Source organism: Streptomyces sp. SS1-1, from assembly GCF_008973465.1.
Lineage (GTDB): Bacteria > Actinomycetota > Actinomycetes > Streptomycetales > Streptomycetaceae > Streptomyces.
In genome coordinates this window covers 4,862,010-4,918,092 of record NZ_WBXN01000004.1, presented here as the reverse complement: position 1 = coordinate 4,918,092, position 56,083 = coordinate 4,862,010, and the positions used below count along the sequence as shown (strand labels likewise).

The following is a 56,083-nucleotide window of genomic DNA, read 5'->3' as shown; positions in this document are numbered from 1 at the left end:
CTCGCCGTCGGCACGCTGGCGCTGGCCGCGGACACCGTGACGCAGGGCAGCATCGCGACGATCGTGATGTACACCGACCTGATGTACGCCGCCGTGGTCTACGGCACCCCCGCGACCGCCCGCCGGCTGCCGTGGATCACCGGGGTGCTGACACTGGCCGGGATGCTGGTGCCGTACGCCGTGCTGCGGGTGCCCGAGGCGCTGCTGATCGGTCTGGTGGTCGGCGCGGTGACCTTCGCGCCCGCGTCGACCGGTCTGATCGTGCGCAACCACCGCGACGCCGCCGACGCGGCCCGGCTGCGGGCCGAGCAGACGGCACTGCTCGCCGAGATGGACCGCGTCCAGGCCGTGTCCTCGGAGCGCGCCCGCATGGCCCGTGAGCTGCACGACCTGGTGGCCAACCACCTCTCCGCCATCGCCATCCACTCCACCGCCGCGCTCTCCCTCGATGACCCGGCGACCTCCCGGGACGCCCTGTCCGTGATCCGGGAGAACAGCGTGGCGGGGCTCGCCGAGATGCGCCGGCTCATCGGCATCCTGCGCGACGCGGCCCACGACACGGCACCGGCGCCCGCGCCGACGCTGGACAGCCTCGACGCGCTGGCGGACAGCGCCCGCGCCAACGGCCTGGACGTCCGTCTCGACGCCGACCCGGGCGCGGTCCCGGCCCCGGTCGAGCTGGCCGCCTACCGGATCGTCCAGGAGTCGCTCACCAACGCCCTCAAGCACGCGGCGCCGGGCCGGGTCCTGGTCTCCGTCGTCCGCCGGGACCTGTGTCTGGCCGTCACCGTGACCAGCCCGTACGGGGACCGGGAGGGGCCGCGCGCGCCCGGCTCGGGCGCCGGTCTGGTCGGGATGCGGGAGCGGGTCGCGCTGCTCGGCGGCACGTTCGAGGCGGGCCCCACCCGTGACCCGGACTCCGCGGACGGCAGGATCTGGGCCGTACGCGCCCTGCTTCCGCTGACCGAAGGAGACTCCGCATGATCCGTGTCCTGGTCGCCGAGGACCAGTCCGCGGTCCGCGCCGGCCTCGTCCTCATCCTGCGCAGCGCGCCCGACGTCGAGGTCGTCGGCGAGGCGGCGGACGGCGAGCAGGCGGTGGCGCTCGCCCGGGAGCTGCGCCCCGACCTGGTGCTGATGGACCTTCAGATGCCGCGCCTCGACGGGGTGTCCGCCACCCGGCAGGTGGTGGCCGAGCGGCTCGCGGACGTGCTCGTGCTGACCACCTTCGACCTGGACGAGTACGTCTTCGGGGCGCTGCGCGCGGGGGCGTCCGGTTTCCTGCTGAAGAACACCGAGGCGAAGGACCTGATCGAGGCGGTCCGCACGGTGGCGCGGGGCGAGGGTCTGATCGCACCGGCCGTCACCCGGCGTCTGATCGCCGCGTTCGGGGCGAAGCCGGCGCGGGAGAAGGCGCCCGATCCGTCCGTGCTGGACGCGCTCACCCGGCGCGAACGCGAAGTGCTGTCCTGTCTCGGCCAGGGACTGTCCAACGCGGAGATCGCGGCCCGGCTGGATATGGCCGAGGCGACGGCGAAGACGCACGTCAGCCGTCTGCTGGGAAAGCTGGAACTGCGCAGCCGGGTCCAAGCGGCCGTACTGGCGCAGGAGTTGGGTATCTAGATCACGGGCGGGGGAAGCCCATCGCGCGTGAAACGTCAAGTGGTCCAGACCTATTGACCTGTGGTCCAGACCTTTCTATTCTCACCGCACCATGAGTGGGCGTGAGGCTCAGTCACGCCCCAGGACTCCCCCAAGGAGGCGCGACATGCGCTTCAGACACAGAGCCGCGGCAGGATTCGCGACGCTGTTGCTCCCACTGGCCGGTCTGGTCGGCCTCGCGAGCCCGGCCGAGGCGGCGACCTCCGCCACCGCCACCTACTCCAAGCCCCAGGACTGGGGCACCGGCTTCGAGGGCAAGTGGACGGTGAAGAACACCGGCACCACCACGCTCTCCTCATGGACCGTCGAGTGGGACTTCCCCTCCGGCACCTCGGTCACCTCCGCGTGGGACGCCGACGTCACCTCCTCCGGCACCCACTGGACCGCCAAGAACAAGTCCTGGAACGGCAGCCTCGCCCCCGGCGCCTCCGTCAGCTTCGGCTTCAACGGCACCGGCTCCGGCTCCCCCTCCAACTGCAAGCTCAACGGCGGCGGCTGCGACGGCGGCACCACCAACCCCGGTGACAACCCGCCCAGCGCCCCCGGCACCCCGACCGCGTCGGACATCACCAACACCTCGGTGAAGCTGTCCTGGAGCGCGGCCACCGACGACAAGGGCGTCAAGAACTACGACGTCCTGCGCGACGGCACCAAGGTCGCCACCGTGACGGCCACCTCGTACACGGACACCGGCCTGAGCGCCGGCACCGACTACTCGTACACCGTCAAGGCCCGGGACACCGCCGACCAGGTCGGGCCGGCCAGCGGCGCCCGCGCGGTGCGCACCACCGGCGGCGGCACCACCGACCCGCCCCCCGGCGACAAGGTCAAGCTCGGCTACTTCACCGAGTGGGGCGTCTACGGCCGCAACTACCACGTCAAGAACCTGGTGACGTCGGGCACGGCCTCGAAGATCACCCACATCAACTACGCGTTCGGCAACGTCAAGAACGGTCAGTGCACCGTCGACGACACCTACGCCGCCTACGACAAGGCGTACACCGCCGACCAGTCCGTCAGCGGCCAGGCCGACACCTGGGACCAGCCGCTGCGCGGCAACTTCAACCAGCTGCGCCAGCTGAAGGCGAAGTACCCGCACATCAAGGTGCTGTACTCGTTCGGCGGCTGGACCTACTCGGGCGGCTTCGGCCAGGCGGCGCAGAACGCGGCCGCGTTCGCCAAGTCCTGCAAGGCCGTCGTGGAGGACCCGCGCTGGGCCGACGTCTTCGACGGCATCGACATCGACTGGGAGTACCCGAACGCCTGCGGTCTCACCTGTGACTCGTCCGGCCCCGCGGCCATCAAGACGCTGGTGCAGGCGCTGCGCGCCGAGTTCGGCTCCAACTACCTGGTCACCGCGGCCATCACCGCCGACGGCTCCAACGGCGGCAAGATCGACGCGGCCGACTACGGCGGCGCCTCGCAGTACCTCGACTGGTACAACGTGATGACGTACGACTACTTCGGCGCCTTCAACGCGCAGGGCCCGACGGCCCCGCACTCGCCGCTGACGTCGTACTCCGGCATCCCGCAGGCGGGCTTCAACTCGGCCGACGCGATCGCCAAGTTGAAGTCGAAGGGCGTGCCGTCCAAGAAGCTGCTGCTCGGCATCGGCTTCTACGGACGCGGCTGGACCGGCGTCACCCAGGCCGCCCCCGGCGGCTCGGCGACCGGCGCGGCCCCCGGCACCTACGAGGCGGGCATCGAGGACTACAAGGCCCTGAAGAACTCCTGCCCGGCCACCGGCACCATCGCCGGCACCGCCTACGCCTACTGCGGCAACAACTGGTGGTCGTACGACACCCCGTCGACCATCGCCGGGAAGATGAGCTGGGCCAAGAACCAGGGCCTCGGCGGCGCCTTCTTCTGGGAGTTCAGCGGCGACACCGGCAACGGCGAGCTGGTGAGCGCCATCAACAGCGGTCTGCAGTAACCCGTACGACAGCGGTAACCCGTACGACAGCACCACCCCGCCACGGACAGGCCACGAGCCTGTCCGTGGCTCTTTTTTCGTCCCGCGCTCGTCGTCGGGCAGCAGAACGCGCCGATACCCCAGCAGCGGCCGGTGTGTCCGACGGTGTGAGGAGCGGCGCGTGGTCCGGGGGTCCCGGTGGCCTCAGGCGACGTTGACGCGCTGGCCGGGCGGGGCCGCCTCCAGCCAGGCCAGGAAGCCGGTCAGGGCGTCCTCGGTCATGGCCAGTTCGAGGCGGGTGCCCCGGTGCAGACAGGTGAGGATGACGGCGTCGGACAGGAGCGCCAGTTCCTCCTCGCCGTCGGGGACGCGGCGGCCGGCCACCTCGATGGCGGAGCGCTCCAGGACGCGGCGCGGACGGTAGGCGTAGGAGAAGACGCGGTACCACGCGATGCGGTCGCCGTTGTAGCGGGCGACGCCGTAACTCCAGCCCTTGCCGTTGGTGTCCGGTTTCTCCGGCACGTCCCAGCGCAGCGAACAGTCGAAGGTGCCGCCCGAGCGCTGGATGAGTCTGCGGCGCAGGCCGAAGACGAACAACCCCAGCACCACAAGGGCGACGACGGCTCCGCACACAGTCAGAGCGAGGACCATCGACACCGACCTCCTCGTCTCCTAGGTAACGGAACGGAAAAAACATCCGTATCTGCCTCAGCCGCGACCGGCACCGGATCGCTCCGGTCCCAGCCGCGGCTGAGTGACGTCAATCGCGAGCGCTCCCCCTGAGCCTAAAGGGCCCGGGAGGCGACCCGGGGGGTCAGCGCGCCGTCGCCGCCCGCAGGCGGACCTCCGCGCGCCGGCTGGCGGACGCGTCGTCCGCCGACTTCGCGCGCTCGAGCGCCCGCTCCGCGCGCTGGACGTCGATCTCCTCGGACAGTTCGGCGATCTCCGCCAGCAGCGACAGCTTGTCGTCCGCGAACGAGATGAAACCGCCGTGCACCGCGGCGATGACGGTCCCACCATCACTCGTACGGATGGTCACCGGGCCCGACTCCAGCACACCGAGCAGCGGCTGGTGACCGGGCATGACGCCGATGTCGCCGGACGTGGTGCGCGCGACGACCAGGGTGGCCTGGCCCGACCAGACCTCACGGTCGGCGGCGACCAGCGCGACGTGCAGCTCAGCAGCCAAGATGGCTCCTCGGGTCACCACCCGGCGGTTCTGCCGGGTGTTGGTTACAAGTCTAATAGGCATGAATGAGGGGGCGGGACGTGCCCCGCCCCCTCATCACGAGCTCAATGGCTCACGAAGACCGATGCGTCAGGAGACGCCCAGCTCCTTCGCGTTCTTCTTCAGGTCCTCGAGACCACCGCACATGAAGAACGCCTGCTCCGGGAAGTGGTCGAACTCACCGTCGCAGATGGCGTTGAACGCGGTGATCGACTCGTCCAGCGGCACGTCCGAGCCGTCCACACCGGTGAACTGCTTGGCGACGTGCGTGTTCTGGGACAGGAAGCGCTCGACGCGGCGGGCACGCTGGACGACCAGCTTGTCCTCCTCGCTGAGCTCGTCGATACCGAGGATCGCGATGATGTCCTGGAGGTCCTTGTACTTCTGCAGGATCCCCTTGACGCGCATCGCGGTGTTGTAGTGGTCCTGCGCGATGTAGCGCGGGTCCAGGATGCGGGACGTGGAGTCCAGCGGGTCCACGGCCGGGTAGATGCCCTTCTCGGAGATCGGACGGGACAGAACCGTCGTCGCGTCGAGGTGGGCGAACGTGGTGGCCGGGGCCGGGTCGGTCAGGTCGTCCGCGGGGACGTAGATCGCCTGCATCGAGGTGATCGAGTGACCACGGGTCGAGGTGATGCGCTCCTGGAGGAGACCCATCTCGTCGGCCAGGTTCGGCTGGTAGCCCACCGCGGAGGGCATACGGCCGAGCAGGGTCGACACCTCGGAACCGGCCTGCGTGAAGCGGAAGATGTTGTCGATGAAGAACAGCACGTCCTGCTTCTGCACATCGCGGAAGTACTCCGCCATGGTCAGACCGGCCAGGGCCACGCGCAGACGGGTGCCCGGGGGCTCGTCCATCTGGCCGAAGACCAGCGCGGTCTTGTCGATGACGCCCGACTCGCTCATCTCGTCGATGAGGTCGTTGCCCTCACGGGTGCGCTCACCGACACCGGCGAACACCGACACACCGTCGTGGTTGTTGGCGACGCGGTAGATCATCTCCTGGATGAGCACCGTCTTGCCGACGCCGGCACCACCGAACAGACCGATCTTTCCACCCTTGACGTACGGGGTGAGAAGGTCGATGACCTTGACGCCGGTCTCGAACATCTCGGTCTTCGACTCGAGCTCGTCGAAGTTCGGCGCCTTGCGGTGGATGGACCAGCGCTCGCCGGTGTACTGCTCGTCGACGTTCAGCACCTCACCGAGGGTGTTGAACACCTTGCCCTTGGTGAAGTCGCCGACGGGGACGGTGATGCCCGTGCCCGTGTCGGTGACGGCGGCCTGGCGGACGAGGCCGTCGGTGGGCTGCATGGAGATGGTGCGGACCAGGCCGTCACCCAGGTGCTGGGCGACCTCCAGGGTCAGCGTCTTCTTCTCGCCGGCGTTGGCCGGGTCGGCCACCTCGACGTGAAGGGCGTTGTAGATCTCCGGCATCGCGTCGACGGGGAACTCCACGTCGACGACCGGGCCGATGACCCGGGCGACGCGGCCCGTAGCCGTCGCGGTCTCAACAGTGGTGGTCATTTATCGGTCACTCCCCGCGGTCGCGTCGGCCAGGGCGCTGGCGCCACCGACGATCTCGCTGATTTCCTGGGTGATTTCGGCCTGGCGGGCCGCGTTGGCAAGACGGGAGAGCGTGTTGATCAGCTCGCCCGCGTTGTCGGTGGCCGACTTCATCGCGCGCCGCGTGGCGGCGTGCTTCGAAGCGGCCGACTGGAGCAGCGCGTTGTAGATCCGGCTCTCGACGTACCGCGGCAGCAGGGCGTCGAGGACGTCCTCCGCCGAGGGCTCGAAGTCGAACAGCGGGAGGATCTCGTCCTTGGACGGAGCCTCCTGCGCGACCTCGTCGAGGCGCAGCGGCAGGAGCTGGGCGCCCAGCGCCTGCTGCGTCATCATCGAGACGAACTCGGTGTAGACGATGTGGATCTCGTCCACGCCGCCCTCCGCCGTGTCCTTCTCGATGGCCTCGATCAGCGGGGCCGCGACCTTCTTGGCGTCCGCGTACGTGGGCTCGTCGGTGAAGCCGCTCCACGACTCCGCGATCTTGCGCTCGCGGAAGTTGTAGTGCGCCACACCGCGCCGGCCCACGATGTACGTGTCGACCTGCCTGCCCTCGCGCTCGAGGCGCTCGGTCAGCTGCTCCGCGGCCTTGATGGCGTTGGAGTTGAAGGCGCCGGCGAGACCACGGTCGCTCGTGAGGAGCAGCACCGCGGACCGCGTGACCGTCTCGGCCTGCGTGGTCAGCGGGTGCTTGGTGTTCGAACCGGTGCCGACCGCCGTGACCGCGCGGGTGAGCTCGGTCGCGTACGGCGTGGAGGCCGCCACCTTGCGCTGCGCCTTGACGACGCGCGAGGCGGCGATCATCTCCATCGCCTTCGTGATCTTCTTGGTCGCGGTGACGGATCGGATGCGACGCTTGTAGACCCGGAGCTGAGCTCCCATGAGTCAGGTCCCTTCCTTACGTCACTTGGCGGCAGCGGCCGGAGCGTCCTCGCCGAGCAGCTTGCCGTCCGAGGTCTCGAACTGCTTCTTGAACTCCGCGATGGCGTCGGCGACGGCCGTGAGGGTGTCGTCCGACATCTTGCCGCCCTCCTTGATGGAGGTCATGAGGCCCTGCTCCTTGCGGTGCAGGTACTCCAGGAGCTCCTTCTCGAAGCGGCGGATGTCGGCGACCGGGACGTCGTCCATCTTGCCGGTGGTGCCGGCCCACACGGAGACGACCTGGTCCTCGGTGGACATGGGCTCGTACTGGGCCTGCTTCAACAGCTCGACCATGCGCTGGCCACGCTCCAGCTGCGCCTTCGACGCGGCGTCCAGGTCGGAACCGAAGGCGGCGAACGCCTCGAGCTCACGGAACTGGGCGAGGTCCACGCGCAGACGGCCGGAGACCTGCTTCATCGCCTTGTGCTGCGCGGAACCACCGACTCGGGAGACGGAGATACCGACGTTCAGCGCGGGGCGCTGACCGGCGTTGAACAGGTCCGACTCCAGGAAGCACTGGCCGTCGGTGATGGAGATGACGTTGGTCGGGATGAACGCCGAGACGTCGTTGGCCTTCGTCTCGACGATCGGCAGACCGGTCATCGAGCCGGCACCCATCTCGTCGGAGAGCTTCGCGCAGCGCTCCAGCAGACGGGAGTGCAGGTAGAAGACGTCACCCGGGTAGGCCTCGCGGCCCGGCGGGCGGCGCAGCAGCAGGGACACGGCGCGGTAGGCGTCGGCCTGCTTCGAGAGGTCGTCGAAGATGATGAGGACGTGCTTGCCCTCGTACATCCACTGCTGGCCGATGGCCGAACCGGTGTACGGCGCCAGGTACTTGAAGCCGGCCGGGTCGGACGCCGGGGCGGCGACGATGGTCGTGTACTCCAGCGCGCCGTTCTCCTCCAGCGCGCGGCGGACCGACGCGATGGTCGAGCCCTTCTGGCCGATGGCGACGTAGATGCAGCGGACCTGCTTGTTCACGTCGCCCGAGCGCCAGTTGTCGCGCTGGTTGATGATCGTGTCGACGGCCAGGGCGGTCTTGCCGGTCTGGCGGTCACCAATGATCAGCTGGCGCTGGCCGCGGCCGATCGGGGTCATCGCGTCGACGGCCTTGTAGCCGGTCTCCATCGGCTCGTGCACCGACTTGCGCTGCATGACCGTGGGGGCCTGCAGCTCGAGGGCACGACGACCGCTGGTCTCGATCTCGCCGAGGCCGTCGATCGGGTTGCCGAGCGGGTCGACGACGCGGCCGAGGTAGCCCTCGCCGACGGCCACGGAGAGCACCTCACCGGTGCGCTGCACCGGCTGACCCTCCTCGATGCCGCTGAACTCACCGAGGACGATGGCGCCGATCTCGCGCTCTTCCAGGTTGAGCGCGAGGCCGAGGGTGCCGTCCTCGAACTTCAGCAGTTCGTTGGCCATGGCCGAGGGGAGGCCCTCGACCTTCGCGATGCCGTCGCCGGCAAGGGTGACCGTACCGACCTCCTCGCGCGAGGCCGCGTCCGGCTTGTACGACTGGACAAAGTTCTCCAGCGCGTCCCGGATCTCCTCCGGCCGGATCGTGAGCTCCGCCATCTGGGTTCCCTGCTCTCCTTGTTGGGCCCGAAGTTTCACTTTGGGGGGATGGGGACTCCCCCCTGAACGAGGTGAATCCTCTGTACGACCCAACTGGGCCGTCGTAAGTACGTACTGCGTATTGAGTTGCTGCTAGCCCGCCAGGCGGCGGCCGGCGTCCTCGATGCGGTCCGCGATCGCGCCGTTGATGACCTCGTCGCCGACCTTGACCCGGATGCCTCCGACGACCTCGGGGTCCACGTCGAGATTGAGGTGCATCTGACGGCCGTAGACCTTGGCGAGGGCGGCGCCCAGGCGCTGCTTCTGCCGGTCGCTCAGCGGCACCGCCGAGGTGACGACGGCGACCATGCGCTCCCGGCGGTCGGCGGCGAGCTTGGACAGGGACTCCAGTCCCGACTCCAGGCTACGTCCACGCGGCGCGGTGACGAGGCGCGTCACCAGACGCTCGGTGGTCGCCTTGGCCCGGCCGCCGAGGAGGCTGCGGAGCAGCTCGCTCTTGGCCGAGGCGGTGGCGGCGCGGTCGGTGAGCGCGGCACGCAGCTCCGTGTTGGAGGAGACGATCCGGCCGAACCGGAACAGCTCGTCCTCGACGTCGTCGAGCGTGCCCGCCTTCTGGGCGGCCGTGAGGTCGGCGATGTTCGCCAGCTCCTCCAGCGCGTCCACCAGGTCGCGGGACTGCGACCAGCGCGAGCGCACCATGCCGCCCAGCAGGTCGGCGGTCTCGCCGCCGACCTGGTTGCCGAGCAGACGCCGGGCCAGGTCGGCCTTGGCCTCGCCGGCCTGCGCCGGGTCGGTGAGGACCCGACGCAGCGACACCTCGCGGTCGAGCAGCGCGGTGACGGCGGCCAGCTCGTCGGCGAGCCGTCCGGCGTCGACGGAGGTGTTGTCCGTCAGCGCGTCGAGTCGCTCACGTGCGGCTGCCAGGGCCTCGCGGCTCGCTCCGTTCATCGTCCGGCCTCGGCCTTCTCCTCGAGCTCGTCGAGGAAGCGGTCGATGACGCGGCTCTGCCGGGCGTGGTCCTCGAGGGACTCGCCGACGAGCTTGCCGGCCAGTTCGGTGGCGAGCTTGCCGACGTCCTGGCGCAGCGCGGACGCGGCGGCCTTGCGGTCGGCCTCGATCTGGGCGTGACCGGCGGCGACGATCTCCTCACGCTGCCGCTGGCCTTCCGCGCGCATCTCGGCGATGAGCGTGGCGCCCTGCTCCTGCGCCTCCTGGCGCAGACGCGCGGCCTCGTGCCGGGCCTCGGCGAGCTGAGCCTTGTACTGCTCAAGAACGCTCTGGGCCTCGGTCTGCGCGGCCTCGGCCTTCTCGATACCGCCCTCGATGGCCTCGCGACGCTGCTCCAGAACCTTGTTGATGTTCGGGAGGAGCTTCCAGGCGAGGAAGCCGAAGACGATGACGAAGGCGATGAGGCCGATGACGAGCTCGGGGACCGGCGGGACGAGGGGGTTTTCCATCTCCTCGGCCGCCACAATGAGCAGCTGGCTCATGTCAGTGCCTTTCGTCTAGTCGGCTGGTCGTGGATCGTCAGATCACTTGCCGTAGACGAACGGCATGACCAGACCGATGAGGGCGAGCGCCTCACAGAAGGCGAAGCCGAGGATCTGGTTGGCGCGGATCAGGCCGGCGGCCTCGGGCTGACGGGCGAGGGCCTGGGTGCCGTTACCGAAGATGATGCCGACGCCGACGCCGGGGCCGATGGCAGCGAGGCCGTAACCGATGGAGCCGAGCGAGCCGGAAACAGCGGCAAGGGTCTGGGACATGCCAGTTCTTCCTTTTCTTTACGGACCGGTGGGGGTTGGCCACCGGACGACTTGGGATCGAGGGGGGAAGGGCTCAGTGGTGCTCGGCGAGCGCGCCCTGGATGTAGGTGCACGTCAGGAGCACGAAGACGTACGCCTGAAGGGCCTGGATGAAGAGCTCGAAGGCCGTCATCACCACGGTCATGATGAACGAGACACCGGCGTAGGCGATCCCGATGCCGTTCAGCAGATACCAGCTGGCGATCGTGAAGAGAAGCAGCAGGGTGTGGCCGGCGAACATGTTCGCGAAGAGTCGGACGGCGTGGGTGAAGGGCCGCACCAGCAGGTTCGAGAAGAACTCGATGAGCATGGCGAGCGGAAGCACCGCGCCGAGCGACTTGTCGTAGCCCGTGACGTTCTTGAAGAAGCCGACGAATCCGTGGCGCTTGAACGTCAGCGAGACCCACAGGACGTAGACGATCAGTGCCAGCACCGCGGGGTAGGCGATGATCGCCGTCACCGGGAACTGAGCGACCGGGATGACCGACCAGAGGTTCATCATCCAGATGAAGAAGAACAGCGAGACGATGAGAGGAACGTACTTCTCGCCCTCCTTCTTGCCGATCGTCTCGTAGACGACACCGCGCCGGATGAAGTCGTACCCGGCCTCGGCGACCATCTGCAGCTTGCCCGGAACGACCTGCGGCTTGCGGAACGCGGCCCAGAAGAAGCCGATGATGACGATCGAGCCGAGCAGCGCGAGCAGCATCGTCTTGTTGAAGTAGACGTTGCTGTCCGCGTCGCCCCACAGAGGCTCGAACAGGAACGAGTGCAGGCCGGGAGCCGGGAAGCCACAGCCGTCGAAGATGTGGCAGTCGGTCTCGAAGGCGAGCACCTGCGTCGGGTCAGCACTCACCGCGGGCTCCTTCAGCGTGGCGCATAGGTACGGCAACCTCGTTGTGTCGGCGCGGCGCGAGGCCGCGGGTCGGCACGGGACTGGTGTTACGGATATGGGGGCGGCTGGGGGGCATCTCGCCTCGCGATTGAGCAGGCGTCAGCTCAGATGCCCGCGCCCGCGATGCCGCAGTTGGCACCGGACGATAGCAGGACTTCTCGAGCGCCTTTATCCCGCCCCTACCCCTCACGACGAATGCCCCGTCTTTTCGGACTTGCCGTCCTTGGAGGAGGCGTCCGAATCGGGTTCCACGTAGAGGATCTTGGCCTTCATGTGGGCCCGGGTCTGCGCGGCGATCCACACGAGCGTGGTCGCGAGCAGGGTGATGGCGAAGGCCCGCGGGTTGAACAGCGTGGTGTTCTTGAACGCGGCCATGAAGATGAAGAGCAGCAGGATCTGCGCGGCGTACAGCATCAGACCCATGGCCTGGAACAGATGCGGAAGCGATTTGGCAGTGCGCTGCAGGATGTAGAGGCCCAGCCCCATGAAGAGGAGCACGACCAGCGTCGCGACGACGGCCCCGATCGCGCCCTTGCCACCGGCGACCACACCGCTGACGACAGCGGCTACGGCGCCGGCGCCGGCTGTGGGCACACCGGCCTGGAGCAGGGTGCGGGCGTCATTGGACGGCATGGCGGCAACTCCGCTTTCACGGTGGGGGCAGGGTGTCGTCATGGACGAGCGTAGTCCCGGGTGGAGAGAGAACCTCACGCCGGTGGACCGTCGCACTGCGGCCCTACGGCTCTGTCCGGGGGGTTCTCGTGAACCGTATCACAAACTATTTGATGAGGTCTTTACCTGGGAGTGTGCCTACTGTCACACATGAGGGTGATGGCGCGCGTCTGTGCAGTTCACGGGGTGCCTTGTCTGGTATTGGGACACTTCGTTCCCCCATGACTTGGCAATGCTCTCGTCAGATTCTTACCTTGAGGCGCTTCTCACCTGGTGCGCGAACGCGACCCGAGCGCCGTCGCGCCGTTGGCGGCGGTGGCTCCCGCAGCGACCGGAGTGCGGAGTTCCGGGTCCTCGGTCAGGGCCGGCGGCGGGGTGGTCGCGTCCGCGGAACGGCTCACGGACCGGCGCCTGCGGTAGCGCGGCGGCACGAAGTGTTCCGCCCAGCGCGGGGTGCGCGGGGTGAAGCGTGGGAGGAGCAGGAGGACCAGGCCGATGGCGCTGAGGAAGACCACGCCGAGGACGATCCACATGGACGCCGAGTTGACCGAGTAGGCGAGCGCGCCGAAGGCGATCAGGGCCGACCAGAAGTACATGATCAGCACCGCGCGGCTGTGGGAGTGGCCGATCTCCAGCAGCCGGTGGTGCAGATGCCCCCGGTCCGCGGCGAACGGCGACTGGCCGCGCCAGGTGCGGCGCACGATCGCCAGGATCAGGTCGGCGGCCGGGATCGCGATGATCGTGAGCGGCATCAGCAGCGGGATGTACAGGGGCACCATCTGGTGCACCGCGCTGCGCTCGGACCCGCCGAAGAGGTTGTCCGGGTCGACCTGGCCGGTGACGGAGATGGCGCCAGCCGCCAGGACGAGCCCGATCAGCATCGAGCCCGAGTCGCCCATGAAGATCCGCGCCGGGTGCATGTTGTGCGGCAGGAAGCCCAGGCACATGCCCATGAGGATGGCCGAGAAGAGCGTCGCGGGCGCCGCCGCCTCGATGCCGTACGAGTACCAGATGCGGTAGGCGTACATGAAGAACGCCGCCGCCGCGATGCACACCATGCCGGCCGCGAGTCCGTCGAGGCCGTCCACGAAGTTGACCGCGTTGATGGTGATTACGACCAGCGCGACCGTCAGCAGCGTGCCCTGCCACTGGGTCAGCGCGACCGTGCCGACCTTGGGGATGGGCAGCCACAGGATGGTCAGACCCTGCATGACCATCACACCCGCGGCGATCACCTGGCCGCCCAGCTTGATCAGGGCGTCGATCTCGAACTTGTCGTCCAGGACGCCGATCAGCCAGATCAGCGCCGCCCCGGAGAGCAGCGCCCGGGGCTCGTTGGACTTCTCGAAGACCGCGCTGAGGTTCGTGAGATGGTCCGCGACCAGCAGTCCGGCGCACAGGCCGAAGAACATCGCGATCCCGCCGAGCCGCGGAGTGGGTTCCCGGTGCACGTCGCGCGCCCGGATCTCCGGCATCGCCCCCGCCACGATCGCGAACTTCCGCACCGGCCCTGTCAGCAGATACGTCACCGCGGCCGTGACACAGAGCGTCAGCAGGTATTCACGCACGGGCTTCCCCACAAATCTCGCCGGCCATCTCAGCCCCACACCCTAGCGACGGAGGCGTACGCGACGCATATGTGAGGGGACTCCCGGGTAACGACGATGGTTGCACGTCTCGCTGTGTGCCCGGCGCGGGTACCCCGTCTCACCGGGGATAGGGCGGGAATCCGGCGGTCAGCTCCCGGACCTCCTCACGCGCCGTGTGACGTTCGTCGTCCCCGCGCAGCACGCCCGCGATCAGCGCCGCCACCCGCGTCATCTCCCGCTCGCCCATGCCCTGCGTCGTGACGGCCGCCGTGCCGAGGCGCAGGCCCCGGACGTCGCCGTGCGGCAGCGCGCAGCAGTCCAGGACCACGCCGGCCGCCGCGAGCCGGGAGCGGGCCTCGCGGCCGTCGACGCCGAGGGGGGTCGGGTCGGCGGTGATGAGGTGCGTGTCCGTACCGCCCGTGGTGACCACCAGCCCCTGCGCGGCCAGGCCGGCGGCGAGCGTGCGCGCGTTGGCGACGACCTGGTGCGCGTACGCGGCGAACGCCGGGGTGGCGGCCTCCCCGAACGCCACGGCCTTCGCGGCGACGGTGTGCATCTGGGCGCCGCCCTGCGTGAACGGGAACACCGCCCGGTCGACGCGCTCGGCGAGGTCCGCCCCGCACAGGAGCATGCCGCCGCGCGGGCCCCGCAGCACCTTGTGGGTCGTCGCGCACACGATGTCGGCGTACGGCACCGGGCTGGGCGCCGCTCCCCCGGCCACCAGCCCGATGGGGTGGGCGGCGTCGGCGATGAGGTACGCCCCGACCTCGTCGGCGACCTCGCGGAAGAAGGCGTGGTCGATGTGGCGGGGGTAGGCGATGGAGCCGCACACGATCGCCTTGGGCCGGTGGGTGCGGGCGAGCGTGCGCACCTGGTCGTGGTCGATGAGCCCGGTCTCCGCGTCGACGCCGTACGGGACGAAGTCGAACCAGCGGCCGGAGAAGTTGGCGGGCGAGCCGTGCGTGAGGTGCCCGCCGTACGGCAGGCCGAGCGCGAGGACGGTGTCGCCGGGCCGCAGCAGGACCGCGTAGGCGGCGAGCACGGCGGAGGACCCGGAGTGCGGCTGCACGTTGGCGTGCTCGGCGCCGAAGAGGTCCTTGGCGCGCTCCACGGCGAGCCGCTCGGCCACGTCGGCCATCTCGCACCCGCCGTGGTACCGGCTGCCCGGATACCCCTCCGCGTACTTGTTGGCCAGAGGTGAGCCGAGGGCCGCCAGCACGGCCGGGGACGTGAAGTTCTCGGCGGCGATCAGCTGGAGCGTCGTGGACTGCCGGTCGAGCTCGCCGTGCAGGATGTCGGCGAGCTGGGGGTCCTGCCGCCGCAGGACATCGGCCTCGAGGGTGTGGGTGACCGACATGGTGGGCTCCGGACGTGCGTCGACGATGACGTGAGTCCAATGTAGGCCCGGCACGCCACGTCCGCCCTGCGCTGTTAGGCCCTCGCGGGCACCCCCGTCAGCGCGGTCACCACCGGATCCAGCGCCTCGTGTATCTCCTCGCCCACCGAGCGGAAGAACGTCAGCGGTGCCCCGTACGGGTCGTACACCTCGTCCGCCTCCGCCGTCGGTGCCAGCAGCCACCCGCGTAGAGCCGCCGCGGCGCGCACCAGGGCACGCGCGCGCTGGACCACGCCGTCCTCCAGCGGGGGCAGCGTGGCCGGGTCTATGGCGCGGACCAGGCGGGTGAACTCCTTCAGCGTGAAGGTGCGCAGGCCCGCCGAGTGGCCCATGGAGATGACCTGGGCGCGGTGGTCGCGGGTCGCCGTCAGGACCAGGTCGGCCCTGATGACGTGCTCGTCGAGGAGCTCCCGGCCGGTGAAGCCGTGGGCGTCCGCGCCGAAGTCGGCCAGGACCGTCTCGGCGTTGGCCTCCATGGGCGCGCCCTCGTGGCCCCAGGTGCCGGCGCTCTCCACGACGAGGGAGCGGCCCAGCACGCCGAGCCGCTGCTGCACGAAATGACGGGTCAGCCGCTCGGTGATCGGTGAGCGGCACACGTTGCCGGTGCTGACGTGGAGGATGCGGAAGCTGTCACGCGGCAGACCCACGAAGGTCGTCGTGATCTCCGCCGCGCTCTCCCCGTTGCCTATGCCACGCATGGGGGTCCCCCCTGCTCGAGCGCAGCCGGGAGCTCGGGGGACTCGGGGGCTGTCAATTGGCCACCTCGAGGTCGGGTACGACCTTCCGCAGCTCCTCCGCCGAGATGGCGCCCGCGCGGAGCAGCAGCGGCACCTCACGGGTGACGTCGACGATGGAGGACGGCACGTTGCCCGGGGTGGGGCCGCCGTCGAGGTAGACGGAGACCGAGTCGCCGAGCATGTCCTGCGCGGCGTCGCAGTTCTCCGGCGCCGGGTGCCCGGTGAGGTTCGCGGAGGACACGGCCATGGGGCCGACCTCGGTCAGCAGCTCGATGGCGACGGGGTGCAGCGGCATGCGCACGGCGACCGTGCCCCGGGTGTCACCGAGGTCCCACTGCAGGGACGGCTGGTGCCGGGCGACGAGCGTCAGCGCGCCCGGCCAGAACGCGTCGACCAGCTCCCAGGCCAGCTCGGAGAAGTCGGTGACGAGGCCGTGGAGCGTGTTCGGGGAGCCGATCAGGACGGGGGTCGGCATGTTCCGGCCGCGCCCCTTGGCCTCCAGCAGGTCGCCGACGGCCTCCTTGGTGAACGCGTCGGCGCCGATGCCGTACACCGTGTCGGTCGGGAGGACCACGAGCTCGCCTCGGCGGACAGCGGACGCGGCCTCACGCAGACCCGTCGTACGGTCGGTCGCGTCGTTGGTGTCGTATCGCCGTGCCATGTCTAGCGGGCCTCCTCGTACACGTACTTCCGGACAAGAGCTCGGGGGGTGGTCACGGCAGCGCCTTGCGGGCCGTCGCGAACCGGGGGCGGTTGTTCAGGTCGGGGTGGTCGGCCGCGTCGGCCCAGCCCCGCTCCTCGGTGAAGATCCACGGCACCTGGCCGCCCTGGGTGTCGGCGTGCTCGATGACGACGACGCCGCCGGGCCGCAGCAGGCGGTGCGCGGTGCGCTCGATGCCCCGGATGAGGTCCAGGCCGTCCTCACCGGAGAACAGGGCGAGCTCGGGGTCGTAGTCCCGGGCCTCGGGGGCGACGTACTCCCACTCGGTGAGCGGGATGTACGGCGGGTTGGAGATGACGAGGTCCACCTGGCCGTCGAGGTCGCGGAAGGCGTCCAGGGCGTCGCCCTGCCGCAGCTCGACCCTGGACCCCTCGACGTTCTTCCGGGTCCAGCGCAGGGCGTCCTCGGACAGTTCCACGGCGTGCACGCGGGAGCGCGGGACCTCCTGGGCGAGGGCGAGCGCGATGGCGCCGGAGCCGGTGCACAGGTCGACGATGCAGGGCTCGACGACGTCCATCGCGCGGACCGCGTCTATGGCCCAGCCGACGACGGACTCGGTCTCGGGCCGGGGCACGAACACCCCGGGCCCGACGTGGAGTTCGAGGTAGCGGAAGTAGGCCCGTCCGGTGATGTGCTGGAGCGGCTCACGCTGCTCGCGCCGGGCGATGACCTCCCAGTAGCGGGCGTCGAAGTCGGCGTCCTTCACGGAGTGCAGCTCGCCGCGCTTCACGCCGTGCACGAACGCGGCGAGCTCCTCGGCGTCGTTGCGCGGCGAGGGCACGCCGGCGTCGGCCAGCCGCTGGGTGGCCTGGGCCACCTCCGCGAGCAGCACGCTGCGGGGGCTCGAGGGTCGCCCCCCAAAAGATTGCTGCACGCAAGTCCTCCGTGTCGTACTCGTCCGTGCCTGGGTCCCTGGCGTCCTTACGCGGCTGCCAGCTTGGCCGCCGAGTCCGCGTCGACGCAGGCCTGGATCACGGCGTCGAGGTCGCCGTCCAGGACCTGGTCCAGGTTGTAGGCCTTGAAGCCCACCCGGTGGTCCGAGATGCGGTTCTCCGGGAAGTTGTAGGTGCGGATCTTCTCGGAGCGGTCGACGGTGCGCACCTGGCTGCGGCGCGCGTCGGCGGCCTCCTTCTCGGCCTCCTCCTGCGCCGCGGCGAGCAGCCTGGAGCGCAGGATACGCATCGCCTGCTCCTTGTTCTGCAGCTGGCTCTTCTCGTTCTGGCAGGAGGCCACGACTCCGGTCGGCAGGTGCGTGATGCGCACCGCGGAGTCGGTGGTGTTGACCGACTGGCCGCCGGGGCCGGACGACCGGTAGACGTCGATGCGCAGATCGTTGGGGTTGATCTCGACGTCGATCTCCTCGGCCTCGGGCGTGACCAGCACACCGGCCGCGGAGGTGTGGATACGGCCCTGGGACTCGGTCGCCGGCACACGCTGCACGCGGTGCACGCCGCCCTCGTACTTCAGCCGGGCCCAGACACCCTGGCCGGGCTCGGTGGCGCCCTGGCCGCCCTTGGTCTTCACCGCGACCTGGACGTCCTTGTAGCCGCCGAGCTCGGACTCGGTGGCGTCGATGATCTCGGTCTTCCAGCCGACGCGCTCGGCGTAGCGCAGGTACATGCGCAGCAGGTCGCCCGCGAAGAGCGCGGACTCGTCGCCGCCGGCGCCCGCCTTGATCTCCAGGATGACGTCCTTGTCGTCGCTCGGGTCGCGGGGGACGAGCAGCAGGCGGAGCTTCTCGGTGAGCTCCTCGCGCCGCTGTTCCAGTTCCTTGACCTCGGCGGCGAACTCGGGGTCCTCCGCGGCGAGTTCGCGGGCCGTCCCGATGTCGTCGCCCGTCTGCCGCCAGGACCGGTACGTGGCGACGATCGGGGTGAGCTCGGCGTAGCGCTTGTTCAGCTTGCGCGCGTTCGCCTGGTCGGAGTGGACCGAGGGGTCGGCGAGCCTCGTCTCCAGGTCGGCGTGCTCAGCGACCAGTTCCTCGACGGCCTCGAACATCTTGGGGCTCCTGAAATGCGTACGGAAGGGAAGGGCGGGCGACCAAAAACGCCGGTCCCGGCGCGCCTGGTGGGGGCGCGGCCGTGGACCGGCGAATCGGTGCTCGCTACTTCTTGGAGCCGGCGGCAGCCTTGCCGAAGCGGGCCTCGAAGCGGGCCACACGGCCACCGGTGTCGAGGATCTTCTGCTTGCCCGTGTAGAACGGGTGGCACTCGGAGCAGACCTCGGCGCGGATGGTGCCGCTGGAGATCGTGCTGCGGGTGGTGAACGAGGCGCCACAGGTGCAGCTGACCTGCGTCTCGACGTACTCGGGGTGGATCTCGCGCTTCAAGGTGTCTCCTAGAGTTCCGGGAGGGCGCCGGGTCGCCGCCGCGGGATGCGGGAGCGTGAACCGGGGCCGACGTACCAGTCTGCCAGGACTGGGGCCATCCCCCAAAACCGGGGGGCTCGGTGATCTATTCCGCGCCGGTCACGACGCCGTTCGCGTCGCCGGTGGCGGTGCCCTCGGTGGCCGCCTTCGGGATCGGCTTGTCGTGCTTGAGGGCCGTGAACACCTGCTTCGCCTTGGCCTCGGCGACGACCACCCGGTTCGGGTCGGCCGGGTCGTAGCGGACGGGCAGGGTCACCATGGTCATGTTCTTCGAGCTGATGCCCTTCAGGCCGTTCGCGAAGGACATGAGCCGGTTGACCGAGCCGAGGTGGGAGTCGGTCGTCACGGTCTTGGTGGCGGTGTCGGCGAGGTCGAGCAGCCGCTTGGGGTTGCCGAACAGGTCGATGCTCTTGGCCTGCTCGATCAGCGCCTTCATGAACGCCTGCTGGAGCTGGATGCGGCCGAGGTCGGAGCCGTCGCCGACGCCGTGCCGGGTGCGGACCAGGCCGAGGGCCTGCTCGCCGTCGAGCCGGTGCGTGCCGGCGGTGAGCTTGAGATGGCTGTCGGGGTCGTCGATGGCCTTGGTGGTGGTGACCTCGACGCCGCCGAGCCGGTCGATCAGCTTCTGGAAGCCGGAGAAGTCGACCTCCAGGTAGTGGTCCATGCGGACGCCGGTCAGGGACTCGACGGTCTTCACCGCGCAGGGCGCGCCGCCGGTGCTGTACGCGGAGTTGAACATGACGCCGGGGGCCGCCGGGTGGGCCGTGCCGTCGGTGTCGGTGCAGCGGGGCCGGTCGATGATCGTGTCGCGGGGCACGGAGACCACACTGGCCTTCTTGTGGCCCTTGTAGACGTGCAGGATCATCGCGGTGTCCGAGCGGGCGCTGCCGTCGTCGGCGCCGCCGCCGAGCTTCTTGTTGCCGCCCGAGCGGGAGTCGGAGCCGAGGACGAGGATGTTCTCGGAGCCGTTGCCGGTCTTCTCCGGCCGGTCGGTGCCGAGGGCCTGGTCGATGTCGACGCTCTGCAGGTTGCCGTTGAGCTTGAAGTACAGGTATCCGGCGCCGGTGCCGCCCAGGACCACGATGCCCGCGGCCGTCCAGGCCGCGATCAGCAGCCCCTTGCGTCTCTGACGGGGCTTGCGGCGGCGTCCCTTGCCGCGCGGGCGGGGCGTCTGGGAGCCGGGTCCGCCCGGTATGCCGGGCTCCGGCGTGCTCTCGGCTGACACTGCGCTCCTCGGTTGCTCGTCCGGTCGTCTCCCCCTTGCGGTCAGGGATGGGGCTGGTACATATGCACCCTTACCGCACTATCGTCACCCCGTCCGGTCAGGCGGGGAAACCCGGACGAGGGTTGCACAGACGACGGTGCCCACCGCCGGAGCGACGGTGGGCACGGGGCACTGCGGGTGAGGCGGGCGGAACCCGCTCCCACCTGGGACGTCAGCCGAAGATGTCGTACTGCTTGAAGTCGGTCGCGACGGAGATCCTTGTGGCGAAGATCTCGCTCGTGGCCTTGCCGGTGCCCTTGTACAGGTAGAGCGTGCCGGCGGAGGTGCGGGCCAGGAAGTCGGCCTTGCCGTCGCCGGTGACGTCACCGACGGCGTCGAAGGCGTTGTACGTCCAGTGGCTGCGGACCTTGATCCGGGACGAGAACGCCTCGGAGCCGGTCTTGCCGGTGCCCTTGTACAGGTAGATGTCGCCCGTACTGGCCTGCCGGACGATCAGGTCGGCCTTGCCGTCGCCGGTGAAGTCGCCGTGGCCGCGCACGGAGTTGTACTGGTTCCAGCCGGTGCGGACGGAGAAGCGGGAGCCGAAGGTGCCGTTCCCCTTGCCCGGGTAGACGTACAGCGTGCCGCCCGAGTCGACCGAGATCAGGTCGGGCAGGTAGTCCCCGGTGACGTCACCGGGGGTGACGATCCGGGTACGGCTCTTCCAGTTGTCCGCGATCTTCTTGGTGGACCAGCTCTGGCTGGACTCCACGTAGTGCGTCCAGAAGACGTCGCCGTCGCTGCTGCGGCGGTACACCAGGTCCTGGTAGCCGTCGCGGTCGAGGTCGGTCTGCAGGACGACGTTCACGCCGTTCCAGTTGCCCCAGGACTCGCGGGCCGCGAACGAGCTCCCCTTGGAATCCTTGGAGTAGCCGGTCTTCGTGGAGGACTTGCGCACCCACAGGTCGGCCTTGTGGTCACCGCTGATGTTGGTGTCCTCGACCCGCGGGTAGGCGGCGCCGACGTAGGTGCTGACCTTCGAGAAGACGCTGTAGGCGCCCTTGGCGACGCAGTTCTCCACGCCCCAGGAGACGACGCCGACGATACGGCCCTTCACCACGAGCGGCCCGCCGGAGTCGCCGTTGCAGGCGGAGACGGTGCCGGTGTCGCTGCCGGTGGCCGGGTTGCCCGCGCACACCATGTGGCCCTTGACGAAGTCCGCGCCGAAGTAGCGGGCGCAGGTGCTGTCGGACTGCACGGGCAGCGTGGCCGACTGCAGCGACTGCGAGATGTCCTCGCTGGTGGAGCTGGTGCGGCCCCAGCCGTAGACCTTGGCGCTGGTGCCGGAGGCGTACGAGGCGGTGTCGCCGGACGTCGTCATGCGGATCGGCGTCGCCTTGACCTTGCTGCCCAGCGTGATGACGGCGATGTCGTTGTCGATCTTCGTCGCGCTGTACGACGGGTGGTACCACTGCCGGTACGGCAGCGAGACGGTGCCGCCGTGCAGGTCGCTGCCGCCGGAGCCGTCGGAGGTGGGCAGCTGGTTGGTGCCGGTGACGATGGCGCCGTAGTTGTACCAGTCGTAGCCCTTGACGCAGTGCGCGGCGGTGAGGATCTTCGTCGGCGCGACGACGGCACCGCCGCAGAAGAAGCCCAGGTCGTCGGAGTCGGTGGCGGTGCCCCGGTCGTCGTAGTACCAGAGCTGCGCCATCCAGGGCGCCGTGGTGATGCTGGTCGTGGTGCCGCCGATCACCATGGGGTTCACGGTGGAGTCGTCGGTGCGCGCGGCGTACGACGACTTCTTCGCCGGCTCGCCCGCTTTGTCGTCGCCGGCGAGCGCGCCGGTCACACGGCGCTCCAGCTCGGCCGACGGCACCGAGGCCGTGGCGGGCTTCACGGTGGGCTGCGGCGCGGCCGTGGCGGCTCCCGCGGTGGACGTGAGCAGCGCGGCGGCGACGGCCGCGGCGACACCGGCGGCGGCGACGGGCAGCCCGAAGCGGATCCGGCGTCTGTGACGACCGCTGCCGGATTGGGTGGTGGTCAAGAAGGTCCCCCCAGGACACAAGAGTAGGAAGGGGCGCCTGTGGCACCCGTCCCTTTCAGCGCCACAAGGCCGCCCCACGTCACTCGCGTGACGTGGGGCGGCCTTGTGAGACGCGTACGGCTCAGTCGCCGTTGCCGGGGGTCGGCGTCGTCTTCTGGATCTGCATCAGGAACTCGACGTTCGACTTGGTCTGCTTCATCTTGTCGAGGAGCAGCTCGATGGCCTGCTGCTGGTCCAGTGCGTGCAGGACGCGGCGCAGCTTCCAGACGACCGCCAGCTCCTCGTTGCCGAGCAGGATCTCTTCCTTACGGGTGCCGGACGCGTCGACGTCCACCGCGGGGAAGATGCGCTTGTCGGCGAGCTTCCGGTCGAGCTTGAGCTCCATGTTGCCGGTGCCCTTGAACTCCTCGAAGATCACCTCGTCCATGCGGGACCCGGTGTCCACCAGCGCGGTGGCGAGGATGGTCAGCGAACCGCCGTCCTCGATGTTGCGGGCCGCGCCGAAGAAGCGCTTCGGCGGGTACAGGGCGGTCGAGTCGACACCACCGGACAGGATGCGGCCGGAGGCCGGGGCGGCGAGGTTGTACGCACGGCCCAGACGCGTGATCGAGTCGAGCAGCACGACGACGTCGTGACCCAGCTCCACCAGGCGCTTGGCGCGCTCGATGGCGAGCTCGGCGACCGTGGTGTGGTCCTCGGCGGGGCGGTCGAAGGTCGAGGAGATGACCTCGCCCTTCACCGACCGCTGCATGTCGGTGACCTCTTCCGGACGCTCGTCGACGAGGACGACCATCAGGTGGCACTCGGGGTTGTTGTGGGTGATCGCGTTGGCGATCGCCTGCATGATCATGGTCTTGCCGGTCTTCGGCGGGGCCACGATCAGACCGCGCTGGCCCTTGCCGATCGGCGACACGAGGTCGATGATCCGCGTGGTCAGCACGCCCGGGTCGGTCTCCAGACGGAGCCGGTCCTGCGGGTACAGCGGGGTCAGCTTGTTGAACTCCGGGCGGCCGCGGCCGTGTTCGGGCGCCATGCCGTTGACGGAGTCGAGGCGGACCAGCGCGTTGAACTTCTCGCGGCGCTCGCCCTCCTTGGGCTGACGGACGGCACCGGTGATGTGGTCGCCCTTGCGCAGGCCGTTCTTGCGGACCTGGGCGAGAGAGACGTACACGTCGTTCGGGCCCGGCAGGTAGCCGGAGGTGCGGATGAACGCGTAGTTGTCGAGGATGTCGAGGATGCCCGCGACGGGGATCAGGACGTCGTCCTCGGCGATCTGCGGCTCCTGCACGTCGTCGCGGCCACGACGCCCACGGCGGTCGCGGTAGCGGCCGCGACGGCCACGCCGGCCGCCCTCGAAGTCGTCGTCGTCCTGCGGGCCGTTGTCACGCTGGCGGTCCTGACGGCCGCCGCCCTGCTGCTGGCCCTGCTGACGGTCCTGACGGCCGCCGCCCTGCTGGTCGTCGCCCTTGCGGCGGTCCCCGCGGTCACGGTCACGGCCACGGTCGCGGTCACGGCGGTCACGGCGGCGGCCCTCGCCGCCCTCACCGGCGTCGCCCTTGGCGTCGTTGCCCTGCTGGCCCTGCGACTGCGCGGGCGTCTCGGCCTTCGGCTCGTTCTTCGCCTCGGCGGCGACCGTCTCGGGCGCTCCGGCCTCGGCGGTCGCGCGACGGCGGCGGCGCTCGCCCGGCGCGTCGTCTCCCCCGCGCTCACCGTCGGCGCCGCGCTCCGCGTTGCCGCGGGAGGGGCCGCCGGCCGGCTGGCCGGGGATCTCGATCTGCTGCTGGGCCGCCGCCTGTTCGGCGGGGGCCTCCGCCTTCGCCTTCTTGTCGGCGTCCTCGCCGGTGCGCGCCTTGGACGTGGCACGGCGCTTGGGCTTGGTCTCGGTGGCGGCGTCGGCCTTCGGAGCCGCGGCACCTCCTCCCCCAGAGGGGGTACCCCCAGCCTGCGCCTCCTTGATGACCTCGATCAGCTGGCTCTTGCGCATCCGCGCGGTGCCCCTGATGCCGAGGCCGGAGGCGACCTGCTGCAGCTCGGCCAGCACCATGCCCTCGAGGCCGGTACCGCGGCGCCGCCGGGAGCCGGCACCGCTGGCAGGCGCGGAGGCGTCCGTGGCGGGCGCGGCAGCGGTCTCCTCGACACGTGCGCCCATCAGATCGGTGGTGTCGCTCACGAAGGGTCCTTCCCTGGAGCGGACGTCGGCCTGTCTGGCTCGGCGACCGGTTGTGCTGTCCGGCCTAGGTCCTTGGTGTGTGGACCGGGCCGGGGCGGTGGTCCGCCAAAGGCGGCGGAGGAATATCTGGAGATGGCGGTTCCCTGAGCCGTGGCACTGGATGTCGGTGTCACGCGGCTCGGTCGCGCCGGTTCCGGAGCGTGCCCGGCGAGTCGCTCAGCGCTCGTGTACGAGGTACTGCCCGCATACGTCGTACGGAACACAGTGCGACTTGGGAGGCTCCCGGAAGAATGTCTGTCCCGGACGGGGACACGAAGCACCTCGCCATGGTGGGGTCGGGTGCAGACTTGAGGTTAACACTACCGGATCCAACAAACATTCCCCCTCTCGAAATCCGGCAACCGCACGGTTCAGATGTCACCGGACGGCGCGAGCGGCAGTACGCACGCGCCTTGAGCGTCGAGGTCGAGCCGGTTCGCGGCCCACCCCTCGCCTGCCAGATGGGCGACCTTGTCGGCACTGGCCTCGTCGGCCAGCGCGAGCACGGTCGGGCCGGCGCCCGAGATCACCGCGGGCACCCCGTCGGCCCGCAGCCGCTCCACCAGCGCGGCGCTCTCCGGCATGGCGGGCGCGCGGTACTCCTGGTGGAGGCGGTCCTCGGTGGCGGGCAGCAGCAGCTCGGGGCGCCGGGTCAGGGCCTCGACGAGCAGGGCGGCACGGCCCGCGTTTGCGGCGGCGTCGACGTGCGGGACGGTGCGCGGGAGCAGTCCGCGCGCGGTCTCGGTGAGGACCGGCTTCCCGGGGACGAAAACCACCGGAACGATGGAATCGGCGGGATCCATCCTGATGGCGCGGGCGGCGCCGGCCTCCATCCAGGAGAGGGTGAACCCGCCGAGCAGACAGGCGGCGACGTTGTCGGGGTGGCCCTCGATCTCGGTGGCGAGCTCCAGCAGGGCGTCGTCGTCGAGCCTGGTCTCGCCGCCTATGGTCACCGCCCGGGCGGCGACGATGCCGGCGCAGATGGCGGCGGAGGAGGAGCCGAGGCCGCGGCCGTGCGGGATGCGGTTGGCGCAGACGATCTCGAGGCCGCGCGGCTGGCCGCCCAGCAGGTCGAAGGCGGTGCGCAGGGACCGTACGAGCAGGTGCTTCTCGTCGCGGGGCAGTGTCTCGCTGCCCTCGCCCGCGATGTCGATGTGCAGCCCGGAGTCGGCCACCCGGACGACGACGTCGTCGTAGAGCCCCAGCGACAGGCCGAGGGCGTCGAAGCCCGGGCCGAGATTGGCGCTGGTGGCGGGGACGCGCACCCGGACGGCGGCGGCGCGGAACGCTGGACCGGCCATCGCTCGATGACTCTCCTTGAGCTGCGTGATTGTCGAAGACACTTCGATGCCGTACGAGAACCCAGGGGCCGCGTCCGGGCCGCGGAGACGGCGCGGCACCGCGCCCCTGCGGAGGCATATGCGGCGGGCGGGTTCAGTACAGCCTATCGAAGACAGGTTCTGTGGCGACATAGGGCGCACGGGAGGCGCACGATGCGTGTCGTATGCCCCCTGTGCACCCCCTACCCAGGAACTTCCCCAGGTGGGCGCTTCCTGAAGCGCCACGCGAAACCCTGCGACGGAGTGGGGCGCCGCTGCTCCGGCGGTGACGCCCCACACCCGTCCGGCGGCGCCTACGCCAGGCCGAGCCGCTCGGCCGCCGTGGCCGCGTCGACCGGGACGGTGACCGGCTGCGGGGCGCCGGCGACGGCCCAGTCGGGGTCCTTCAGGCCGTTGCCGGTGACTGTGCAGACGATCCGCTGGCCCGGGTCGACCTTGCCCTGCTCGGCCGCCTTCAGCAGACCGGCGACCGACGCGGCGGACGCGGGCTCCACGAAGACACCCTCCTGCGCGGCCAACAGCCGGTAGGCGCGCAGGATCTCACGGTCCGTCACCTCGTCGATGAAGCCGCCCGACTCGTCGCGCGCGTCGAGGGCGTACTGCCAGGAGGCCGGGTTGCCGATGCGGATGGCGGTGGCGATGGTCGAGGGGTCCTTGACGACCTCGCCGCGCACGATGGGCGCGGAGCCGGACGCCTGGAAGCCCCACATGCGGGGGGTGCGGGTGGACGGGCCGTCGGCGGCGTACTCCTTGTACCCCTTCCAGTAGGCCGTGATGTTGCCCGCGTTGCCCACCGGCAGGACGTGGATGTCGGGAGCGTCACCCAGCATGTCCACGATCTCGAAGGCGGCCGTCTTCTGCCCCTCGATCCGCACCGGGTTCACCGAATTCACCAGCGAGACCGGGTAGTTGTCGCTGAGGTCGCGCGCGAGCGTGAGGCAGTCGTCGAAGTTGCCGTCGACCTGGAGGATCTTCGCTCCGTGCACGAGGGCCTGGCCCATCTTGCCGAGCGCGATCTTGCCCTGCGGCACGAGCACGGCGGACACCATGCCGGCGCGCACCGCGTAGGCGGCGGCCGAGGCGGAGGTGTTGCCGGTGGAGGCGCAGATGACCGCCTTGGCGCCCTCCTCCTTGGCCCGCGTGATGGCCATGGTCATGCCGCGGTCCTTGAAGGACCCGGTCGGGTTCGCGCCCTCCACCTTGAGGTGGACCTCGCAGCCCGTGCGCTCGGAGAGCACCTGCGCGGGCACGAGCGGCGTGCCGCCCTCACGGAGCGTCACGACCGGCGTGGTGTCGGAGACGGGCAGCCGGTCCCGGTACTCCTCGATGATTCCGCGCCACTGGTGGGTCATTGCTGGTTACTCTCCTTCAACCCGCATGATGCTGGCGACACCCCGCACGGTGTCGAGCTTGCGCAACGCCTCGACGGTCCCGACGAGGGCCGCGTCGGACGCACGGTGGGTGACGACGACGAGGGAGGCCTCGCCGTCCTTGCCCTGCTGGCGGACGGTGTCGATGGACACGCCGTGCTCCGCGAACACGGTCGCGACCTGGGCGAGAACGCCCGGCTTGTCCGCCACGTCAAGGCTGATGTGGTACCGCGTGACGACCTCGCCCATCCCGGAGACGGGAAGGGCCGCGTACGCGGATTCGCCGGGACCGGTCGCGCCGTTGAGCCGGTTGCGGCAGACGGCGACGAGGTCGCCGAGCACGGCGGACGCGGTCGGGGAGCCGCCCGCGCCGGGGCCGTAGAACATCAGCTGGCCGCTGGCGTCGGACTCCACGAACACCGCGTTGTACGCGCCGCGCACGGAGGCCAGCGGATGGGTCAGCGGGATCATCGCGGGGTGCACGCGCGCGGTGACGGACCCGCCGTCCGCGGCCCGCTCGCAGATGGCGAGCAGCTTGATGGTGCAGCCCATCTCCTTGGCGGAGGCGAAGTCGGCCGCGGTCACCTCGGTCATGCCCTCGCGGTAGACGTCGTCGAGACGCACGCGCGTGTGGAAGGCGATGCCGGCGAGGATGGCCGCCTTGGCGGCCGCGTCGAACCCCTCGACGTCGGCGGTCGGGTCGGCCTCCGCGTACCCCAGGGCGGTGGCCTCGTCGAGGGCCTCCTGGTACCCGGCCCCCGTCGAGTCCATCTTGTCGAGGATGAAGTTCGTCGTCCCGTTGACGATCCCGAGCACCCGGTTGACCTTGTCGCCGGCGAGGGACTCGCGCAGCGGGCGGATCAGCGGGATGGCGCCGGCGACGGCGGCCTCGTAGTAGAGGTCCTTGCCGTGCTTCTCGGCGGCGGCGTGCAGGGCGGCGCCGTCCTGGGCGAGGAGCGCCTTGTTGGCGGAGACGACGGAGGCGCCGTGCTCGAAGGCGGTGGTGATGAGCGTCCGGGCGGGCTCGATGCCCCCGATGACCTCGACGACGACGTCGATGTCGCCGCGTTTGACGAGGGCGGTGGCATCGGTGGTGACCAGCGCGGGGTCGATGCCCTCACGGACCTTGGCGGGACGCCGTACGGCCACGCCCGCGAGCTCCACCGGGGCGCCGATGCGGGCGGCGAGGTCGTCGGCGTGCGTCGTCATGATGCGCGCCACCTCTGAGCCGACCACTCCACAGCCCAGCAGCGCCACCTTCAGCGGACGCGTACGCATCATCCGACCTCGTTTCCTCATACCGTCTACGGTTGCACCAGTCTCACTCACCGGACGGAAGTTTCTGCCCTTCGTCCGGATCGTGAGACATCTATTTCATTTGTACCGGGGTGGGTGACGGGAGATCTTCCACCCCGGTGTCCATGGCCGTCGCTGGGCTCCGGCCGTGGATCAGCCGACGTCGAGCCGCAGGAGGTCCTCCTCCGTCTCCCGCCGCACGATCTCCCGGGAGGCGCCGTCGCGCACGGCGACGACCGGCGGCCGCAGCACGTGGTTGTAGTTGCTGGCCATGGAACGGCAGTACGCGCCGGTGGCCGGTACGGCGATGAGGTCGCCCGGAGCCAGGTCGGCCGGCAGGAACGCGTCCTTCACGACGATGTCCCCGCTCTCACAGTGCTTGCCGACGACCCGGGCGAGCATGGGCTCGGCGTCGGAGGTCCGGGACACCAGGGCGACGCTGTACTCGGCGTCGTACAGCGCGGTGCGGATGTTGTCGGACATGCCGCCGTCGACGGAGACGTACGTGCGCAGCCCGTCGAGGGGCTTGACGGTCCCGACCTCGTAGAGCGTGAAGGCGGTCGGCCCGACGATGGCCCGCCCGGGCTCGACGGAGATGCGCGGCGTGCGCAGCCGGGCGCTCTCACACTCACGGGTGACGATCTCCGTCAGCGCCTTGGCGATCTCATGCGGCTCGCGCGGGTCGTCGTCACTGGTGTAGGCGATCCCGAGCCCGCCCCCGAGATCGACCTCGGGCAGCTCGACCCCGTGCTCGTCCCGGATGTCCTTGAGCAGCCCGACGACGCGGTGCGCGGCGACCTCGAACCCGGACATGTCGAAGATCTGCGACCCGATGTGGGAGTGGATCCCGATGAGCTCGAGACCGTCGAGCTGCAACGCCCGCCGCACGGCCTCGGCGGCCTGCCCGCCGGCCAGCGGGATGCCGAACTTCTGGTCCTCGTGCGCGGTGGCGATGAACTCGTGGGTGTGCGCCTCGACGCCGACGGTGATACGGATCTGCACCCGCTGGCGCCGGCCCAGCTCCTGCGCGATGTGGGCGACGCGGACGATCTCCTGGAACGAGTCGAGGACGATCCGCCCCACACCGGCCTCGACGGCGCGCCGGATCTCGCCCGTGGACTTGTTGTTCCCGTGGAAGGCGATCCGCTCGGCGGGCATCCCGGCCGACAGCGCGGTGGCGAGCTCGCCGCCGGAGCACACGTCGAGGTTGAGCCCCTCCTCGTGCAGCCACCGCACGACGGCACGGGAGAGGAACGCCTTGCCCGCGTAGAAGACGTCGGCGTCCTGCCCGAAGGCCTCGCGCCAGGCGCGGGCGCGGGCCCGGAAGTCGGCCTCGTCGAGGACGTAGGCGGGGGTGCCGTGCTGTTCGGCGAGGGTCTGCACGTCGACCCCGCCGACGGTGACGACACCGTCGTCGCCCCGGGCGACGGTCCGGGCCCACACCTTGGGGTCGAGGGCGTTGAGGTCCGTGGGCGGGCCCGAGTAGTGCCCCTCGGGGAGGACGTCGGCGTGACGGGGCCCGGCGGGGTGTGCGGAACGGCTCATGACTCTTGTCGGCTTCCTCAGAGATGTTCGGGTGCGTCGATGCCGAGCAGGGACAGGCCACCGGCCAGCACCGCCCCGGCGGCTTCGGCGAGCGCGAGCCGGGCACGGTGGGTGGCCGAGGGTTTCTCCGCCCCGCGCGGCAGCACCGCGGGCAGCAGGGGCAGCACGGCATCGGCGACGCTGACGAGGTGCCGGGCAAGACGATCGGGGGCACGGTGGGCGGCGGCTTGGGCCAGGACGCGGGGGTGGTCGGCGAGGATGGGGTGGAGGGGGTGGGGGGTGGCCGTGTGGTCCCTCGAGCCCGGCTCGGCCGGGGTACCGGCGGGCGGGGTGAGGGTGCCCCCCGGCCGGGCGGAACCGCCGTCGGACTCGACCGCACTGGCCCCGATCGCACTGGCCCCGATCGCACCGGGCTCGGCACGGAATCCCAGGTCGGCGGCGTTACGGCTGACGGCCCGGATGCGGGCGTGCGCGTAACGGACACGGAAGAGGGGGTTGCCCTCACGCTGGACGAGATGCTCGTCGGAGATACGGGGCCGGTCGTGGGCGGCAGGGTGAAGCAGAGCCCACCGACCGGCGTCACGACCGAGACGGAGGGGGGAGGCGGGGGCGGGAACGGGCTGAATGACATGAACCCCCGAGGAGGCCCCCCCACGAGGCGCTCCCTCACCCATCCCGTGGCCCATCCCGCCACCCATGCCGCCGTCAGGCACCCCCAGCACGGTCACCCACTCCCCCGCGGGCGCGCCACCTTCACAGTTGGTACGTACGTCCACCCCCTGGGACCGCAGCAACCGGCCGACGACATCCATGACGACGACGGCCCGGACCTCGCGGGGGGCGTGCAGATGGGCGACCTCACCAGTGGCCCGCTCCACGAACCCGTACCGGGGACCGCGTCGCAGGATGCGGGCGACGAGATCGACGCCGGCGGAATCTCCGAGGGAGATGTTGAGAAACCCGGGCCCGGTGACGACGACGTCCCGCACACCGTCACTGGCGGCGAGCCGGGTGCGCAGGATCTCGGCCACCGTCAGGGGCGGCTGCCCGGCGGGCCGGGCGAGCTGAAGGGCGACGTTGGTGGCGTAGTCACCACAGCCACCGGGCCCGGGAGGGGCGACCTTGACCCGCTCCGGCACGGCGACGTCCAGAACCCCGTCATCGACAGCACGACGCACCGCGCCCAGCACGGTACGGGAGAGCTCGACGGGGGTCACGGGTCAAGCGTATGGGAGGAGGGGGGTGGGGGTGCGAGTGGGTTTGGGCGGGGTGGGGGTGTGGTGCGGCACGGTGCGCACAAAGGGCCACCCCCCTCGGAAGGAACGGGCCGGGCGAGTCGGACCCTCAAACCCTGACGCCGGCCCCCAGCCCCCCACCGACCCGCCGCTCCCCTTCCAACAACCGCCGCACGACACTCACCAGTTCGGCGGGCTCGAAGGGCTTGGGCAGAAAGGCGTCGACCCCGACCTCGAGCCCGCTCTCGATCTCGTACTGCGTACACGCACTGATGATCGCGAGGGGAAGGTCACGGGTACGGCTGTCGCCACGGAGCCGCGCGGCGGTGCGCAGCCCGTCGAGGCGGGGCATGACGACGTCGAGGGTGATCACGTCGGGCCGCACCTGATGGACCACTTCAAGACACTCGGCACCATCGGCCGCGGTCACGACCTCGATGCCCTCCAGCTCGAGATTGACCCTGATCAACTGCCGGATGACCTTGTTGTCGTCCACAACAAGCACCCGGCCGGACGCGCCTGGCACAACTCGAGAGTAGGTCCGGACCGGCCACCGCGTCCGGGTTTTCCCGACTTCCACCCCCTGCGGGGGACCCACCCCAGCTCGCACGGGGTGCCAGACCCCGGGAAACCCGTTCATGAACACCCCACCGGAGCTGGTAGTGTTCTACCCGTCGCCGCGAGCAACGCGACCGACACGCCCCCGTAGCTCAGGGGATAGAGCAACGGCCTCCGGAGCCGTGTGCGCAGGTTCGAATCCTGCCGGGGGCACTCGCCGGTCAGTCAGCAGGAACCAGGCTCTGACCAGGACGAATGCCGACATGAGAGAGCGGGAGTCAGTCTCACTGACTCCCGCTCTCTCGCACTGTCTCTCAGGGTTCGCGACACACCTCCGACACACCGGAGGGCCGTCCAGTCCGTCCAGGAGGTTGGCGGGTGCAGATCACGGCAACGGAGTTTCGAGCGACGGCGCTCCCCCAGCCGCTACGGTTCCCTCCGCCTTACGCCGACAGGACGACCAACCCTTCTGGGTACTCCTACTGGTGGCAGCTTCTTAAGATCGTGTTCGACCTTCCAGACCCCCGCCGCTTCCCCTCAGTGAGCGGCTTTTCCGCTGATGAACTCGCGGTAATCAAGCGATACATCGCTTGCTGCGAGGAACTGTCGGAGTCAACGGTTCTCAGCAGCCGCGGGGGAATCAGGTTGAGCGTCCAGCGCGCACCGGACGGAAGCCAGAAAGAGAAGCTAACCGCCGAGTTTCCTCCCCGTGAAGCGATCCGAGGAACTACCGTTCTATGGCGGCAGCTGTACAGCAACGAGGAACGGGCAAGCTACACGAAGGTACGCAAAATCATTGGGCGCCGCATTCACGACACCGTTGATTCTGAGCGCGACCGCCGCGACGAAGTACAGCGCCGTTGGAACGGGGCTCACGGGCAGTTGCGCGCCTACCTCCTGACCTTCCTGGCAGACCGCACCGTGTGCGAGGCCCGAGGCTGGAGTACGGATATGCTCCCCAACGCTGATGTGAAGCCGGAAGCGTTGGTGAGGCTTTTCCAGTACGGTGACCTTATCCATTGGGGCGAAGGAGCGGAAGAACTCAGCCATCTCTCCAACGACGAGTTCAATCACGCTTGGAACACGCTGCGCTACCTAGAGATAGTCATCCAGCTCAGTCATTTCTACCTGGGTTATTCCTTGCTGGCCAAGGCGGCAATATCGCAGTCGACATAGGTGAAGGGGCAAACCGAGAATGGTCTGCCCCTTCACCCATGTCGCACCTAAATTACGTCGCCTTCTTCCTCAAGCGCTCTGGCAATTCGCAAGTTCGCGGCTTCCTCGTGTCCGTCGATGCAGCCGTGATACCGACGATGGATCACCTCCGGGGAGTTTCCGACTCTCCGGGCAACTTCGGCGATCGGCACACCCGCGTTCAACCACCGCGTGATGCACGCGTGCCGCAGGTCGTACGGGCGGCCGGCCAAGGGCGACTTGACGCGCTCTGGGGGCAACGCATACGCCCGCGCCTCCTCCCACACCCGCCAGTAGGTGGAAGAGCCAACCACTCCCCCGCGTTCGTTGCCGAACACGCGCCCTTCCCTGGCCGTCCCGAACTCCTTCAGGTGGGCCTGGAGGATAGCGACCAAGACGGGCGGGATGGGCACCGGGCGGTCGCTGGTCGCCTCCCGCGCCTTCAGGCCGCGGCGGTCATGCCGCTCGCCTGAGTCGGTCCACTGCTTGCCGGAGACAGGGCGTGTCTCCCGCAGCGTGAGCGTGCCCCAACCCGTCTCCGGCAGGTGGCAGTCAGACCGCCTCAGCCCGACCGCCTCAGCGGGCCGCAGGCCCGCGTAGTACAGGACCGCGTAGAAAGCCGCCAGGCGCCGCCCGCGGCAGCGATCCCATGACCCGACGTAGGAGACTGCGGTGAGCAGCTGCCGGGCCTGTACGGCGTTCACGAGGACGCGGCGGTCCACCACCTCATTGGAGCCGACGTGCTTCCGGCGAGCACGCTGAAGCGGGTTCTCCGGAAGCTCCCCCACGACCACGGCGTGTTCGAGAGCGGTGTTCAGAGCGCGGCGCCGCCGCTTGTAGGTGTCGCCCGCAGCCGGAGCGCCATCCAGCTTGTAGCTGAGGCGGTACAGCACATCCTCGAACACCTCGGGGTCGGCCAGATCACCCAACGGCCGGTCGGTCGTCGTGACCCAATCGTACGCGGCCTTGAGTTCGGCCGGCGGGTCCTCCCCCGCGTTCGCGGGCACGATCCCCCACCGGAAGGCCAGCCGAAGGGACTCGTCGCCGGGAGCGTCGTCTCCACGCTTGACCATGGCGAGCGTCACAGCCGCAAGACCGTCCGCCATGCCCTCACGGGTCTTGGCCGCAGCCGTACGCCACCGCCCGGCCACGTACTTCCGGCAGAACTCGAACCACCGCACTGGCGGTTCGGCGTCTGCTGCCTCGGCAGCTTCAGCCGCCGCGCGTACCTCGGACTCAGGCAGTCCCGATTCGATCTCGAACGCTTCACCACGCCGGTTCATGGCCTGCCACAGCTCGGACCGTCGGCTCTCCGCGAGAGCCAACGTGGTGAACGTGTCGCCGTGCACTCGCCCTGCGACCACCCACCGGAGGCGCCACGGGCGGGACTTGCGCCCGGTCTTGGTCACCTTCCACAGCTTGACGTCGAAGGAGTAGCCCGGCCGGGCCGACCCGCGAGGGCGCCCGGCCGGGGTGTCGTTCTCGGTGCTCACGCAGCGTCCTCCCGCTCCGCAAGCCAACGCTCGTACTCCGACCGCCGGATCCGCACGTCGCCGTTCGGGAGCTTGATCGCGCGGGGCCCCTTCCCGAGCTGGCGCCACCGGTAGAAGGTCGACGGAGCGACCTTCAGATCAGCGATGACCTCCTTGACGGTCATCTTCTCGTCCCGCGTACGGGCGCTCATTTCGCCATCCCTTCGGCTTCGTCCGCACCGGACAGGTCGGACAGCTCCAATTCCGACTGTCCGGGGTGTTCGTGCTGGTCAGACGGGACAACCGGACAGCCGGACAGTGCGGACACCTCTTGGGCGCCCTGCGTCCGGGTTTCGGTGTCCGGGTAGTACCGGCCGCCGGCGTCCTTGGTGAGCTGTCCGGCGTCGGCCATGCGGTTGCAGGTGCGGCGGATCGTGTCGATGTCGACGTGCGGCAGCTCGCCCGCCATGTCCTTCGGCTTGGCGCCGGGGTGGGCGCGGACGTACCGCAGGATCGTGGCGCGGGTGTCGCTGACGGTGTGGTCGGAGACCAGGCCGTCCAACAGGTGCCAGGCGCCGGAGGCGGGTTGGAAGCTGAGGGCGTACTCGGCTTCGTCCACGTCGCGGCCGGTGACGTGCAGGATGCCGTCCGCCTGCCCACGCGCCCGCTTCAGCACGAGCGTGGCGTCCGCGGCTCCGGCGATGCCGTTGGTGCCGGAGACCTCGGTCAGGAAGTCTTCGGAGCCTGCCTTGCGGACGTGGTGCACGAGGACGACGGCCACGCCGTAGTGGTCGGCGAGCCGCTTGGCGTAGCCGACGGCGACATAGTCCGCGTCGTACGCCGACACCCCGGCCGGGGCCTGTCCGCGCATCTTGGCGAACACGTCGATGACGACCATGCGCGCGTCGGGGTTGCGCTCCAGCCACTGGGCGATGGCCTCGGTCCCGCCCTGCGGGAAGGGCGGGCATTCGGTGACCAGGGTCAGACCGGCGGGCGCGGGCTGGCCCCCGAGCAGCTTGCCCATGCGGGTCTGGAGACGGCGCGGGGTGTCTTCCAGGGCGAGGTAGAGCACCGGCCCGCCCTTGACGGGCACGGAGTCGAACGCCTTGCCGCCGGCCGCGACCGACAGCCCCAGTCCGAGGGAGAGCCAGGACTTGCCGACCTTGGGCGGTCCGGCGAGCACGTTGACGCCCTCGGCGAGGATGCCGGGCACGGCCCATTTCGGCTCGGGGAAGTGTGCGGCCATGAGCTGATCGGCCGTCCATGCGGTCCGGGGGCGCTCCCGCTTTGGCGGCGCGATAGGGGCCGTCTCGGGGTCGCTGGGCACGGAGTACAGGTGCAGGGGCGGGATGGGGTTGGCGCTCATGCGGCGACCGTCCGGGGACGACGTGCTCCGGCACGCAGGCCGGAGGCGATGGTCCGCCGTGCCTCACGCTCGCCCTGGCCGACTTGGAGCGCGGCCGTAAGGAGCCAGCCGGTGACGTCGACTTCGCTCAACTCGCCTCCGGCAACGAGCTGTCCAAGGGCGACCGCGGCGATGTAGAGGCTGTTGTTGTGCTCGTGCGGGCCGGAGCCGGTGACCCGCTGCACCTCCCCGTTGATCGCGGAGCGGAGGAAGGCGGTGCGCCGTCCGTGGCCGGTGAGGGCGACCGTGACGGGTGTCTGTGGGGGCAACGGGGCCGGGCGCAGGAGTTCGGCGAGCCAGCCCGGCAGGGGCGCTACGGGGCCGTGGTGGGTGACCTCGTACGGGTGTCCGGCGAAGGTGCTGCCCGCGCCGACCACGAGTCCGCCCCACGCGCGGGTGTCGACTTTCCAGCCCAGCCCACGGGCGCTGTCCCCGGCGGTGTTGCGCAGGGGCTCGCCCTCGGGCGCGAGGAAGTACAGGTGGGTGCCGCCGCTCCACGTGCGCACCGTGTAGGTGTCGGCGGGGAAGGGCTGGCCGTGGCGTTCGCAGAGCACGGTGAGCACGTCGGCGCCGTCGGTGACGCCATGCTCGGCCCAAGCGGCCGGCGGGGTGTCGCCGGGGTGCTTGGGCTTGTCCAGGTCGATGACGACCAGGCCGGACGGGCCGGTGGCGATGCCGACGTTGAAGGCGGCGACGGACCACGCGCGGGTGATGCGGTCCGGGTCGGTGGTGGCGCGGGTCTCCCAGTCGGAGACGGCCGGGCGCTTGTCACCAGGGATCAGAGGGAAGACGCGCCAGTCGCGCGACGCTGCGTCAAGCGCGGCGGTGAGCTGGGCAGAGCCGTCCAGGTGCGGCATGCTGAGGGTTCTCCTGTTCTGTCTGCGGATGGGCAGGGAGAACCGCGGCGGCGGGCGACCTTGCTGGGGAGTCCCGCCGCCGCGGCGTTGCTACTGGTTCTTGGTCCAGTGGGCGTATTCCTGGCGGACGTAGCCGCGCGGGTCGGCGGCGGTGGCCGGGTGCTCCGGCCAGTACGGGGCGCCGTGGTAGTCGCCCTCGCCGTCCCGGTCGTGCTCGATGAGCCGGCGGGCGGCTTCCGTGGCCACCTCGCCGGCGTCACCCGGCGTGCCGTCCTCCTCGGCACGCAGCGCGATGCGGTCCAGCAGCGCGGCTTTGCGCAGCCAGAACTCCCGCCCCAGGTGCTCGCCGAACGGCTTGTCGGCGGCCGTCTGGGCGGTCCATCCGATCTCGCGGATGATGCTCGGGGCGAGCGCGTACGCCTCGTCCGGCGTGGGCCACGGTCCGGGCTCGGGGCGGTGGTCGGCGGTGACGTACAGGCGGGTGCGCTCGCCGCCGCGGGTGGGGTAGGTGCGGACGGCGCCGGCGGCGAACGCGCCGCTGAGTGCGGCGGCGATCCGGCCGGTGTCGACCGGGTCGCAGATGATGCGGATCTCGAACACGTCTCTCCTCTCGGGGTGGTCAGCCGTGGAAGTGGCTGCGCTTGATGACGGCCTTGCGGATGGTGACGGTGCTGCCGCGGGCGCCGGCGACGGCGCGGGCGGGGGCGCGTCAGGCGAGCCCGGCGAGCGCGATCCAGAGCAGGGCGCCGGAGCCGAGTCCGGCGAGCGCGTGGACGGCCTCGCCGATGCCGTAGCCGACGCCGGCCGCCAGGGCGCCGCCGCCGATGCCGGCGCCTATGAAGCGCTGGGCGAGGGGGTCCAGCAGGGGCAGCGGGGTGAGGTCGCGCGGCTCGGGGCGGGCCATCGGGGGCGGGGCGAGGTGCTTGGGCATGGGGACCATGCGCCCGTAGGCGTCGGGCACCCACACCACCGGCCCGCGCTCGGCGGCCAGTTCGACCGCGGCCGGGGCAGGCGCGTACGGCTCGGTGGACACGTCGTGCGCGAGGGCGGGCAGGGGCGGTTCGTTCACAGCGGTACTCCTCACACGTGCTGGATGGCGTCGATGACGGCGACGGCGAGCTGGTTGATGGGCCCGGCGGCGCCGGTGGAGGCGAGGAAGAAACCGAACCCGGCGGCGGTGAACGCGGCGCCATAGCCGAGGGACTTGGAGCGCAGCAGGAAGAACAGGACGAGTCCGAACAGGGCCACGAGCGAGACGGTGACGGCCACGGGCGGAACCTCCCTTTGGCGGGGTGGGCGGGTGGTCAGTGGGTGCCTTCGCGGTAGATCCGCTGGGCTCGGTTGAAGAGCCAGCGGCCGGCGCGTATGCGCTTGCCTGTGGCCCTGCAGCGGCGGCAGCTCTTGCCGCGCTTGGGCCGTCCCTTGCGGTCGGTTTCCATGGCGAAGCCGAAGCCGTTGCACTTGCGGCAGGTGCCGAACGGGCTGGCCGCACACACTCCGACGTAACCGAGCGTGATGACGAACAGGCAGGCGATAGCAAGGGCGATGGGAGTCACGAGAGGCCCTTCCAGGCGGTTTTCGGGGTTTTCGCAGGTGGGGTGCTATGCGCTAGATTGCAGATCAGGAACTGTTCGAGGTGCTAGCGGGGGTGCTACCGGTAGCAGGGCGACGTGCTACCGGTAGCACCGTCCAGGGCTAGGCGGCGCCCCGCTTTTCGTCACGCTCCGCAATCGCCTTCGTGAGGTCGGCGCGGACGATGCCGCGGCGGGTGGTGCGGGTGCCGTCGTCGGTGGTCCCGGCCACGTCGCGGGTCTTGATGCCGTGCGGCTTGAGCGCGCTGGTGACGTTCTCGCCCTTCCAGCCGCCGTAGACCTCCGGCCGCAGCTCGGCGAGCCGGGCGGCGATCCGCTCGTTCCACACCCGCTCTTCCGACGGCGGCACGACCGCGGCGACGTCGGCGAGCAGGTCGTACGAGGGGCCGGTCACGGCCTCGGGGTCTTCTCCGAGCGCGTGGCCGGACAGGGTTCCCTCGGCCTTGCGCAGGGCGTAGGCGCGCTGCGCGATGGCGTGGGTAGCGTGGTCGTCCAGGTAGGCGGTGCGCACCACGACCGGCAGCGCCGTGGCGCCGGCGAGGTAGCCGTTACCGGCGTCGATCTCCGGGCGGAACGAGGTGGCGCGTACGCCGTTCTTGTACGCGGACGTACCGAGGATCATGTCGTTCTCGACCTGCCCGGCGACCTTGAGGGCAAAGCGAATGGACACGTTGCCGCTGATACCGGTCGGGAGCGAGTCCTTGTCCGGGCGCTGCGTGGCCAGGACGAGGATCACGCCCAGGGCGCGACCGAGCTTGATGATGAACTCGGCGTCGTCACCTGCCTGTTTGCCGTACTTGGGGTGCGCGAACAGGTTCTGGCACTCGTCGAACACGCCCACGAGCGGCCACAGCTTGAGCGAGCGCTTGTCGGCGATGGCACGAGTGATGCGCTTGTCCGGGCACAGGTCCCGCGGCAGCTTCTTGATCGCAGCCGCACGGCGCATGACCTCCTCGCGCAACAGCTTCAGGGAGTCGGCCGCGTACTTGATCGAGTCGTCGTCGATGCCGGAGACGAACCGGTGGCTGACGCATTCGAGGGAGTCCAGGTCGCCGGTTCCCTTGTTCTCGTGCAGCCACAGTTCGACGGACGGGTCCATGGCGGCGCCGCAGGCCAGCACGCGCACGGAGGCGGTCTTGCCCTGGCCGGGCAGCGAGCCGATCAGGATGTTGTGCTGGATCATCGGCACCGACTGAGCCCGGCCGCGCGGGTCGATGCCGAACGGGATCCGCTTGAAGATGTCGTGCTTGCGAGCGTTGGCGAGCGGCCACTTGACGAGTCCGGTCTTGGACAGGTCCCGGTCCCCGACCCACAGGATGAGCCGCCCCTCGTGCTCGTTGGGGTCGGCGTCCGGCCACACGCAGCCGAGCGGGCGGCGCAGGCCGGAGGCGAGTCGGGCGCGCCGGTCGGCCACGTCGGCGACGGTCACCCCGAGCGGCAGGTCGATGTCCGCGCGCCAGCCCGGGCCCTCGCGGGTGATCGGGGCTACGAACTTGATGCCGTCCTGGCCCTTGGCCACGGCACTGGCGATCTGGCCGATGCCAATGGACGCCATGGCCTTGACCACGATGTCGCTGGTCAGCTTCTGCACCTCGGTCTTGATGACCGCGCGGGTAGCCAGCGGCGCATCCGCCGGCGCGCCCAGCCAGCCCAGCGTCAGCACGGTGAGCGTGGCGGCGATGACCTGCGTGCGCGGCTCGGCGCCGTAGACCAGGAACAGGCCCATGGCCAGGGCGGCCAGGGCACCGAGGATGGTGAGGAGCATCCGCAGCCGCACCCGCCGGTCGCGCTGCCGCGAGAGCTTCAGGTACAGCTCGGAGTTCTCCCGGCGCGCCTCGGCCTGCCGCAGCGGCTCACCCTCCGCGTCGACGGCCCAGCGGCCCACCCGGGTCAGGGTGTTGGCCAGGCCGCGCGGCGAGCGCCAGATGAGCTTGGGCACGTACAGGAACGGCACGCGGACCGCGTGGAAGGCGATGGTGTGCCAGACGTGCCCGGTCAGCCACCGCATCGCGTCGACGAACTCCGGGCCCGACTTCACCCACGCCGGGAGGACGTCCAGCCGCTTGGAGTCGCGGATGCGATCGATCAGACCGGGGCCCGACTGAGTCGGAGCCGGACGATCGACCAGGGCCGGGCCGGAGTCGCCCGACTCCCCCTCGCTCGGGTCGGCCGACTCGGTCGGCTTCGCGTCGGCCGACCGGTCGGGCCCGGAGTCGGGCGACGCGTCGGACGTGTGGTCGGCCGACTCGGTGCGGGCCGACCGGGCCTTGTCCAGGTCGACCACGTCGCCCGCCGGGTCAGCGGCCATCTCGGCTTCCAGCCGGTTGAAGAGTTCGTTGTCGTCGTCGGGGTGTTTCACTGAGGGTTCCTTCTCTCTGGGAGGATGCGGGGCCCGGCCGCTGCTTTGGTCGGTTTGGGACCGGGCCCCGCACTGAGCGGGTCAGGCAGCGCGCTGTTCCTCGGGGTAGGTGCAGAGGAGGCACATCCCGAGCGAGGTCGGGATGCAGTAGCTGTAGGTGATCCGGCACTTGGGGCAGGTGCGGCGGGCGAGCATCGCCAGGGCGAGCGCACCCCACTTGCGGGAGGTCATCGGCCGGACCGGCTTCGCGCGGTCGACGCGGTAGAGGTAGGCGACCTGCACCCCGGCCTTGCGGCCCCGGTGACGGCGCATCACCTGTGCTGCGACCGGCTGCCCGCCCGGCCGCAGCCCGGCCGCACGCAGCTGCCGGCGAGTGGCGTAGCCGTCCGGGGCAAATCGCCACGGGTACGTGGGGACCCCGAACCGGTCACCAGACGGGTCGAAGCACTTGCTGTAAGCGGACATCAGGCCGCCACCGCTACGACCAGAGCATCGGTCCGGGCTCCGGCGCGGCCGGCGCGCCGCCCGGTGACCGTGGCGAACAGTCGCCCCAACCCGGCGCGGCGGGTACCGACGCGTGCCTGCTTGGCCGCGTACATCGCCTCATCCGCCCGCCGCAGCAGAGCGGACAGGTCGTCGCCGGGGAAGTCCGCAGCGCGCACCCAACCGAGCGAGACCGTGGTGTGTACGTCCGGGTCCTGGCCGTCGACCGGGCGGGCGAGCACGCCATGCAGCACGGCGAGCAGGTCGGAGGCGGTGCCGTGGTCGTCAATCAGGACGGCGGCGAACTCATCGCCTCCGAGCCGCCCGGCCACTCCGGAGCGGCCGACGTGGTAGGCGAGCCGGTCCGCGGTTGCCTTCAACAGCGCGTCCCCGGCCGCATGCCCGAAGGTGTCGTTGATCTGCTTGAAGCGGTCGACGTCGGCCAGCACCACGACGGCCCGCGGGTCCCGCAGCAGAGCCGTGGCGCGACGGGTGAACGCCTCGCGCGTCCGCAGCCCGGTCAGCGGGTCACGGCGGGCTACGTTCAGGCGCCGCCGTAGCCACAGCGTGTGCGCCGTCCAGCCGGAGGCGACCGGCGCCGCCGCGGCCAGCATGGTCAACACGGTGTTCATGCCGCCGCCTCCTCGGTCCCCTCGTCGCCGTCGACGGCGTGCAGGCGGCGCCCCTCGGCTCGCTCGCTCAGCAACAGGTCGCGCAGCACGCGGGAGTTGGCAGCCGAGCAGTGCAGCGTGGTCCGGATGGCTTCCGCGTTGATCGCGTCATCGGCCCAGTCGGCCGTGGCCTCGCGCGCCTCGGCGAGCAGTTCCGCCGGGGTCCGCGGCGCCTTCGCGGTCTTGGCCTTGCCCTTGGTGCCAGCCGGGCGCTTGCGCGGCGTTTTGGGCGCCTCCGACTTCGGCTTCTCCGTCTGCTGCGGCGGCACGGGCGTGACGTCCTCGCTCGCCGGGGCCAGCTCGCCCAGCTTCAGCAGCACGCGCTCCGGGCGCGGGGTCTTTGACCGCCACCGCCGACCGTGCCGCTCGCGCAGCCGGGCGCGGGCCAGCTGCCGCTCACGCTCCCGCTTCAGCGCCTCGGAGTAGGAGGTGATCTCCCACAGCGTCATCCGCCGCCACAGGGCGAACGTCGACAGCGGGGCGAGCATCCAGCGGGAGAACCGCACCTTCTCCATCCGCCGGCCGGTGGCAGCGCCGATCCGGACGGCGTAGACGTGGGCGCCGATCTCGGAGAACACCACCCACAGCAGGGGCATCGTGCCGTGCGCGACCTTGGCCCACAGCGTTTGCCCGGCGGCGACGTTCAGCCCGCACGTGACGAGCGTCAGCGCCCAGGGCACGAACCGCACCCACGCCAACGCCATGTCCATCCGGATCAGCAGCAGGTTGGCCACGGTGAACACCGGAATGGCCACGTCGATGCCGACCGGCAGCATCCACGGCGCGCCGAAGCCCCAACGGGCGGCAGCAGAAGAGACCGCGTCGAACGAGGCGATCAGCCCCAGGGCGCCGACACCGGCCGCGGCCAGCGCGCCCATTCCTGCAAGGCCCATCTCCGGCTTCGTCAGCGGCGGCACCGCCGGCCGTGCCGTCTCGGTTGCGGTCGTCATGCCGCCGCTCCCTTCCGGGAGGACCGGCGGCGCCTCGCCGGGCTCGCCAGTGGGACGACGTTGAACAGCTCCGGGGCGTGCGCCTCGATCACCTCGGCGGCGATGCGGGCCACGTCGTCCGGCAGGTTGCTGTACTCGGGGTCGGCGAGGATGTCGCGCGCCGCGTCCAGACGGGCCGCACGCTCCTCGTCCGTCTCGCCCTCGGCCCCGAGCCAGAGCTCAATCGGGGTGCCAAGGGCCAACTCCACGAAGTCCTCAGCGGACACGGCCTGTTGATGGCCGACGTACGTGCGCATGGTGCTCTCCTGAGTCGAAGTAGCAGGGAGAACCGCGGCGCCGGGCGACCTTGCTGGGGAGTCCCAGCGCCGCGGAGAATTCAGATTGACCTATGTCAATCTGACTGTCAAGAGAGTCGGACGGAGGCGTAGAGATTGACCTAGGTCCAGCTACTCTCAAACCCATGGAGCAGAGTCCAGAAGCGCCCAAGCAGACGCCCACGGCCAAGGAGATCGCCGCGGATTTTCGCGAGAAGATCACGGGCCCGAACCGCGAGTACGATCCGGGAGACCGGCTCCCTGCGGCTCGCAAGCTCGCCAAAGACCTTGGCGTGCAGCTCATGACCGTGCAGAGCGCCTACGGCCAGCTCCGTGACGAGGGACTGGTTCTCACCCAGCAGGGTCGCGGGACGTTCGTCCGAGACCCGTCGGTGCCGCTCGGTACCGAGCCGGGCAGCAGTCCCGCGTTCACCGCACTGGCGGCAGAACTCAGCTCGATTCATGACGCTCTTCGTCTGCTCGGTGAGCGACTGGACCGCCTTGAACAGCTTGTCGGCGACGAGACTCCACCCTCGCCGTAAGTTCGTCCGCTCGCCGCAGCAGTCGTTCGACCGTGGCGCGCGCCTCGCTCAGACTCGCTTCAATCAAGCCAAGTTCCGTGGGAGTCAGGCCTCCCAACTCGCCGCTCCGCTCGTTGATCCCTGACATGCCAATGAGCATGCGACCGGAAACGGAAGAGGACCCGGACAGACTGTCCGGGTCCTCCTTCCTTGCAAGTCATGCAGGTTGACGCCTCGTCACCGAGTGGCTTCCTCCACGGCGTCGAGCACTGCGGCCCACGGGAGTTCGCGTCCCGCCGGCGCTTCCCTCGGTTCGTACAGCGGCCAGACATCCGGGCCGTAGACGACGTGCACTCCCCCGGCCCGAAGGGCGTCGACGTGGCCCTGCCACGCAGGGTGGCGAGCGTGCGCCGCGTTCACCCGGGGGAAGAGGACAACCGGCAGACCGAGGGTGCCGATGGCCTCGCCAACCTGTGTCAGCGCCTGGTTGTCCATAAGGCCGGTCGCGAGCTTGGCGACCGTGTTGGCCGACGCGGGGACGACCACGTAGCAGTCAACCGGCGGATGCGGTCGGTCTCCTCCGGGGAGACGCGGTTCGTCACGCACAGGCAGGCCGGTGAGCTTCTCCAGCCGCTCAACCTCGCCGATCATCCGCAGCCACTTACCTGCGGTCGGCGTGAGAGTGACGGCCACCTGCCATCCTCGGTCCATCGCGGGCTCGACAAGACCGGTGCGCAGAGCCTCAACGCCTCCGGCTGCCGACCCGACCACACCGAGCACCCCGCGCTTGCCTGAACTCACTGCACCGCCCTGCACCGCTGAGCCATCACGAACACCTCGGACGAACGCGAACCGCCGGTCACGGGAGACTGCTTGATCAGGTCCCGCAGCGTCTCGCGCACCCTCGGATTGTTGCGTACGAGCTGCGGCGATGTCCGCTCAGCCGTACGTAGCTCCGCGAACGCTTCATCCCCCTGCCCAGCGAGGGACAGGGCACGGGCGAAGTCGATACGGTGCGAGACGCTGCGCTCCTGCGGCATGTGGTCGACGTTGATCCGGCCGTGTGCCACCACGTACGAGACGTTGTCGAGGTCCAGCTCAATAGACAGGCGATGGAGCAGTACGTTCGTCGGCCCAAATCCGGTCTGCCAGTAGTTCCCATCCGACCCGAGGTCATCCGCGAGTTCTTCGGCGCGGTCCAGTAGCGCCGTTGCGGCGGGCCGGTCCTGATGCCGTGCCGCCGCGACGGCGGCACGCAGGTGGATCATGCCCAGAAGGCTGAGCGCCGCCGGGTTGCTGTCGGTCACCTGAGCCGACAGCCACGTAGCTGCCGTGTTGCCCAGCTCCAGCGCATCGTCATAGCGCCCGTTGGCGAGCAAGGCATGCGTGCCGGATCGCGCAGCCGACGCCAACACGAGCGGGTCGTCCGACTCATCAGCGGCTCGCATCGCGCGCTCGGCAGCAAGCCATGAGATGTCCGACTCGCCGATCTTCGCAAGAGTCGTAGCCGCAAGGTGGTGCGTACGGGCTGACACTGCCCAGCAGTCGCCGTGGTCATCGCCGCGGCGCGCCGCTCGATCCTCCAGTTCCTGTGCGGTCTGAAGAAGCGCCGGCAAGGCTGCGATCACGCTGCCGAGCCGTCCTCCCTGATAGTCGTTCCATGCCTGCTCGACACGCATGGCCACAGGGGCAGGTGTCGGAAGCTGGGTCTCAGCCTCGGGACCGAAGAGCAGACGCGAGAGCCGACGCGGGCTCATGAGGGCATCACGTACGGCGGGGACATCGTCCTGTTGCCGCTCGTCTTCCATGAGCACGGTCTGACCGAGCAGATCCCCGAGAGGCACGCGCAGGGTGCGCGACAGTTCCGCGAGCATGTCGATACGGGGCGGCTTCCGACGTCCCGTCTCGATCTTTGCGAGCCAGTCAGTACTACGACCGACCAGACCGGCCAGCACCTCTTGCGTGTAGCCGCGGCGCTTCCGGTAGAACGCGATGCGCTCGCCGATGCTGAGGTGATCTCCAAGACCACGCATGTGGTGTTGCCTCCCGCTGCCGAGTAGGGGCGTCTTTCACGGTACCGACGCGGCGGGGAAGGGGTAAGTGATCTCAGCCTTTACCGCCAATGACCAGCGTGCGGCACTGAGCAGGAGCGGACCCGGACGGATTGTCCGGGTCCGATGGAACCGCGTTGGGAGGTGTCCGCACTGTCCGGCTGTCCGGTTAGGGCTCTCACCTGCACAAACAGCCCGGACAGCCCTATGTGCAGCTGTCCGGGCTGTCCGGGCACAGAGGCTGCAACATCCGGGGTGTTACAGCCCGTCGGCGAAGCCGACCTCTCTCAGTTGCAATCGCCGAAGGCGATTTCCGTATGCTCCCACACGACTCGCATGGAATGGCATCGGTCGAACTACCACTCGGCGTGATCTCGTCACTTGGCGCGCCGTTCACTATGACGCTCAGACACGAGCTTCGCCGAAGATTGGGAGGGTCTCGCTGGGGATGACTGAAAGGCCCGACGGATGCAATCCAAGATTGCGACCATCCCAGACCAGTCTTCGTCGGGCAAGACATTACCCCGAGACATCGCGGTGTCCAACTTACGCCTAAACGCCTTCTGGAGCCGGACCTTTTCAAGAAGCTCTCCTTGATAGGCATTCTGCTTCTTGGAGTACCCGGTCCACTGCACAGGCGTAAGCGCACCGGAGGGGTCTTTCAATACGTCCTCACCAAAGTACAACTCCAGCGCACCCGCCCTACCATTGACATCAAGTACCTCTTGACCGGTCGGACCAATCGTTGGATACTTTCGCGCGATATCAATATCAGGATAGCGGAGCACCCTAAAACCGGGAGGAAGTGGGGAGCTCAGCGCAGACAAGGCATCCGACGCAGCAGTATCGTTATCAAAGATGGCGATTACCCTGTTTGCAACCCCAGAAGCCGCGAATGACTTCAACGTCCGAATGAGAGCACCAGCTCCCCCCTCGGCGCCAATTCCGAAATCCATGAACTTCAAGAAATCAATGAGGTGCGGGTATATCACACTGAGTGCACCGCTCAGGAAAGCGGCGTCAGTCGAACCCTCCGTCAGCACAATCACGGGGAAGACAGCAACAGTCGCCCCCTGATTTCTCTCCAGTTCGATCTCGCAGAGTCGAGGATCGGGGGAAACGAAACCACGTCCAATAACATCTGCGAGATTCCAAATCACGGGCACGTCATCATCGTATATCTCAATAACGGCCCGGATGACGTAGCGAATGTCAACGGCATAGTCAATCCAGTCCGCGTCAACACCAAAGTCAAAATCACCGGAATCACTCACCGAGGCCTTTGCATCCTCCAGCCAGGCAGTGAAGTCGAACGATTCCGGCCGATAGTCTTCAGAGGTCTCCGCATATCCGTGATTGAAGGCATTGGCAGTTGACGCAATGTCGATACCCAGAAGCTCCAACCGGTCGCGCATCTTGTGCGAGGAGATCACGAAACCATCCAGATCCCCATTTTCATCGCAAATAGCGTCACTTTCGCGAAAGATAGATGCAGCGTCAGGATTGTAACCTTCTCGGAACGACTGGAACCAGGTATCTCCGACACTAAAATGCGAATGAGCGGCCAAAATCCCCCCTATTACGACTTAGGTGTTTATATTAGCACCTCGGCGAGGCGTAGCCAGGCGGAATGCTCGCAACGATCCACCAGGAGCTCCGGACTGAGCGATCATGCAAGCTTCCCCTCTCGCTCCTCTGAAAGCAGGTCAGGGAGCCTCGGCACACGCCTATTGCTGGCCCGATCGCCACCAGTCAACGACACCACGCCGGCGGTCAGCGAACGGTGGCGCTGCACACCTCCGACACAACCAGGGCCACTGCCCAGAAGGGCCAACCTCCCCCCGCAGGTCGGAGCCGGTGTCAGGCCTTAAGAGCACAATCGCTCAGAGAACGCGACTCCCTCGTCCGATCAATGGGGCCCCACCTCTTCTTCCAGGCCGTCCAGCCCGTGACGTACCGGCAGCGGTAGCCCTGGGCCGACTGAGAGGTGGGGAGGTATCACAGCAGATCCGCGCTGCTGGCAGTTCATGAACCTGGGGATCTACACTGGTGCGTCGCTCCTCTTCTCCGTCTCCATCCACCTCGCACGGTGTTGGTCAAATGAGGTGTTCGTGCCACTGATACCCACCGGCTTGCCTGAGTCCCACCGTGCCCTCGCGCAGGAGGCCGCCCGCATCCACGAGAGTGCAATGTGGAGTGCCCAAGGACAGTTCGAGCAGGCGAAGTTGTGGCGCCTCATCAACTTGATGCTCGGCGTACCAGCAGCAGGTATGGCCGCCGTCTCTGGGGGAACTGCGCTCGCTGGTGACGTTGGTATCTGGCCCGGCGTCCTCGCCCTCGCCGCGGCCGCCTTCAGCGCGACGCTGACCACTGTGAATGCCTCGCGCCGTATGACGCAGGCCCAGGCATCGGCGAACGCCTACCTCCAACTACAGACGGCCGCACGACAGTTCCTCGCGATTGACCTAATCGACATGAGTCGTGAGGACGCACGGGACACCCTACGCAACCTCACCAACACCCGAGATGAACTGAATAAGACTGCGGATCCTCCGGGTCGCCTGGCCTACAAGCTGTCCGGCCGGAACATCAACGGTGGCGGCCAGAGCTACGGAGCAGACAGGGAAGAATAGGCATGGCGACAACCATCGTGGGCGCATTCAACGAGTTCAACGACGACAAGGTGAAGCCCTCGACCGCTACGTGGGCCAAAGTGTACGAACGCCGGAATGCTGTCGTGAACGTCATCAAGGCAGCCTTCCCCTCCAGCAACGACATCAGCTACCAGTCACACAGGATCATTGGCTCACTCGGACGCAAAACCGCTTGCAACCCCGTTGATGACATCGACCTGATGGTTCATCTGAGCGTCGACCAAGAGCTGTGGGACCGTAAGTACCGATACAACTCCTCCGATTTCCTATATCGGATTCGTAGGGTTCTTAACGAGAATTCTCCGGTTCGTAAAATCGGCTCTCGCGGTCAGGCCGTCCGATTCTTCTACGCCGACGGTCTGAGTGTTGACGTGGCGCCGGTCGAGAAGTACGACAGCGGAAACTACGCAATTCCTGATGGTAGTGGCAAATGGCTGACCACCAACCCCATCACGCACGAAACGTATCTGGATAAGTGCAATGGCGCCTTGGACGGCGACCTCAAGCGGATCATCAGGTTTGCAAAAAAATGGAACAAAGCGCACAGCTCACGCCTCACCTCTTTCCACCTTGAAATGATGGTCGCCCGGACGTACGCAACCATGGGTAACAACTCTCGGACCGCACTCCGACTGTTTTTCGACTACAATCTTTACAACTTGTCCGTCGACGACCCAGCTGGATTTAGTGGAGACCTTTCTACCTACCTGAACCAAGCTGGCAGAACTGCTGTGAACGACAGTCTTATGAGCGCTCGGGACAGGGCGGACCTCGCTTTGGAAGCTGAAAACCGAGGCGACCACCGTGAGGCCATGCGCCTTTGGCGGATCATCCTCGGCAATGACTTCCCGACCTACGGCTGATCGAGTCTGCTTACTCCCTATGTCTTCATCTAAGTAGACCGTCCGACGCCCGACTGACAGCTAGCGTGCGCGGCAACACAGACCTCCGAGATGACTTCGGGTGGTCAACTGAGATCAATCGGCTGTAACACTCCGGGGGTGGGCTCCTGAGTAACTCAAGCCCCCGGGGTGTCACAGACTGTCCGCAAAGCCGACCTGACAATCAGGCGCAGGAGCCGAAGGCCACTCCTGTACTACTTTGGCCCACTACGTAGCGAGCGCACACAGTTGACTACTCTCATCCGGGACCTCGCGAGGGGCTCGAAACGCTAGGCAGCGTCCGACACACCTCCGACACATTCCGCAGCATCCGGGGACCCCTGGCAGATTCCGCCGCAGGTCAGCGCGGTTGAGGCGAGATCGGCGCAATCACTCCGGAGCCGTGTGCGCAGGTTCGAATCCTGCCGGGGGCACCCTGTATGAGGTGCCCAAAGACCCCGTCACCAGCGGAAACGCTGAGGCCGGGGTCTTCGCGTAGGTGCAGGGGTGTGCCGCGCGGAGCGGGCGTCTGTCGGGGTCTGTGGACGAGGCGTAGACGGGGTCTTGGGGCATCGCCGCAGGTAACTGTTGCTTTTCGATGGACGGCCAGATGATGCTCGTCGCAGCGGTGCGCCTGCCGGCCCCGTTCCCCGGCCACCCCGCCGGCACATGGCAGTCGACTGCTTGGATCAGCGGCATGACTGACTGGTCTCGGCTTCACCACGCCTATGGCACCGCAGAAGACATCCCCCGCCTGCTCGATGGAGCGAGTGCGGACCCGCTGGGCCCCGACTGGGACGAACTGTGGTCCCGGCTGTGCCATCAGGGCACTGTCTACTCGGCGAGCTACGCGGCCCTGCCCTCTCTGACCAGGATGGCGCGGCAATGGCCGCCCCCGTATCGTCAGGCGCCGCTGTATCTGGCCGGCTCGATCATGGCCAGCTCGGACCGGCCCTACGACGGAAGAGATCCCCGGGTGACCTACGCCTCGCAGATATCCGAGCTGATCCGACTGACCGAGGAAGCCCTTCAGGACCCCACACTCGCTGACGCCCCGGGGACTTACATCGACTTGCTGGCCACGCTTCTGAGTCTTCAGGGTGTCGAGGTCTGGGGCGAGGAGCTCGACGGAGTGCACCATGGGGAGTACGAGGTCCCCTGTCCTGCATGCGCCTCAGAGAACTTCATCGTCCTCGGAGAGGACGGCTTCTTCTCCACCATGGACAGCATGTACATGGAGCAGTCCGCGGCGAGAAGGGTACCGCTGCAGCCCCGGTCCCCCGAAGCCCTGTTCGGGCTGGCCCGAACCCTCCACTCGCGCGCGCTCGCGGACGGCCACCCCGGCATCGCGCACAAGTTGACCTACGTCTTCGGCAACGCACAGTGCGCCGAGTGCGACGTGGTCTTCAGTGTCGAGGAAGCCATCACCACCCGATGGGACTGACGAGACCGCGCCCGTTCCCACGGACGGTCTCAGATGACACTGGAGCCCCTGGAAAGACTCCAGGGACTCCAGTGCCGAGGCAGGTGACGTCATTCGTACTCGCGCAACAGGTCCTCGATGCGCCGGTTGGCGACGTTCTGCCGTCCGTCGAGGCACTTCGCGTAGCGGGTCAGCAGGACCTTCACGCTGTTGCCTGCGCGCTCGGCCCCTCGGCCGGGTCGACACCGGCGTTGAGCCACGTCGGTTGCGCCGAGCGTCGAAGGTCATCTCTTACCGCTCGGAGCGGCGCCCGGCAGGACGCCATCAGGCTGTCACGTCTCATGTGTCTGGCTGTCCGGTTGGAACACTGACTTGCACAGACAGAACAGACAGATGGGACAGCGAGATTCGCGGGTGTCTCACCTGTCCTACCGTCCGGCGAAATGCTCGTTCCTCAACGGGTTTCGACGTTCGCGACTCTAGGGTTTCGGGGAGGACACCTGCACTCGTCCCTCTCCGTCGCCGGCCCGGGCGCGTCCGTCACATGCGGGCCAGGATCTCCGCCTTCTTCGTCGTGAACTCCTCGTCCGAGAGGATGCCCGCGTCCCTCAGTTCGGCCAGTTGGCGGAGCTGTTCGACGGGGGTGGTCGTCGGCTGTGGTGCGGAAGCCGGGGCGGGGGCCGACGGTTGCTCGGAGGGGGGATCTTGCCCAGGATCAGGTCCGTGAGCAGGGACTTGATGCGGGGTGCCGCGTCGTGTGGGACGCGGAAGTCGATGTTGTTGCCCGATGCCACGACCACGACCTTGGTGAACATGAAGCCGTCGCGCTTGGTCACCACGCTGGAGATGTTGCGGACCGGGATCGTCTCGGTGCCGGCGTCGGAGCTGCGTACGCCGGTGGCCAGGAGTGAGGCGCCGCCGGTCAGGAAGCCGGCCGTGAGCTTCTTGGCGCTCGTGCCACGAGGGCGTTCTTGCCCTCGATGTGGCTCGTGAGGGGCATCAGCGGGGTGCTGGACATGGGGTGCTCCTGACGTGCGGGACGGCGTGGTACGTGCCGTCTACAACCAGACGCACCGTGGGCAGCGAGGGCTTCAGGTCGGGGCGTCCGTGCGGAGCATCGCCCAGACCGTCTTGCCCGCCGGGGGGCGCCGGGTCCAGCCCCAGTGTTCGGTCAGGGCGTCGATGATGCGCAGGCCGCGGCCGTGTTCGTCGAAGGGGTCGCTGGTGTGGGGGTAGACCGGCGGGCTGTCGCTCGGGTCGATGACCGCGCAGACGAGGTGTGCCGGGCGGCGCAGGCTGAGGCGGAGCCAGATGTCGCCGTCGCCCCCGGTGGGACGGGCGGCGTGCAGGACGGCGTTGGCCAGGAGTTCGGTGACGACCGTGAGCGCGTCGGCGGTGCAGTGGCCGAGGGACCAGTCGTCCAGGGTGCGGCGGACGAGGTCGCGGGCCTGGGCGCAGCCCTGTTCGGCGCCGGTGAGGCGCAGGGCCACGGGGCGGGGGGTCTCCGCGTACGGGGAGGCCGGCCCTGCGGGCGGCAGGGGCGCGATGCGGGGCGCCTGGGTGCCGGAACCGAGGCTTCGTACGGCGTTGCCGAGGGGGCGCGCCGGTCTCGTGGGGGACGCGGCACTGCCGGGCGGTCGGAGGCCTTCGTACGCAGGTAAGGACACAGCGTCTCCCTGATACACGGTCATGACGGGGCGTCTGCACCGCAGTTGACGGCACGGCTATTATCCACGACGAAGGCCTCCTCGTGCAATTTCACGGGAAATTGCGCGTGGAATGTCATCGCAGAGCACGTGGCATGCCCGGGGCCCGGCGAGGCGGAGGGGCGTGCGCGTGGCGGAACGTGAGCAAGGAGAGTGCAGTGCCAACAGCACCGAACGGCGTACGGGCCAGCTCGTTGGGCGTCCGTTGGATCAAGAGCCGGCACAGCAATGCCGAGGGCAACTGCGTCGAAGTGGCGGCTCTGGCCGACGGGCGTGTCGCACTGCGCAACTCCCGCGACCCCGACGGCCCCGCGCTCGTGTACACCCCGGGTGAGATCTCCGCGTTCCTGGCGGGCGCCAAGGACGGTGAGTTCGACCACCTGGCGTGACGACCGACGGTCACCGCTTCGGAGGCACCGGCCGGCACCGGCCGGTCACGGACACCGGCTCCCCTCCGTGAGGGGGGCCGGTCAGAGGGGGCGCCGCGGCTCTTCGGGGGAGGCGGCGGCGCCCCCGCCCGGGGCGTGTCGGCGCCCCGAGTTCCGTGCGCGAAACGGAAGTTGAGGCCGCCACTTCCGACGGGGCCGGGCGGCGGAAGGCGTCGAGATGCGATAATGCAGTCTGTCGTATGCCCGTCTACGGGGAGTCAGGATGTCCTCCGAGTCACCTCGCATTTCCCGCCTCGAGCCGTATCTCAGTCGGACCGAGCCCGCGCCCACCCTGCTGAAGATGCTGGTCGGCGTGCAGCTGGCGGGTATCCGCGAGGACGCCGGGCTCTCCCAGGACCAGGCGGCGCGGGCCGCCGGATTCAGCCCGGCGAAGCTGTCGCGCATCGAGTCGGGCAAGGGCCGCAAGCCGCCCACCGAGGCGGACGTCCGCGCGCTGCTGGAGCTGTACCGCACCGAGGCGTACGAGGCCTCCGTGCTGCTGCAGCTGCTCAAGCGCGCCAACGAGCCCGGATGGTGGCAGCGCTACGACAAGCGGCTGATGCCGGAGTGGTTCGACCGGCTGGTGGGGCTCCAGGAGGCCGCCACCGCCATCCGTACCTTCGAGCTCCAGTACGTGCCCGGTCTGCTGCAGACCGAGGACTACACGCGGGCCGTCGTGGAGCGCGGATTGCCCACGGCCTCCGCGCGCGAGGTGCAGCGGCGGGTGGAGCTGCGCATGCGCCGCCGTGAGCTGCTGCACCGGTCCGACGCGCCCCGGCTGTGGGCGATCGTGGACGAGTCGGTGCTGCTGCGGGTCCTCGGCAGCCCCGCGGTGATGCACGAGCAGCTGGAGTACCTCGTCGAGATGGCGCAGCGGCCCCATGTGACCGTGCAGATCGTGCCGCTGGACGTGACGAACGCGTCCGCGCCCGCCATCCCGATCACCTATCTCCGGTTCGGCGGCGTGGACCTGCCGGACATCGTGTACCTGGAGCACATCAAGAGCGCCGCGTTCCTGGAGGACCAGGACGAGACGGAGGAGTACCGGCTCGCGCTGGACCGCCTGGGCGACGAGGCCCTCGATCCGCGGCAGTCGCTGGAGCGGCTGCGCGAGACGATGAAGCGGTACGCCTGACGCGCCCGTGACACGCGTCCGGGGCTCCCTTGCGAGAGCCCCGGACGGCGGTGCGGTGCGGGCGGCCGCGTTACAGCGGCAGGCGGCCGATGCCGCCGAACTCGATCCACTCCTGCGTCTGCTGACGGGGCGCCACCTCGTTGTCGGGACGCCATGTGGAGACCTCGACCAGGCCGGGCTCCAGGATCTCCAGGCCCTCGAAGTACGCCTCGACGTCCTTCTCCTGGCGCACCTGACCCCAGTGGCCCTGGGTCGCCTGGTCCATGAAGTCGGTGACGAACTTACGGACCTCGGGGTCCTCGCTGACCAGCTGGCACATCAGCATGAAGCTGCCGGGCGCGAGCCGCTCGCGGACGCGGCGGGCCACGGCGAGCGGGCCGTCGGTGTCGCTGTCCGGGATGCAGTGGAACACCGAGTTGAACAGCACGGCGACCGGCTGCGAGAAGTCGATCAGGCGCTTGGTGTCGGGATGGTCGAAGATGCCGTCGGTGTCGCGCATGTCGGCGTGGATGACGGCGGTGCGGTCGTTCTGGTCGAGCAGGGCGCGGCCGTGGACGAGGACCATCGGGTCGTTGTCGACGTAGATGACGCGCGACTCGGGGTCCACCTCCTGCGCGACCTGGTGGACGTTGTTCTGGGTGGGCAGACCGGAGCCGTGGTCCAGGAACTGGCGGATGCCGTACTCACCGGCGAGGGTGCGGACGGCCCGCTGGAGGAAACGCCGGTTGTTCACGGCGAGGGCCCGGGTACTGGGGACGACCTTGTCCAGTTCCTCGCAGGCCGCTCGGTCGGAGGCGTAGTTGTCCTTGCCGCCGAGATAGTGGTCGTACATGCGCGCCGCTGTCGGCACCGCGGCGTCGATCGATGTGGACAGCTTTCCAGGCTCCATCGTTTCCCCCAGTGGCAGGGCCGGCCGAGGAGGATCACCTCGCCGACAACCCATCCTAGGGAGGGGCGAGTTGGTCGGACCAGCCCATCGGGCAAGCCCGTACGGCCACTCCGGCCCTGCGGGGCGGGCACGGAGCCGCGAAATGGAGCAAGGGTGCGAACCGGTCAGCGGGCGGCGGGTGGTCCGGTGACCGCAAACGTTCGTAGGTGTCTACGAGATCGTCGCCGTGACGGCCCGTCGGGTGGACCCGCGGGCCGGTGATCACCGGGTGCCGGGGCGTGCGGGGCGCCTGGTGGGGAGGTTTCTCGGCCGGTTTGCGTGCGCGGGGCGGCGGCGGCCGCCGGGTCGAACTACAGTTCCCGGTCGGGATCCCTATGCGACGGGAGTGCTCAGGTGGCCGTCAGAACATGCCCCGCTCCGGCACGCACCCTCGGGCGCGGGGTGACCTCATGACCGGACTCCCATGGCCAGACTCCTCGTGGCCGGACTCCCGATGACCGGACTCCCCGCGACCGGACTCCCCATGACCGGGGGCGCCTCGTGACCGTGCCCGGCATGCGGACCCGGTGGCTGCGGGGCGTGCGCTCCCCCGGTGCGCGGACGCGTCTGGTGTGCTTCCCGCACGCTGGCGGGGCCGCCGGCTTCTTTCACGGCTGGACGGCGCCGGCCCCGCCCTGGCTCGAGGTGCTGTCGGTGCAGTACCCCGGCCGCCAGGACCGGCTGGACGACCCGTGCCCGGCGACGATGGAGGAGCTGGCCGGCGTGATCGCCGAGGCGCTGCTCCAGGAGGCGGCGGACGGGCTGCCCCTGGCGCTGTTCGGGCACAGCATGGGCTCGGCGGTGGCGTACGAGGTGGCCGGCCGGCTGGAGGACGCGGGCGTCGGCCTGGTCCGGCTCGTGGTGTCGGGGCGGGCGCGACCGCGCGGCCCGCACGAGCTCGCGGCGCGTCCGGCCCCGGACGACGACGAGATCCTGCGGCTCTTGCGCAGGCTCGATCCCGCCGGTGCCGCCGTGTACGACCATCCCGAGCTGCGGCCCGTGATCATGCCGGCGCTGCGCGCGGACTTCCGGCTGCTGGCGGCCCACCGCCCGGCCCCGCTGCGCCGGCTGGCCGTCCCGGTGACCGCCTGCGGCGGGGACCGCGATCCGGTGTGCCCGGTCGAGAACCTGGCGTCCTGGGCGGACGTCACCTCGGGGGACCTGGAGGTGCGGGCCTTCGAGGGCGGTCACTTCTACCTCACCCCGCGCAAGCGGGAG

Annotated in this window: 57 protein-coding genes, 1 tRNA gene and 1 pseudogene (2 of these 59 only partly in view); 12 read left to right on the top strand and 47 right to left on the bottom strand. The window is 69.2% G+C overall.

The window, feature by feature from the left end; genetic code table 11:
- The 3 genes from F8R89_RS24120 to F8R89_RS24110 form a co-directional block, all read left to right on the top strand.
- Nucleotides 1-984, top strand: partial view of a sensor histidine kinase gene (locus F8R89_RS24120; protein ID WP_151785899.1) — the 3' portion only. Its footprint begins 210 nt before the window's first position; 984 of the gene's 1,194 nt are visible here — the last part of the coding sequence; its start codon lies off the left edge, out of view; its stop codon occupies nt 982-984.
- Nucleotides 981-1,622 (top strand): response regulator, encoded by a 642-nt coding sequence (locus F8R89_RS24115; RefSeq protein WP_151785898.1) that lies wholly within the window; start codon nt 981-983, stop codon nt 1,620-1,622. The genes F8R89_RS24120 and F8R89_RS24115 overlap by 4 nt, the downstream gene beginning before the upstream one ends.
- 145 nt (nt 1,623-1,767) lie before the next feature.
- Nucleotides 1,768-3,594 carry a glycoside hydrolase family 18 chitinase gene (locus tag F8R89_RS24110; protein WP_151785897.1) on the top strand — a complete coding sequence of 609 codons (1,827 nt, stop codon included), beginning with the start codon at nt 1,768-1,770 and terminating at the stop codon, nt 3,592-3,594.
- 183 nt (nt 3,595-3,777) lie between these two features.
- Here F8R89_RS24110 and F8R89_RS24105 read toward each other — a convergent pair whose 3' ends face one another.
- The 26 genes from F8R89_RS24105 to F8R89_RS23980 form a co-directional block, all read right to left on the bottom strand.
- Nucleotides 3,778-4,224: a DUF2550 domain-containing protein gene (locus tag F8R89_RS24105; RefSeq protein WP_151785896.1), complete on the bottom strand. Its 447-nt coding sequence runs from the start codon at nt 4,222-4,224 to the stop codon at nt 3,778-3,780.
- 163 nt (nt 4,225-4,387) lie between these two features.
- Complete coding sequence (locus F8R89_RS24100) at nt 4,388-4,762, bottom strand: F0F1 ATP synthase subunit epsilon (protein ID WP_151785895.1); 375 nt, start codon at nt 4,760-4,762, stop codon at nt 4,388-4,390.
- A 129-nt stretch (nt 4,763-4,891) separates the two neighbouring features.
- Nucleotides 4,892-6,328 (bottom strand): F0F1 ATP synthase subunit beta, encoded by a 1,437-nt coding sequence (gene atpD / locus F8R89_RS24095; RefSeq protein WP_151785894.1) that lies wholly within the window; start codon nt 6,326-6,328, stop codon nt 4,892-4,894.
- The gene (locus F8R89_RS24090; protein ID WP_151785893.1) at nt 6,329-7,246 is read right to left on the bottom strand and encodes a F0F1 ATP synthase subunit gamma; all 918 of its coding nucleotides are present in this window, start codon (nt 7,244-7,246) and stop codon (nt 6,329-6,331) included.
- A gap of 21 nt (nt 7,247-7,267) precedes the next feature.
- Nucleotides 7,268-8,860 (bottom strand): F0F1 ATP synthase subunit alpha, encoded by a 1,593-nt coding sequence (gene atpA / locus F8R89_RS24085; RefSeq protein ID WP_151785892.1) that lies wholly within the window; start codon nt 8,858-8,860, stop codon nt 7,268-7,270.
- Between the two features lie 132 nt (nt 8,861-8,992).
- Nucleotides 8,993-9,808 (bottom strand): F0F1 ATP synthase subunit delta, encoded by an 816-nt coding sequence (locus tag F8R89_RS24080; RefSeq protein WP_151785891.1) that lies wholly within the window; start codon nt 9,806-9,808, stop codon nt 8,993-8,995.
- Nucleotides 9,805-10,350 (bottom strand): F0F1 ATP synthase subunit B, encoded by a 546-nt coding sequence (locus F8R89_RS24075; protein ID WP_151785890.1) that lies wholly within the window; start codon nt 10,348-10,350, stop codon nt 9,805-9,807. Before F8R89_RS24075 ends, F8R89_RS24080 begins: the two co-directional genes overlap by 4 nt.
- Nucleotides 10,351-10,392: 42 nt before the next feature.
- Nucleotides 10,393-10,623 carry an ATP synthase F0 subunit C gene (atpE, locus tag F8R89_RS24070; protein WP_024884520.1) on the bottom strand — a complete coding sequence of 77 codons (231 nt, stop codon included), beginning with the start codon at nt 10,621-10,623 and terminating at the stop codon, nt 10,393-10,395.
- Nucleotides 10,624-10,696: 73 nt separating this feature from the next.
- Entirely contained in the window at nt 10,697-11,518 is an 822-nt protein-coding gene (gene atpB, locus F8R89_RS24065) for a F0F1 ATP synthase subunit A (RefSeq protein WP_151785889.1), read from the bottom strand.
- Nucleotides 11,519-11,743: 225 nt separating this feature from the next.
- Nucleotides 11,744-12,190: a hypothetical protein gene (locus F8R89_RS24060; protein ID WP_151785888.1), complete on the bottom strand. Its 447-nt coding sequence runs from the start codon at nt 12,188-12,190 to the stop codon at nt 11,744-11,746.
- A 305-nt stretch (nt 12,191-12,495) separates the two neighbouring features.
- Nucleotides 12,496-13,797 carry an MraY family glycosyltransferase gene (locus tag F8R89_RS24055; RefSeq protein ID WP_151785887.1) on the bottom strand — a complete coding sequence of 434 codons (1,302 nt, stop codon included), beginning with the start codon at nt 13,795-13,797 and terminating at the stop codon, nt 12,496-12,498.
- 139 nt (nt 13,798-13,936) lie between these two features.
- Complete coding sequence (gene glyA, locus F8R89_RS24050; protein WP_151785886.1) at nt 13,937-15,175, bottom strand: serine hydroxymethyltransferase; 1,239 nt, start codon at nt 15,173-15,175, stop codon at nt 13,937-13,939.
- Between the two features lie 74 nt (nt 15,176-15,249).
- A complete protein-coding gene (locus F8R89_RS24045; RefSeq protein ID WP_151785885.1) occupies nt 15,250-15,912 on the bottom strand; it encodes a protein-tyrosine-phosphatase in 663 nt (220 codons plus the stop codon).
- Nucleotides 15,913-15,964: 52 nt separating this feature from the next.
- The gene (locus tag F8R89_RS24040; RefSeq protein ID WP_151785884.1) at nt 15,965-16,612 is read right to left on the bottom strand and encodes an L-threonylcarbamoyladenylate synthase; all 648 of its coding nucleotides are present in this window, start codon (nt 16,610-16,612) and stop codon (nt 15,965-15,967) included.
- A gap of 52 nt (nt 16,613-16,664) precedes the next feature.
- On the bottom strand, nt 16,665-17,504 hold the full coding sequence (prmC, locus tag F8R89_RS24035; protein ID WP_151785883.1) for a peptide chain release factor N(5)-glutamine methyltransferase: 840 nt from the start codon (nt 17,502-17,504) through the stop codon (nt 16,665-16,667).
- Nucleotides 17,505-17,593: 89 nt separating this feature from the next.
- Complete coding sequence (gene prfA / locus F8R89_RS24030) at nt 17,594-18,670, bottom strand: peptide chain release factor 1 (RefSeq protein WP_151785882.1); 1,077 nt, start codon at nt 18,668-18,670, stop codon at nt 17,594-17,596.
- Nucleotides 18,671-18,776: 106 nt separating this feature from the next.
- Complete coding sequence (rpmE, locus tag F8R89_RS24025; protein ID WP_151785881.1) at nt 18,777-19,001, bottom strand: 50S ribosomal protein L31; 225 nt, start codon at nt 18,999-19,001, stop codon at nt 18,777-18,779.
- A 124-nt stretch (nt 19,002-19,125) separates the two neighbouring features.
- The gene (locus F8R89_RS24020) at nt 19,126-20,265 is read right to left on the bottom strand and encodes an LCP family protein (RefSeq protein WP_151785880.1); all 1,140 of its coding nucleotides are present in this window, start codon (nt 20,263-20,265) and stop codon (nt 19,126-19,128) included.
- Between the two features lie 211 nt (nt 20,266-20,476).
- Nucleotides 20,477-22,288: a trypsin-like serine protease gene (locus F8R89_RS24015; protein WP_225994477.1), complete on the bottom strand. Its 1,812-nt coding sequence runs from the start codon at nt 22,286-22,288 to the stop codon at nt 20,477-20,479.
- 121 nt (nt 22,289-22,409) lie between these two features.
- Nucleotides 22,410-24,458 carry a transcription termination factor Rho gene (rho, locus tag F8R89_RS24010; protein WP_151785879.1) on the bottom strand — a complete coding sequence of 683 codons (2,049 nt, stop codon included), beginning with the start codon at nt 24,456-24,458 and terminating at the stop codon, nt 22,410-22,412.
- Between the two features lie 410 nt (nt 24,459-24,868).
- Nucleotides 24,869-25,798 carry a homoserine kinase gene (gene thrB, locus F8R89_RS24005; protein ID WP_151785878.1) on the bottom strand — a complete coding sequence of 310 codons (930 nt, stop codon included), beginning with the start codon at nt 25,796-25,798 and terminating at the stop codon, nt 24,869-24,871.
- A gap of 332 nt (nt 25,799-26,130) precedes the next feature.
- Complete coding sequence (gene thrC, locus F8R89_RS24000) at nt 26,131-27,189, bottom strand: threonine synthase (RefSeq protein WP_151785877.1); 1,059 nt, start codon at nt 27,187-27,189, stop codon at nt 26,131-26,133.
- 6 nt (nt 27,190-27,195) lie between these two features.
- The gene (locus F8R89_RS23995; protein ID WP_151788269.1) at nt 27,196-28,485 is read right to left on the bottom strand and encodes a homoserine dehydrogenase; all 1,290 of its coding nucleotides are present in this window, start codon (nt 28,483-28,485) and stop codon (nt 27,196-27,198) included.
- A gap of 171 nt (nt 28,486-28,656) precedes the next feature.
- Entirely contained in the window at nt 28,657-30,048 is a 1,392-nt protein-coding gene (gene lysA / locus F8R89_RS23990) for a diaminopimelate decarboxylase (RefSeq protein ID WP_151785876.1), read from the bottom strand.
- A 17-nt stretch (nt 30,049-30,065) separates the two neighbouring features.
- Nucleotides 30,066-31,265 (bottom strand): ArgS-related anticodon-binding protein NrtL, encoded by a 1,200-nt coding sequence (gene nrtL / locus F8R89_RS23985; RefSeq protein ID WP_151785875.1) that lies wholly within the window; start codon nt 31,263-31,265, stop codon nt 30,066-30,068.
- 127 nt (nt 31,266-31,392) lie between these two features.
- A complete protein-coding gene (locus tag F8R89_RS23980) occupies nt 31,393-31,923 on the bottom strand; it encodes a response regulator (protein WP_151785874.1) in 531 nt (176 codons plus the stop codon).
- Between the two features lie 59 nt (nt 31,924-31,982).
- On the opposite strand from F8R89_RS23980, the gene F8R89_RS23975 reads away from it, so the two are divergent.
- Together F8R89_RS23975 and F8R89_RS23970 are read left to right on the top strand one after the other, a co-directional pair.
- Nucleotides 31,983-32,054 (top strand) — tRNA-Arg (locus F8R89_RS23975).
- Nucleotides 32,055-32,219: 165 nt separating this feature from the next.
- Nucleotides 32,220-33,017, top strand: coding sequence for a hypothetical protein (locus F8R89_RS23970; protein ID WP_151785873.1), 798 nt, complete (start codon nt 32,220-32,222; stop codon nt 33,015-33,017).
- Nucleotides 33,018-33,064: 47 nt separating this feature from the next.
- Here the strand turns inward: F8R89_RS23970 and F8R89_RS23965 are convergent, their stop codons facing one another.
- From F8R89_RS23965 to F8R89_RS23905, 13 genes are all read right to left on the bottom strand, one after another.
- Nucleotides 33,065-34,528 carry a tyrosine-type recombinase/integrase gene (locus F8R89_RS23965; protein ID WP_192806212.1) on the bottom strand — a complete coding sequence of 488 codons (1,464 nt, stop codon included), beginning with the start codon at nt 34,526-34,528 and terminating at the stop codon, nt 33,065-33,067.
- Nucleotides 34,525-34,719 (bottom strand): helix-turn-helix transcriptional regulator, encoded by a 195-nt coding sequence (locus F8R89_RS23960; protein WP_111004752.1) that lies wholly within the window; start codon nt 34,717-34,719, stop codon nt 34,525-34,527. Before F8R89_RS23960 ends, F8R89_RS23965 begins: the two co-directional genes overlap by 4 nt.
- Nucleotides 34,716-35,873: an AAA family ATPase gene (locus tag F8R89_RS23955; protein ID WP_151785872.1), complete on the bottom strand. Its 1,158-nt coding sequence runs from the start codon at nt 35,871-35,873 to the stop codon at nt 34,716-34,718. Before F8R89_RS23955 ends, F8R89_RS23960 begins: the two co-directional genes overlap by 4 nt.
- Nucleotides 35,870-36,769: a bifunctional DNA primase/polymerase gene (locus tag F8R89_RS23950; RefSeq protein WP_151785871.1), complete on the bottom strand. Its 900-nt coding sequence runs from the start codon at nt 36,767-36,769 to the stop codon at nt 35,870-35,872. Before F8R89_RS23950 ends, F8R89_RS23955 begins: the two co-directional genes overlap by 4 nt.
- Before the next feature lie 90 nt (nt 36,770-36,859).
- Complete coding sequence (locus tag F8R89_RS23945; RefSeq protein WP_151785870.1) at nt 36,860-37,369, bottom strand: hypothetical protein; 510 nt, start codon at nt 37,367-37,369, stop codon at nt 36,860-36,862.
- A 109-nt stretch (nt 37,370-37,478) separates the two neighbouring features.
- Complete coding sequence (locus F8R89_RS23940; protein ID WP_225994476.1) at nt 37,479-37,838, bottom strand: hypothetical protein; 360 nt, start codon at nt 37,836-37,838, stop codon at nt 37,479-37,481.
- Nucleotides 37,839-37,849: 11 nt separating this feature from the next.
- Nucleotides 37,850-38,038, bottom strand: a complete 189-nt coding sequence (locus tag F8R89_RS23935) for a hypothetical protein (RefSeq protein WP_151785869.1) — start codon at nt 38,036-38,038, stop codon at nt 37,850-37,852.
- 35 nt (nt 38,039-38,073) lie between these two features.
- On the bottom strand, nt 38,074-38,325 hold the full coding sequence (locus F8R89_RS23930; protein ID WP_151785868.1) for a hypothetical protein: 252 nt from the start codon (nt 38,323-38,325) through the stop codon (nt 38,074-38,076).
- 139 nt (nt 38,326-38,464) lie between these two features.
- On the bottom strand, nt 38,465-40,720 hold the full coding sequence (locus tag F8R89_RS23925) for a cell division protein FtsK (RefSeq protein WP_192806211.1): 2,256 nt from the start codon (nt 40,718-40,720) through the stop codon (nt 38,465-38,467).
- A gap of 81 nt (nt 40,721-40,801) precedes the next feature.
- On the bottom strand, nt 40,802-41,185 hold the full coding sequence (locus F8R89_RS23920) for an RRQRL motif-containing zinc-binding protein (RefSeq protein WP_151785867.1): 384 nt from the start codon (nt 41,183-41,185) through the stop codon (nt 40,802-40,804).
- The gene (locus F8R89_RS23915; protein ID WP_151785866.1) at nt 41,185-41,835 is read right to left on the bottom strand and encodes a GGDEF domain-containing protein; all 651 of its coding nucleotides are present in this window, start codon (nt 41,833-41,835) and stop codon (nt 41,185-41,187) included. Before F8R89_RS23915 ends, F8R89_RS23920 begins: the two co-directional genes overlap by 1 nt.
- Entirely contained in the window at nt 41,832-42,824 is a 993-nt protein-coding gene (locus tag F8R89_RS23910) for a DUF2637 domain-containing protein (RefSeq protein WP_225994475.1), read from the bottom strand. The genes F8R89_RS23915 and F8R89_RS23910 overlap by 4 nt, the downstream gene beginning before the upstream one ends.
- A complete protein-coding gene (locus F8R89_RS23905) occupies nt 42,821-43,120 on the bottom strand; it encodes a hypothetical protein (RefSeq protein WP_151785865.1) in 300 nt (99 codons plus the stop codon). The genes F8R89_RS23910 and F8R89_RS23905 overlap by 4 nt, the downstream gene beginning before the upstream one ends.
- A 164-nt stretch (nt 43,121-43,284) precedes the next feature.
- On the opposite strand from F8R89_RS23905, the gene F8R89_RS23900 reads away from it, so the two are divergent.
- Nucleotides 43,285-43,680 carry a GntR family transcriptional regulator gene (locus tag F8R89_RS23900; RefSeq protein WP_030784520.1) on the top strand — a complete coding sequence of 132 codons (396 nt, stop codon included), beginning with the start codon at nt 43,285-43,287 and terminating at the stop codon, nt 43,678-43,680.
- 216 nt (nt 43,681-43,896) lie between these two features.
- Here F8R89_RS23900 and F8R89_RS23895 read toward each other — a convergent pair whose 3' ends face one another.
- From F8R89_RS23895 to F8R89_RS23885, 3 genes are all read right to left on the bottom strand, one after another.
- On the bottom strand, nt 43,897-44,430 hold the full coding sequence (locus tag F8R89_RS23895) for a flavoprotein (protein WP_225994652.1): 534 nt from the start codon (nt 44,428-44,430) through the stop codon (nt 43,897-43,899).
- A gap of 26 nt (nt 44,431-44,456) precedes the next feature.
- Nucleotides 44,457-45,692 carry a helix-turn-helix domain-containing protein gene (locus tag F8R89_RS23890; protein WP_151785863.1) on the bottom strand — a complete coding sequence of 412 codons (1,236 nt, stop codon included), beginning with the start codon at nt 45,690-45,692 and terminating at the stop codon, nt 44,457-44,459.
- A 395-nt stretch (nt 45,693-46,087) separates the two neighbouring features.
- On the bottom strand, nt 46,088-47,278 hold the full coding sequence (locus F8R89_RS23885; protein ID WP_151785862.1) for a hypothetical protein: 1,191 nt from the start codon (nt 47,276-47,278) through the stop codon (nt 46,088-46,090).
- A gap of 543 nt (nt 47,279-47,821) precedes the next feature.
- On the opposite strand from F8R89_RS23885, the gene F8R89_RS23880 reads away from it, so the two are divergent.
- The 3 genes from F8R89_RS23880 (at nt 47,822) to F8R89_RS23870 (ending at nt 50,689) form a co-directional block, all read left to right on the top strand.
- On the top strand, nt 47,822-48,343 hold the full coding sequence (locus F8R89_RS23880) for an SLATT domain-containing protein (protein ID WP_225994474.1): 522 nt from the start codon (nt 47,822-47,824) through the stop codon (nt 48,341-48,343).
- Between the two features lie 2 nt (nt 48,344-48,345).
- A complete protein-coding gene (locus F8R89_RS23875) occupies nt 48,346-49,227 on the top strand; it encodes an SMODS domain-containing nucleotidyltransferase (protein WP_151785860.1) in 882 nt (293 codons plus the stop codon).
- 616 nt (nt 49,228-49,843) lie between these two features.
- Complete coding sequence (locus tag F8R89_RS23870; protein ID WP_225994473.1) at nt 49,844-50,689, top strand: hypothetical protein; 846 nt, start codon at nt 49,844-49,846, stop codon at nt 50,687-50,689.
- 89 nt (nt 50,690-50,778) lie between these two features.
- Here F8R89_RS23870 and F8R89_RS36270 read toward each other — a convergent pair.
- The 4 genes and pseudogenes from F8R89_RS36270 to F8R89_RS23860 all read right to left on the bottom strand — a co-directional run.
- Nucleotides 50,779-50,957, bottom strand: a pseudogene (locus tag F8R89_RS36270) (site-specific integrase); the annotation flags it as partial.
- 251 nt (nt 50,958-51,208) lie between these two features.
- A complete protein-coding gene (locus F8R89_RS36850) occupies nt 51,209-51,265 on the bottom strand; it encodes a hypothetical protein (protein ID WP_225994651.1) in 57 nt (18 codons plus the stop codon).
- Between the two features lie 11 nt (nt 51,266-51,276).
- Nucleotides 51,277-51,507: a hypothetical protein gene (locus F8R89_RS36845; protein WP_225994472.1), complete on the bottom strand. Its 231-nt coding sequence runs from the start codon at nt 51,505-51,507 to the stop codon at nt 51,277-51,279.
- A gap of 252 nt (nt 51,508-51,759) precedes the next feature.
- Nucleotides 51,760-52,158, bottom strand: a complete 399-nt coding sequence (locus F8R89_RS23860) for an ATP-binding protein (protein ID WP_151785859.1) — start codon at nt 52,156-52,158, stop codon at nt 51,760-51,762.
- Between the two features lie 374 nt (nt 52,159-52,532).
- Here F8R89_RS23860 and F8R89_RS23855 point away from each other — a divergent pair, with 374 nt between their 5' ends.
- Together F8R89_RS23855 and F8R89_RS23850 are read left to right on the top strand one after the other, a co-directional pair.
- Nucleotides 52,533-52,763 carry a DUF397 domain-containing protein gene (locus F8R89_RS23855; RefSeq protein WP_055624080.1) on the top strand — a complete coding sequence of 77 codons (231 nt, stop codon included), beginning with the start codon at nt 52,533-52,535 and terminating at the stop codon, nt 52,761-52,763.
- Between the two features lie 262 nt (nt 52,764-53,025).
- Complete coding sequence (locus tag F8R89_RS23850) at nt 53,026-53,937, top strand: helix-turn-helix domain-containing protein (RefSeq protein ID WP_151785857.1); 912 nt, start codon at nt 53,026-53,028, stop codon at nt 53,935-53,937.
- A gap of 70 nt (nt 53,938-54,007) precedes the next feature.
- On the opposite strand, the gene F8R89_RS23845 is transcribed toward F8R89_RS23850, so the two are convergent.
- Nucleotides 54,008-54,826: an SAM-dependent methyltransferase gene (locus F8R89_RS23845; protein WP_151785856.1), complete on the bottom strand. Its 819-nt coding sequence runs from the start codon at nt 54,824-54,826 to the stop codon at nt 54,008-54,010.
- Nucleotides 54,827-55,381: 555 nt separating this feature from the next.
- On the opposite strand from F8R89_RS23845, the gene F8R89_RS23840 reads away from it, so the two are divergent.
- Nucleotides 55,382-56,083: the 5' portion of a thioesterase II family protein gene (locus F8R89_RS23840; protein ID WP_192806209.1), read on the top strand. Its footprint extends 33 nt past the window's final position; the window shows 702 of its 735 coding nt (coding positions 1-702); its start codon is at nt 55,382-55,384; its stop codon lies beyond the right edge, outside the window.

What these genes read in the sequence shown, in the direction of transcription:
- F8R89_RS24115 (WP_151785898.1), top strand. Translation starts at nt 981, where the DNA reads ATGATCCGTGTCCTGGTCGCCGAGGACCAGTCCGCGGTCCGCGCCGGC.
- F8R89_RS24110 (WP_151785897.1), top strand. Translation starts at nt 1,768, where the DNA reads ATGCGCTTCAGACACAGAGCCGCGGCAGGATTCGCGACGCTGTTGCTC.
- F8R89_RS24105 (WP_151785896.1), bottom strand. Translation starts at nt 4,224, where the DNA reads ATGGTCCTCGCTCTGACTGTGTGCGGAGCCGTCGTCGCCCTTGTGGTG.
- atpD (WP_151785894.1), bottom strand. Translation starts at nt 6,328, where the DNA reads ATGACCACCACTGTTGAGACCGCGACGGCTACGGGCCGCGTCGCCCGG.
- F8R89_RS24090 (WP_151785893.1), bottom strand. Translation starts at nt 7,246, where the DNA reads ATGGGAGCTCAGCTCCGGGTCTACAAGCGTCGCATCCGATCCGTCACC.
- atpA (WP_151785892.1), bottom strand. Translation starts at nt 8,860, where the DNA reads ATGGCGGAGCTCACGATCCGGCCGGAGGAGATCCGGGACGCGCTGGAG.
- F8R89_RS24080 (WP_151785891.1), bottom strand. Translation starts at nt 9,808, where the DNA reads ATGAACGGAGCGAGCCGCGAGGCCCTGGCAGCCGCACGTGAGCGACTC.
- F8R89_RS24075 (WP_151785890.1), bottom strand. Translation starts at nt 10,350, where the DNA reads ATGAGCCAGCTGCTCATTGTGGCGGCCGAGGAGATGGAAAACCCCCTC.
- atpE (WP_024884520.1), bottom strand. Translation starts at nt 10,623, where the DNA reads ATGTCCCAGACCCTTGCCGCTGTTTCCGGCTCGCTCGGCTCCATCGGT.
- F8R89_RS24060 (WP_151785888.1), bottom strand. Translation starts at nt 12,190, where the DNA reads ATGCCGTCCAATGACGCCCGCACCCTGCTCCAGGCCGGTGTGCCCACA.
- glyA (WP_151785886.1), bottom strand. Translation starts at nt 15,175, where the DNA reads ATGTCGGTCACCCACACCCTCGAGGCCGATGTCCTGCGGCGGCAGGAC.
- F8R89_RS24045 (WP_151785885.1), bottom strand. Translation starts at nt 15,912, where the DNA reads ATGCGTGGCATAGGCAACGGGGAGAGCGCGGCGGAGATCACGACGACC.
- F8R89_RS24040 (WP_151785884.1), bottom strand. Translation starts at nt 16,612, where the DNA reads ATGGCACGGCGATACGACACCAACGACGCGACCGACCGTACGACGGGT.
- prfA (WP_151785882.1), bottom strand. Translation starts at nt 18,670, where the DNA reads ATGTTCGAGGCCGTCGAGGAACTGGTCGCTGAGCACGCCGACCTGGAG.
- thrB (WP_151785878.1), bottom strand. Translation starts at nt 25,798, where the DNA reads ATGGCCGGTCCAGCGTTCCGCGCCGCCGCCGTCCGGGTGCGCGTCCCC.
- thrC (WP_151785877.1), bottom strand. Translation starts at nt 27,189, where the DNA reads ATGACCCACCAGTGGCGCGGAATCATCGAGGAGTACCGGGACCGGCTG.
- F8R89_RS23995 (WP_151788269.1), bottom strand. Translation starts at nt 28,485, where the DNA reads ATGCGTACGCGTCCGCTGAAGGTGGCGCTGCTGGGCTGTGGAGTGGTC.
- lysA (WP_151785876.1), bottom strand. Translation starts at nt 30,048, where the DNA reads ATGAGCCGTTCCGCACACCCCGCCGGGCCCCGTCACGCCGACGTCCTC.
- F8R89_RS23980 (WP_151785874.1), bottom strand. Translation starts at nt 31,923, where the DNA reads ATGAACGGGTTTCCCGGGGTCTGGCACCCCGTGCGAGCTGGGGTGGGT.
- F8R89_RS23960 (WP_111004752.1), bottom strand. Translation starts at nt 34,719, where the DNA reads ATGAGCGCCCGTACGCGGGACGAGAAGATGACCGTCAAGGAGGTCATC.
- F8R89_RS23955 (WP_151785872.1), bottom strand. Translation starts at nt 35,873, where the DNA reads ATGAGCGCCAACCCCATCCCGCCCCTGCACCTGTACTCCGTGCCCAGC.
- F8R89_RS23950 (WP_151785871.1), bottom strand. Translation starts at nt 36,769, where the DNA reads ATGCCGCACCTGGACGGCTCTGCCCAGCTCACCGCCGCGCTTGACGCA.
- F8R89_RS23920 (WP_151785867.1), bottom strand. Translation starts at nt 41,185, where the DNA reads ATGTCCGCTTACAGCAAGTGCTTCGACCCGTCTGGTGACCGGTTCGGG.
- F8R89_RS23915 (WP_151785866.1), bottom strand. Translation starts at nt 41,835, where the DNA reads ATGAACACCGTGTTGACCATGCTGGCCGCGGCGGCGCCGGTCGCCTCC.
- F8R89_RS23910 (WP_225994475.1), bottom strand. Translation starts at nt 42,824, where the DNA reads ATGACGACCGCAACCGAGACGGCACGGCCGGCGGTGCCGCCGCTGACG.
- F8R89_RS23905 (WP_151785865.1), bottom strand. Translation starts at nt 43,120, where the DNA reads ATGCGCACGTACGTCGGCCATCAACAGGCCGTGTCCGCTGAGGACTTC.
- F8R89_RS23900 (WP_030784520.1), top strand. Translation starts at nt 43,285, where the DNA reads ATGGAGCAGAGTCCAGAAGCGCCCAAGCAGACGCCCACGGCCAAGGAG.
- F8R89_RS23890 (WP_151785863.1), bottom strand. Translation starts at nt 45,692, where the DNA reads ATGCGTGGTCTTGGAGATCACCTCAGCATCGGCGAGCGCATCGCGTTC.
- F8R89_RS23875 (WP_151785860.1), top strand. Translation starts at nt 48,346, where the DNA reads ATGGCGACAACCATCGTGGGCGCATTCAACGAGTTCAACGACGACAAG.
- F8R89_RS23870 (WP_225994473.1), top strand. Translation starts at nt 49,844, where the DNA reads ATGGACGGCCAGATGATGCTCGTCGCAGCGGTGCGCCTGCCGGCCCCG.
- F8R89_RS23850 (WP_151785857.1), top strand. Translation starts at nt 53,026, where the DNA reads ATGTCCTCCGAGTCACCTCGCATTTCCCGCCTCGAGCCGTATCTCAGT.
- F8R89_RS23845 (WP_151785856.1), bottom strand. Translation starts at nt 54,826, where the DNA reads ATGGAGCCTGGAAAGCTGTCCACATCGATCGACGCCGCGGTGCCGACA.